General features: G+C 35.6%; 68 protein-coding genes and 2 riboswitches (1 of these 70 cut by a window edge). Of the genes, 45 read left to right on the top strand and 23 right to left on the bottom strand.

Annotation, left to right across the window (positions count from 1 at the left end; translation table 11 throughout):
* Both CQ058_RS09755 and CQ058_RS09750 read right to left on the bottom strand, forming a co-directional pair.
* Positions 1–994 carry the 5' portion of an NCS2 family permease gene (locus CQ058_RS09755; protein ID WP_002192601.1) on the bottom strand. Its footprint begins 296 nt before the window's first position, so 994 of the gene's 1,290 nt are visible here — the first part of the coding sequence; the start codon lies at positions 992–994; its stop codon lies beyond the left edge, outside the window.
* A 134-nt stretch (positions 995–1,128) separates the two neighbouring features.
* Complete coding sequence (locus CQ058_RS09750; protein ID WP_002067033.1) at positions 1,129–1,800, bottom strand: SIMPL domain-containing protein; 672 nt, start codon at positions 1,798–1,800, stop codon at positions 1,129–1,131.
* 160 nt (positions 1,801–1,960) lie between these two features.
* Between CQ058_RS09750 and CQ058_RS09745 the strand changes: the two genes are divergently transcribed.
* Both CQ058_RS09745 and CQ058_RS09740 read left to right on the top strand, forming a co-directional pair.
* Positions 1,961–2,380, top strand: a complete 420-nt coding sequence (locus tag CQ058_RS09745; protein ID WP_060749666.1) for a MarR family winged helix-turn-helix transcriptional regulator — start codon at positions 1,961–1,963, stop codon at positions 2,378–2,380.
* A gap of 100 nt (positions 2,381–2,480) precedes the next feature.
* The gene (locus tag CQ058_RS09740) at positions 2,481–3,026 is read left to right on the top strand and encodes a hypothetical protein (RefSeq protein WP_105589652.1); all 546 of its coding nucleotides are present in this window, start codon (positions 2,481–2,483) and stop codon (positions 3,024–3,026) included.
* A gap of 24 nt (positions 3,027–3,050) precedes the next feature.
* Here CQ058_RS09740 and CQ058_RS09735 read toward each other — a convergent pair whose 3' ends face one another.
* From CQ058_RS09735 to CQ058_RS09720, 4 genes are read right to left on the bottom strand one after another with little or no spacing between them, the layout of a single operon-like run.
* Entirely contained in the window at positions 3,051–4,115 is a 1,065-nt protein-coding gene (locus CQ058_RS09735) for an ABC transporter permease subunit (RefSeq protein WP_105589651.1), read from the bottom strand.
* Positions 4,116–4,127: 12 nt separating this feature from the next.
* On the bottom strand, positions 4,128–5,189 hold the full coding sequence (locus CQ058_RS09730) for an ABC transporter permease subunit (protein ID WP_105589650.1): 1,062 nt from the start codon (positions 5,187–5,189) through the stop codon (positions 4,128–4,130).
* Positions 5,179–6,060 carry an ABC transporter ATP-binding protein gene (locus CQ058_RS09725; protein WP_105589649.1) on the bottom strand — a complete coding sequence of 294 codons (882 nt, stop codon included), beginning with the start codon at positions 6,058–6,060 and terminating at the stop codon, positions 5,179–5,181. Before CQ058_RS09725 ends, CQ058_RS09730 begins: the two co-directional genes overlap by 11 nt.
* Positions 6,026–6,445, bottom strand: a complete 420-nt coding sequence (locus CQ058_RS09720; protein WP_105589648.1) for a GntR family transcriptional regulator — start codon at positions 6,443–6,445, stop codon at positions 6,026–6,028. The genes CQ058_RS09725 and CQ058_RS09720 overlap by 35 nt, the downstream gene beginning before the upstream one ends.
* 166 nt (positions 6,446–6,611) lie before the next feature.
* On the opposite strand from CQ058_RS09720, the gene dacF reads away from it, so the two are divergent.
* From dacF to CQ058_RS09650, 14 genes are all read left to right on the top strand, one after another.
* Positions 6,612–7,802 carry a serine-type D-Ala-D-Ala carboxypeptidase DacF gene (dacF, locus tag CQ058_RS09715; protein WP_002088461.1) on the top strand — a complete coding sequence of 397 codons (1,191 nt, stop codon included), beginning with the start codon at positions 6,612–6,614 and terminating at the stop codon, positions 7,800–7,802.
* Between the two features lie 165 nt (positions 7,803–7,967).
* Positions 7,968–8,318 (top strand): anti-sigma F factor antagonist, encoded by a 351-nt coding sequence (gene spoIIAA / locus CQ058_RS09710; RefSeq protein ID WP_002128957.1) that lies wholly within the window; start codon positions 7,968–7,970, stop codon positions 8,316–8,318.
* Positions 8,319–8,759 (top strand): anti-sigma F factor, encoded by a 441-nt coding sequence (gene spoIIAB / locus CQ058_RS09705; protein WP_001243400.1) that lies wholly within the window; start codon positions 8,319–8,321, stop codon positions 8,757–8,759. It begins immediately after the preceding gene.
* A gap of 12 nt (positions 8,760–8,771) precedes the next feature.
* Positions 8,772–9,530, top strand: a complete 759-nt coding sequence (gene sigF / locus CQ058_RS09700) for an RNA polymerase sporulation sigma factor SigF (RefSeq protein WP_002014922.1) — start codon at positions 8,772–8,774, stop codon at positions 9,528–9,530.
* Positions 9,531–9,670: 140 nt separating this feature from the next.
* Positions 9,671–11,197, top strand: a complete 1,527-nt coding sequence (locus CQ058_RS09695) for a sodium-dependent transporter (RefSeq protein WP_002143036.1) — start codon at positions 9,671–9,673, stop codon at positions 11,195–11,197.
* Positions 11,194–11,295, top strand: coding sequence for a methionine/alanine import family NSS transporter small subunit (locus tag CQ058_RS09690; protein WP_002094424.1), 102 nt, complete (start codon positions 11,194–11,196; stop codon positions 11,293–11,295). The genes CQ058_RS09695 and CQ058_RS09690 overlap by 4 nt, the downstream gene beginning before the upstream one ends.
* 115 nt (positions 11,296–11,410) lie before the next feature.
* On the top strand, positions 11,411–12,031 hold the full coding sequence (locus CQ058_RS09685; RefSeq protein ID WP_002192607.1) for a stage V sporulation protein AA: 621 nt from the start codon (positions 11,411–11,413) through the stop codon (positions 12,029–12,031).
* On the top strand, positions 12,024–12,440 hold the full coding sequence (spoVAB, locus tag CQ058_RS09680) for a stage V sporulation protein SpoVAB (RefSeq protein ID WP_000568664.1): 417 nt from the start codon (positions 12,024–12,026) through the stop codon (positions 12,438–12,440). The genes CQ058_RS09685 and spoVAB overlap by 8 nt, the downstream gene beginning before the upstream one ends.
* 12 nt (positions 12,441–12,452) lie before the next feature.
* Positions 12,453–12,911, top strand: a complete 459-nt coding sequence (gene spoVAC, locus CQ058_RS09675) for a stage V sporulation protein AC (RefSeq protein WP_002014918.1) — start codon at positions 12,453–12,455, stop codon at positions 12,909–12,911.
* Between the two features lie 13 nt (positions 12,912–12,924).
* Positions 12,925–13,941 carry a stage V sporulation protein AD gene (gene spoVAD / locus CQ058_RS09670; RefSeq protein ID WP_002165116.1) on the top strand — a complete coding sequence of 339 codons (1,017 nt, stop codon included), beginning with the start codon at positions 12,925–12,927 and terminating at the stop codon, positions 13,939–13,941.
* Between the two features lie 3 nt (positions 13,942–13,944).
* Positions 13,945–14,295 carry a stage V sporulation protein AE gene (gene spoVAE / locus CQ058_RS09665; protein ID WP_002014916.1) on the top strand — a complete coding sequence of 117 codons (351 nt, stop codon included), beginning with the start codon at positions 13,945–13,947 and terminating at the stop codon, positions 14,293–14,295.
* Between the two features lie 5 nt (positions 14,296–14,300).
* Positions 14,301–14,870: a stage V sporulation protein SpoVABEA gene (spoVAEA, locus tag CQ058_RS09660; protein ID WP_002088445.1), complete on the top strand. Its 570-nt coding sequence runs from the start codon at positions 14,301–14,303 to the stop codon at positions 14,868–14,870.
* Positions 14,857–16,329 carry a spore germination protein SpoVAF gene (gene spoVAF, locus CQ058_RS09655; RefSeq protein WP_105589647.1) on the top strand — a complete coding sequence of 491 codons (1,473 nt, stop codon included), beginning with the start codon at positions 14,857–14,859 and terminating at the stop codon, positions 16,327–16,329. The genes spoVAEA and spoVAF overlap by 14 nt, the downstream gene beginning before the upstream one ends.
* A gap of 95 nt (positions 16,330–16,424) precedes the next feature.
* Positions 16,425–17,228: a Cof-type HAD-IIB family hydrolase gene (locus CQ058_RS09650; protein ID WP_002014913.1), complete on the top strand. Its 804-nt coding sequence runs from the start codon at positions 16,425–16,427 to the stop codon at positions 17,226–17,228.
* A gap of 31 nt (positions 17,229–17,259) precedes the next feature.
* Here the strand turns inward: CQ058_RS09650 and CQ058_RS09645 are convergent, their stop codons facing one another.
* On the bottom strand, positions 17,260–18,126 hold the full coding sequence (locus CQ058_RS09645) for a DUF1002 domain-containing protein (protein ID WP_002143030.1): 867 nt from the start codon (positions 18,124–18,126) through the stop codon (positions 17,260–17,262).
* A gap of 187 nt (positions 18,127–18,313) precedes the next feature.
* On the opposite strand from CQ058_RS09645, the gene CQ058_RS09640 reads away from it, so the two are divergent.
* Together CQ058_RS09640 and ribT are read left to right on the top strand one after the other, a co-directional pair.
* Positions 18,314–18,751, top strand: coding sequence for a peptidylprolyl isomerase (locus CQ058_RS09640; protein ID WP_000853785.1), 438 nt, complete (start codon positions 18,314–18,316; stop codon positions 18,749–18,751).
* A 485-nt stretch (positions 18,752–19,236) separates the two neighbouring features.
* A complete protein-coding gene (ribT, locus tag CQ058_RS09635) occupies positions 19,237–19,605 on the top strand; it encodes a GNAT family N-acetyltransferase RibT (RefSeq protein WP_000908403.1) in 369 nt (122 codons plus the stop codon).
* 20 nt (positions 19,606–19,625) lie between these two features.
* On the opposite strand, the gene CQ058_RS09630 is transcribed toward ribT, so the two are convergent.
* The gene (locus CQ058_RS09630) at positions 19,626–20,144 is read right to left on the bottom strand and encodes a DUF309 domain-containing protein (RefSeq protein WP_105589646.1); all 519 of its coding nucleotides are present in this window, start codon (positions 20,142–20,144) and stop codon (positions 19,626–19,628) included.
* Between the two features lie 99 nt (positions 20,145–20,243).
* Positions 20,244–20,339, bottom strand: coding sequence for a YjcZ family sporulation protein (locus CQ058_RS09625; RefSeq protein WP_000510194.1), 96 nt, complete (start codon positions 20,337–20,339; stop codon positions 20,244–20,246).
* A gap of 169 nt (positions 20,340–20,508) precedes the next feature.
* Between CQ058_RS09625 and CQ058_RS09620 the strand changes: the two genes are divergently transcribed.
* The 6 genes from CQ058_RS09620 to phnF all read left to right on the top strand — a co-directional run bounded on the left by CQ058_RS09620 (position 20,509) and on the right by phnF (position 25,765).
* Positions 20,509–21,252 (top strand): segregation/condensation protein A, encoded by a 744-nt coding sequence (locus tag CQ058_RS09620; RefSeq protein WP_002143025.1) that lies wholly within the window; start codon positions 20,509–20,511, stop codon positions 21,250–21,252.
* 156 nt (positions 21,253–21,408) lie between these two features.
* Positions 21,409–21,981: an SMC-Scp complex subunit ScpB gene (gene scpB / locus CQ058_RS09610; protein WP_105589645.1), complete on the top strand. Its 573-nt coding sequence runs from the start codon at positions 21,409–21,411 to the stop codon at positions 21,979–21,981.
* A gap of 78 nt (positions 21,982–22,059) precedes the next feature.
* Positions 22,060–22,962: a ComEC/Rec2 family competence protein gene (locus CQ058_RS09605; RefSeq protein WP_002143023.1), complete on the top strand. Its 903-nt coding sequence runs from the start codon at positions 22,060–22,062 to the stop codon at positions 22,960–22,962.
* A gap of 206 nt (positions 22,963–23,168) precedes the next feature.
* The gene (gene nagA / locus CQ058_RS09600; RefSeq protein ID WP_002088433.1) at positions 23,169–24,311 is read left to right on the top strand and encodes an N-acetylglucosamine-6-phosphate deacetylase; all 1,143 of its coding nucleotides are present in this window, start codon (positions 23,169–23,171) and stop codon (positions 24,309–24,311) included.
* A gap of 4 nt (positions 24,312–24,315) precedes the next feature.
* Complete coding sequence (gene nagB / locus CQ058_RS09595; protein ID WP_105589644.1) at positions 24,316–25,104, top strand: glucosamine-6-phosphate deaminase; 789 nt, start codon at positions 24,316–24,318, stop codon at positions 25,102–25,104.
* Complete coding sequence (gene phnF, locus CQ058_RS09590) at positions 25,034–25,765, top strand: phosphonate metabolism transcriptional regulator PhnF (protein WP_105589643.1); 732 nt, start codon at positions 25,034–25,036, stop codon at positions 25,763–25,765. Before nagB ends, phnF begins: the two co-directional genes overlap by 71 nt.
* A 74-nt stretch (positions 25,766–25,839) precedes the next feature.
* Here phnF and CQ058_RS09585 read toward each other — a convergent pair whose 3' ends face one another.
* The gene (locus CQ058_RS09585) at positions 25,840–26,658 is read right to left on the bottom strand and encodes an HAD family hydrolase (protein ID WP_105589642.1); all 819 of its coding nucleotides are present in this window, start codon (positions 26,656–26,658) and stop codon (positions 25,840–25,842) included.
* A gap of 165 nt (positions 26,659–26,823) precedes the next feature.
* Here CQ058_RS09585 and glcT point away from each other — a divergent pair, with 165 nt between their 5' ends.
* The 4 genes from glcT to ptsP all read left to right on the top strand — a co-directional run bounded on the left by glcT (position 26,824) and on the right by ptsP (position 32,187).
* A complete protein-coding gene (gene glcT, locus CQ058_RS09580) occupies positions 26,824–27,672 on the top strand; it encodes a glucose PTS transporter transcription antiterminator GlcT (RefSeq protein ID WP_002033914.1) in 849 nt (282 codons plus the stop codon).
* Positions 27,673–28,012: 340 nt separating this feature from the next.
* On the top strand, positions 28,013–30,076 hold the full coding sequence (gene ptsG, locus CQ058_RS09575; RefSeq protein WP_002014901.1) for a PTS glucose transporter subunit IIABC: 2,064 nt from the start codon (positions 28,013–28,015) through the stop codon (positions 30,074–30,076).
* A 135-nt stretch (positions 30,077–30,211) separates the two neighbouring features.
* Positions 30,212–30,475, top strand: coding sequence for a phosphocarrier protein HPr (gene ptsH, locus CQ058_RS09570; RefSeq protein WP_002033915.1), 264 nt, complete (start codon positions 30,212–30,214; stop codon positions 30,473–30,475).
* Positions 30,475–32,187 carry a phosphoenolpyruvate--protein phosphotransferase gene (gene ptsP / locus CQ058_RS09565; protein ID WP_105589641.1) on the top strand — a complete coding sequence of 571 codons (1,713 nt, stop codon included), beginning with the start codon at positions 30,475–30,477 and terminating at the stop codon, positions 32,185–32,187. The genes ptsH and ptsP overlap by 1 nt, the downstream gene beginning before the upstream one ends.
* A 96-nt stretch (positions 32,188–32,283) precedes the next feature.
* On the opposite strand, the gene CQ058_RS09560 is transcribed toward ptsP, so the two are convergent.
* The 3 genes from CQ058_RS09560 to CQ058_RS09550 form a co-directional block, all read right to left on the bottom strand.
* Positions 32,284–32,658 carry a DUF3915 domain-containing protein gene (locus CQ058_RS09560; RefSeq protein ID WP_002192615.1) on the bottom strand — a complete coding sequence of 125 codons (375 nt, stop codon included), beginning with the start codon at positions 32,656–32,658 and terminating at the stop codon, positions 32,284–32,286.
* A 196-nt stretch (positions 32,659–32,854) separates the two neighbouring features.
* Positions 32,855–33,073 carry a hypothetical protein gene (locus CQ058_RS09555; protein ID WP_002088422.1) on the bottom strand — a complete coding sequence of 73 codons (219 nt, stop codon included), beginning with the start codon at positions 33,071–33,073 and terminating at the stop codon, positions 32,855–32,857.
* 237 nt (positions 33,074–33,310) lie between these two features.
* Positions 33,311–33,928, bottom strand: coding sequence for a nitroreductase family protein (locus tag CQ058_RS09550; protein WP_002192616.1), 618 nt, complete (start codon positions 33,926–33,928; stop codon positions 33,311–33,313).
* 310 nt (positions 33,929–34,238) lie between these two features.
* On the opposite strand from CQ058_RS09550, the gene CQ058_RS09545 reads away from it, so the two are divergent.
* From CQ058_RS09545 to CQ058_RS09530, 4 genes are all read left to right on the top strand, one after another.
* Positions 34,239–35,531: a GGDEF domain-containing protein gene (locus CQ058_RS09545; protein ID WP_002128934.1), complete on the top strand. Its 1,293-nt coding sequence runs from the start codon at positions 34,239–34,241 to the stop codon at positions 35,529–35,531.
* Positions 35,532–35,680: 149 nt separating this feature from the next.
* The gene (locus CQ058_RS09540; RefSeq protein WP_044442759.1) at positions 35,681–36,811 is read left to right on the top strand and encodes a serine hydrolase domain-containing protein; all 1,131 of its coding nucleotides are present in this window, start codon (positions 35,681–35,683) and stop codon (positions 36,809–36,811) included.
* A 4-nt stretch (positions 36,812–36,815) separates the two neighbouring features.
* A complete protein-coding gene (locus CQ058_RS09535; protein ID WP_105589640.1) occupies positions 36,816–37,694 on the top strand; it encodes an NAD(P)-dependent oxidoreductase in 879 nt (292 codons plus the stop codon).
* Positions 37,695–37,699: 5 nt separating this feature from the next.
* Complete coding sequence (locus tag CQ058_RS09530; RefSeq protein ID WP_002014892.1) at positions 37,700–38,032, top strand: DUF3909 family protein; 333 nt, start codon at positions 37,700–37,702, stop codon at positions 38,030–38,032.
* Between the two features lie 111 nt (positions 38,033–38,143).
* Here CQ058_RS09530 and CQ058_RS09525 read toward each other — a convergent pair whose 3' ends face one another.
* From CQ058_RS09525 to CQ058_RS09500, 6 genes are all read right to left on the bottom strand, one after another.
* Positions 38,144–38,419, bottom strand: a complete 276-nt coding sequence (locus CQ058_RS09525; RefSeq protein WP_002014891.1) for a hypothetical protein — start codon at positions 38,417–38,419, stop codon at positions 38,144–38,146.
* 319 nt (positions 38,420–38,738) lie between these two features.
* Positions 38,739–39,251, bottom strand: a complete 513-nt coding sequence (locus CQ058_RS09520) for a 1,2-dihydroxy-3-keto-5-methylthiopentene dioxygenase (RefSeq protein ID WP_105589639.1) — start codon at positions 39,249–39,251, stop codon at positions 38,739–38,741.
* Complete coding sequence (locus CQ058_RS09515) at positions 39,229–39,867, bottom strand: methylthioribulose 1-phosphate dehydratase (RefSeq protein ID WP_002128926.1); 639 nt, start codon at positions 39,865–39,867, stop codon at positions 39,229–39,231. Before CQ058_RS09515 ends, CQ058_RS09520 begins: the two co-directional genes overlap by 23 nt.
* Positions 39,864–40,523, bottom strand: coding sequence for a 2-hydroxy-3-keto-5-methylthiopentenyl-1-phosphate phosphatase (locus CQ058_RS09510; protein WP_002128925.1), 660 nt, complete (start codon positions 40,521–40,523; stop codon positions 39,864–39,866). The genes CQ058_RS09515 and CQ058_RS09510 overlap by 4 nt, the downstream gene beginning before the upstream one ends.
* Positions 40,520–41,764 (bottom strand): 2,3-diketo-5-methylthiopentyl-1-phosphate enolase, encoded by a 1,245-nt coding sequence (gene mtnW, locus CQ058_RS09505; RefSeq protein ID WP_002192620.1) that lies wholly within the window; start codon positions 41,762–41,764, stop codon positions 40,520–40,522. The genes CQ058_RS09510 and mtnW overlap by 4 nt, the downstream gene beginning before the upstream one ends.
* A gap of 64 nt (positions 41,765–41,828) precedes the next feature.
* Positions 41,829–41,934: riboswitch (SAM riboswitch) on the bottom strand.
* 52 nt (positions 41,935–41,986) lie between these two features.
* Complete coding sequence (locus CQ058_RS09500; RefSeq protein ID WP_105589638.1) at positions 41,987–43,177, bottom strand: pyridoxal phosphate-dependent aminotransferase; 1,191 nt, start codon at positions 43,175–43,177, stop codon at positions 41,987–41,989.
* 14 nt (positions 43,178–43,191) lie between these two features.
* Between CQ058_RS09500 and CQ058_RS09495 the strand changes: the two genes are divergently transcribed.
* The 4 genes from CQ058_RS09495 (at position 43,192) to CQ058_RS09480 (ending at position 47,014) form a co-directional block, all read left to right on the top strand.
* Positions 43,192–44,055 carry a carbon-nitrogen family hydrolase gene (locus CQ058_RS09495; RefSeq protein WP_002131202.1) on the top strand — a complete coding sequence of 288 codons (864 nt, stop codon included), beginning with the start codon at positions 43,192–43,194 and terminating at the stop codon, positions 44,053–44,055.
* Between the two features lie 71 nt (positions 44,056–44,126).
* Positions 44,127–44,267: riboswitch (SAM riboswitch) on the top strand.
* Between the two features lie 88 nt (positions 44,268–44,355).
* Positions 44,356–45,534, top strand: coding sequence for an S-methyl-5-thioribose kinase (gene mtnK, locus CQ058_RS09490; RefSeq protein ID WP_105589699.1), 1,179 nt, complete (start codon positions 44,356–44,358; stop codon positions 45,532–45,534).
* The gene (gene mtnA / locus CQ058_RS09485) at positions 45,531–46,586 is read left to right on the top strand and encodes an S-methyl-5-thioribose-1-phosphate isomerase (protein WP_105589637.1); all 1,056 of its coding nucleotides are present in this window, start codon (positions 45,531–45,533) and stop codon (positions 46,584–46,586) included. Before mtnK ends, mtnA begins: the two co-directional genes overlap by 4 nt.
* Positions 46,587–46,876: 290 nt before the next feature.
* On the top strand, positions 46,877–47,014 hold the full coding sequence (locus CQ058_RS09480; protein WP_002014881.1) for a YvrJ family protein: 138 nt from the start codon (positions 46,877–46,879) through the stop codon (positions 47,012–47,014).
* 150 nt (positions 47,015–47,164) lie between these two features.
* Here the strand turns inward: CQ058_RS09480 and CQ058_RS09475 are convergent, their stop codons facing one another.
* A complete protein-coding gene (locus CQ058_RS09475) occupies positions 47,165–47,941 on the bottom strand; it encodes a 3-hydroxybutyrate dehydrogenase (RefSeq protein ID WP_044442776.1) in 777 nt (258 codons plus the stop codon).
* A 196-nt stretch (positions 47,942–48,137) separates the two neighbouring features.
* Here CQ058_RS09475 and CQ058_RS09470 point away from each other — a divergent pair, with 196 nt between their 5' ends.
* From CQ058_RS09470 to CQ058_RS09455, 4 genes are read left to right on the top strand one after another with little or no spacing between them, the layout of a single operon-like run.
* Complete coding sequence (locus CQ058_RS09470; protein ID WP_105589636.1) at positions 48,138–48,470, top strand: PadR family transcriptional regulator; 333 nt, start codon at positions 48,138–48,140, stop codon at positions 48,468–48,470.
* Positions 48,470–49,237 (top strand): DUF1129 domain-containing protein, encoded by a 768-nt coding sequence (locus CQ058_RS09465; RefSeq protein ID WP_105589635.1) that lies wholly within the window; start codon positions 48,470–48,472, stop codon positions 49,235–49,237. The genes CQ058_RS09470 and CQ058_RS09465 overlap by 1 nt, the downstream gene beginning before the upstream one ends.
* Before the next feature lie 13 nt (positions 49,238–49,250).
* On the top strand, positions 49,251–50,012 hold the full coding sequence (locus tag CQ058_RS09460; RefSeq protein ID WP_105589634.1) for a DUF1129 domain-containing protein: 762 nt from the start codon (positions 49,251–49,253) through the stop codon (positions 50,010–50,012).
* 51 nt (positions 50,013–50,063) lie between these two features.
* Positions 50,064–50,336, top strand: a complete 273-nt coding sequence (locus tag CQ058_RS09455) for a DNA-binding protein (RefSeq protein ID WP_105589633.1) — start codon at positions 50,064–50,066, stop codon at positions 50,334–50,336.
* A gap of 194 nt (positions 50,337–50,530) precedes the next feature.
* Here the strand turns inward: CQ058_RS09455 and CQ058_RS09445 are convergent, their stop codons facing one another.
* The gene (locus CQ058_RS09445; RefSeq protein WP_016120760.1) at positions 50,531–51,148 is read right to left on the bottom strand and encodes an ImmA/IrrE family metallo-endopeptidase; all 618 of its coding nucleotides are present in this window, start codon (positions 51,146–51,148) and stop codon (positions 50,531–50,533) included.
* 177 nt (positions 51,149–51,325) lie between these two features.
* Here CQ058_RS09445 and CQ058_RS09440 point away from each other — a divergent pair, with 177 nt between their 5' ends.
* The 3 genes from CQ058_RS09440 (at position 51,326) to CQ058_RS09430 (ending at position 53,645) form a co-directional block, all read left to right on the top strand.
* Complete coding sequence (locus CQ058_RS09440) at positions 51,326–51,619, top strand: DUF3928 family protein (RefSeq protein ID WP_002088390.1); 294 nt, start codon at positions 51,326–51,328, stop codon at positions 51,617–51,619.
* Positions 51,620–51,880: 261 nt separating this feature from the next.
* The gene (locus CQ058_RS09435; protein WP_142396339.1) at positions 51,881–52,330 is read left to right on the top strand and encodes an NUDIX hydrolase; all 450 of its coding nucleotides are present in this window, start codon (positions 51,881–51,883) and stop codon (positions 52,328–52,330) included.
* A gap of 139 nt (positions 52,331–52,469) precedes the next feature.
* Positions 52,470–53,645, top strand: coding sequence for an acetyl-CoA C-acetyltransferase (locus tag CQ058_RS09430; RefSeq protein WP_002128911.1), 1,176 nt, complete (start codon positions 52,470–52,472; stop codon positions 53,643–53,645).
* A 29-nt stretch (positions 53,646–53,674) separates the two neighbouring features.
* Here CQ058_RS09430 and CQ058_RS09425 read toward each other — a convergent pair whose 3' ends face one another.
* Both CQ058_RS09425 and CQ058_RS09420 read right to left on the bottom strand, forming a co-directional pair.
* Entirely contained in the window at positions 53,675–54,400 is a 726-nt protein-coding gene (locus CQ058_RS09425; protein WP_002165131.1) for an AAA family ATPase, read from the bottom strand.
* A gap of 10 nt (positions 54,401–54,410) precedes the next feature.
* Entirely contained in the window at positions 54,411–54,680 is a 270-nt protein-coding gene (locus CQ058_RS09420) for a hypothetical protein (protein ID WP_105589698.1), read from the bottom strand.
* 146 nt (positions 54,681–54,826) lie between these two features.
* Here CQ058_RS09420 and CQ058_RS09415 point away from each other — a divergent pair, with 146 nt between their 5' ends.
* Together CQ058_RS09415 and CQ058_RS09410 are read left to right on the top strand one after the other, a co-directional pair.
* Positions 54,827–55,555, top strand: coding sequence for a DUF4184 family protein (locus CQ058_RS09415; RefSeq protein ID WP_105589631.1), 729 nt, complete (start codon positions 54,827–54,829; stop codon positions 55,553–55,555).
* A gap of 36 nt (positions 55,556–55,591) precedes the next feature.
* On the top strand, positions 55,592–56,350 hold the full coding sequence (locus CQ058_RS09410) for a hypothetical protein (protein WP_105589630.1): 759 nt from the start codon (positions 55,592–55,594) through the stop codon (positions 56,348–56,350).
* The last annotated feature ends 99 nt before the right edge of the window (positions 56,351–56,449 follow it).

Raw genomic sequence — 56,449 nt, 5'->3', positions numbered from 1 at the left:
GAAGCGCAAACAGTGATGCGAAGAATAACAACCCTGTAACGATAGACGTCAGACCTGTTTTTCCGCCTGCAGTAATACCTGCGGCACTCTCTACTGTTGAAACGGTAGGGCTTGTGCCAAATAGACCACATGTCATTGCTGAAATTGCATTTGCTTGGTAAGCACGTGGGAATTTACGATCATCTTCTAATAAACCGTGTAGTAGTCCCATGTTCTCAAAAATAAGCACCATGCTTAAGGAGAATGTTGCAATCCAAAATGGTAAGGAAGAAAGTTTCCCAAATGACATAGCTCCAAACACATCGCCATAATTAGCGAATGAAAACGAACTATTTCCCATTTGACTCGTATCAACAAGACCAAACAGCCATGCAATACCAGTTCCAATTGCAATCGTCCATAAAAAGTTTCCACGTACGTTACGAACAAATAGCACAAGTGCCACAATAAGAGTAAGTAGTGTTGCAAGAACGACAGGACTACTTAATTTCCCCATTGCAACAGCAGTATTAGGATGCGAAACGACTAAACCACCTTTTTGCAAGCCTATGAAAGCTAAAAACAACCCGATACCGACAGTGATCGCTTCCTTTAATGACTTTGGAATCGATACCGAAAGCACGCGAGCAATTGGTGTAAAAGCAGCAATTGCAAAAATAATACCGGCGATAAAAACAGCTGCCAATGCTTCTTGCCAAGCTAAACCGAGCGTATGCACAGCAGTGTACGTGAAGAATGCATTTACACCCATACCAGGGACAAGAATAGCAGGTGCATTTGCCCAAAATGCCATAAGTAGACATCCGACAAATGAACTGAAAACAGTTGCCAAAATTCCTGCTTCAAGAGGAATGCCGGCATCTGATAAGATTGACGCATTTACAATCATAATATAAACGATTGTGAAAAATGACGTGACTCCAGCTAAAACTTCTTGTTTTGGTGATGTTTGGTGTAAGTCTAATTTAAATGTTCTTTCAAGTATTCCTTTCATGTTAAACCTTCTTTTTCATATCCCTCTCCCACCCGTGATATCTCTTATGTAAGAGCTCACCGTCCTTTATTATATCAGAACATCATGTTTTTACAACAACGAAAATGATAACGGTTACTTATAAATGAATTTATTTATAAATACGTAAAAATTGCCCGGATAGATGAAATGATTTCTAGTTCTCCTGATTGAATGGGCGGAGCCGCTTGCGCATGCAAAGTAGCATATGATGCGATCTCCCGTGGTAATTGGACAGATTCTTCAACGAATGAGAGGGGAACAGGATTAATATTTAAATTGTAGGTACTCGCAATTGTACGAGCTTTGTCTACTGCTTGTTGCAGAGCTTGAATGAGAGCTTGCTCATAATATTTATTTGGATGAGATATTCGAAAACGTAATCCTTTTGCTACGTTTGCACCATTCGAAACGGCTATATCATATACTTCCCCTGCTTTTTGCACATTTAAAACGGTAATTTCATACAAATGCTCCACACGGTAGCCTTGTAGTAATGCTTTATCATTTACATATTCGTATTGAGGCGTAATTGTATAAGAAATGGTTTCTATATCTTTATCGGCAATACCTAGCTGTTTGAGTGCATCAAGCAATTGTTTCGATTGCACTGCATTTTCTTCTTGCGCTTGTTTTACATTTTTACTATCCGTTCGAATGCCCAGTGTTAATATGACAACATTTGGTTTTGCTTTTATAATGCCTTCTCCTTGTACAGTAATAGTAGCTTCTTTACCAGTATTTGTCGTACGGATATTATGTAAATACGGATTCATTCCACTTTGCATTTATGCTCACCATCCTTTTTTACATGTATATGTGTGAACAAAAAAGAAAATCGTATGAAAAAAGTTACATAAATGAGAATGTTGAGGGAAGAAAGCATATACAACATAGGTATTTATAGATTATAATATTTGTAAATATGATAAAAAAGGGACGAGGCTAGTGAGCGAAAATAGAGAAACACTGATTTTAGATTTATCTGCATCATTTCGAAAGATGATACGTTTATTACAAAATGATATTAATACACGTTTTTCAGAGCATATGCCATATAACGAATTCTCTGTATTACGTGCGTTATTTTTAAAAAGTCCACAGATGGCTTCGCAAATTGCGAGTGAAGTAAACGTAACCTCCAGTCATATTACAGCTGTAACAGATCGTCTCGTGCGAAAAGGATTTGTTGAAAGAAAACGTTCAAATTCAGACCGTCGTATCGTATACTTAGAAATTACAGAAAACGGACGAGAAGTAACTGAAAAACTTGAAGCTGTGCGTAAAGAATATTATAAAGAGAAATTTAAAGGTTGGAGCGACCAAGAGATAGAAATGGTTTTAGAGCTATTTGGCCGCGTATTATAATAAATGAGGATAGGAAGCGAGAGCTTTCCTATCCTTTTTCTTTTGAATAAAAATATTTTGAAACTCCGATACTTTAATTAAACAGATCGGAGGAAAGATTATGAAATATATTGCTGGACTTACCATTTTATTAGGAAGTTTTTTTTGTTTTAATACATTCTTATACGCTGATACTCCAATTCAAGTCGTGCAAAAAGAAGTGAAATACATTGAAAACGATAATACTGTCTTATATTCGAAATTATGGGTTCGCTCTATGCAAAACGCAGTATTATTCCACCATAGTGATAATATTCGTAATCAAGACACATTACGTAACGTAACAAGTTCATCGCTCGTTAAAGCGAAGCACTTACCGTTTCAAAAAGCAGCTATGTACATTCCTAGATTATCGCAATACGTATCGAAAGCAGGAAAAGAAAATATCCAAGTGTATTACATTGCGGTGCACTATAATGTGAAAAAAGAAAATGCATATCAATTAAATGGTATGAACTATTTTCTGCAAGTATTTGTGAAAGAACGTGGGGAATGGAAAGTTGCTGAAAGTGTAGTTGCACCGACAGAGCAAATTGTGCAAAACGGTGATGGATTTGGGATGAAAGAAGAGATGGTGTATGGAGATAGGAGAGAGAAAATAAAATAACCTCCTCTTAGTGAGGAGGTTATTTTATTTGAAATTCCAAGAGACCTTCAATCTCAATATTTTAGATAGAAGAAAATAGCTAATTATGCTTGTTCCGAACAAACCAATGTAAAAATTAAGCAACGAATGGGTTCCGCCAATTATTAAACCACCGCTAATTCCAATACAGAAAATAGCGCAGACCATAAATATTTTTTGAAGCTTTGGATATAGTAAGAAACTACCATTCCGCTCATTGACTGAACGAACATATAAATATATACCGAGTGGTAATAAAATAATTATATTTACAATAGGTCCAATCAATGTTTTTACTGAAGGGATTTTTGTAAAGTTTGGTTCATTATGACGCACTCCATCAGGATCGGTATAGGCACTTTGCGGATTATAATCAAATCTAATATGAAAATCTTCTGCTGGACCTGAAATGCGTATGTTTTCCATAACACGATGCATATTGCCATTGTCCTCATGAAAGTCAGTATTCGAGTGAACAGCGATGACTGCTGAGATAAGGGATGGAAATAACAATGGAAACATGAATATAGCTGCAGTGAGAAGTCCCTGCGAGAGAGTATTCCCAGTAATTGTTCCTATACATAAAGCAAGCGTATAAATAGCAATTAATACAATTAACATGTATATAAAGTAGCTATGAAATGGGGAGAATACTTGATACTTATTATGAAAAGTCAACTTTTTCATAATAGCAAATAGTCCCCAGTTTAAAACGACAATCGCAACAATATTACAGATTCCAAACAACCATTTTGTTATATAGAGGTGTGAACGTTTAAAGGGCATAGACCATAACAAGTCACTAGAGTTATTTTGTCTTTCCCATCCAATTAAAGTACAAGCTAGAACGATAAGTACACTACCTAACAGTATGACAGGATCTATGAGTGTTAAATCAAAGTGGTAATGATATACATAGTTCCACTTTTTATTGTCATTTAGAAAGTATTGCTCTTGAATAGAAGACATATAGTATTTATATGATAAAGTATAGAAGCTGACGAGCCAAAATAACCATACAACATACTTACTTTGCTGATACGTTCTTAGCCATATTGCTTTTTGAAACATAGGATCTCTCCTTTAAAAAACTTTATAATTTGTTAGACGTGATAATACAACATAAGTGATAATTCCAGCGAGAAACAACCCGATATAATAGCTAAGTAAGAAATTAAATTGAGTTATTTTATAGCCACCTAGTAATGCAAAGTAAATGGTTGTCCCCCATATCCATATTTTTAAATGTTTTTGGAAAATAAATATCTTTCGACCGTTTTCATTTGGTGATCGTGTATATAAATATGTTCCAAGTAGTAAGTAAAATATTGTATAGAAAATAGGGAGTAACATTGACTTAGCCGAATAATACATATGCGATGCTGGATCTCTTAAAGTAGTTGGGTCATTTTCTTTTTTACGTAATTTTGGATCATAATCGTAATAAATAGAAAAATTATATATTGGTGCCACAATATTTGTTTTTTTATTTATTTCAGAAAGACTTTCATATGAGTGAGAGTTTCTATTATTCGTAGCATCAAAATGATTTATTGTAAAATTGTATAGTAATGAAATAAATGTAAGACCCATTAGTAACCAAGGAATACAAAAAACGGCTTGCGAAACAATACTTCCAGTAAAGGTACCGATACATAATGCAGCTGTATATACTGCAACATATGAAACAATCGCATAAAGAAAGTATCGATGAAATGGCCCAAATGATTGATAATCAAAATGAATGGTTGTTTTATAAATAAAGTACATAAGAATCCAGTTTATAAGGAATGAGCCTACAATACAGAATGAACCGAAAGCCCATTTGGATAAGAAAACATCTTTTCTTTTAAATGGCATTGCCATAAGTAGGGTATTAGATTGGTTGCTACGTTCCCATCCTATTAATAGACAAGCTATAGAAATAATAAGAATAGTTAGCCAAAAGCTATTACCTGTATTTGACAAAAAAGCATAATCATAATAGAACGTTCCCTTTTCATGCAATTTATAATAATTAGCAAGTTGTCGCTCGGCTGCTTTATAGTATCCGAAAGATAAAAGATAAAGCGAACTAAAGAAGAACAGTAATACAGCATATTTCCCGCGCTTCCAATTCCACATCCACAATGCCTTATGAAACATACTCATCCCCCTCAAGTGTCGTAACGAAGACATCTTCAAGTGACATTGTTAATTCTTCAATGAGTATTGGTTGCTCTTTATAAAATTTTTCAAGCGTTGCAGCAACATTTCCTTCAATTAAAATCGTATATACTTTTCCTGTTTGATTTAATATTTTAATATTGCTTAAGTTTTCTAGTTTTTGAGGTAGTGATCGTTCGTAAGCAACTTGGACTTTAGCAAATTGTGATTTTGCATCGTCTAGTGATGTAATAGAATCTACTGTATGCCCTTTTAAAATAATGATTGTATCTGCTATTTTTTCAACTTCGTCTAAATGGTGAGTTGAGATGAAAATTGTAATTTCTTTTTCTGCTACTTCTTCAACAAGAAATTGTAGAATCTGTCTTTTAACGATAGGATCAAGTCCGTTTGTCGGTTCATCTAAAATGATATATTCTGCTTTTGCAGCGAAAGCTAAAATGATCGCAAGCAGTGCTTTCATTCCTTTTGAGTAACTACGAATACGTTTGTTTGGTAAGTTGAAACGTTCTAACAGTTCATAGAAATATGGTTCATCAAATGCTGTATAAACTGCTTTATAAAACTTCACGATTTCCTTCACTGTATATCCGTTTAATATGTTAGTAGAATCTGGAACGTATACAACTTTTTGTTTAATTTCAGGATGCATATGAACATCTATATCCTCATATGTAACAGTTCCTTCATCGGGGTCTAAAATGCCGACCATCGTTCGTAATAAAGTTGTTTTCCCTGCGCCATTTCTTCCGAGCAATCCGACGATACTACCTTTTTGTAATGTGAAAGAAACATCGTCTAAAATCGTTTGGTTATCAATTGTTTTCTTCAAGCTTGTCACTTTCAACATCTGTAGTTCCTCCAATCTCCTTGTAGTATGAATCTATCCAATCATGAATTTTATCTTTCGTAATCCCAAGATAAGAGGCTTCTAGTAATAATTGATGAAATTGCTTTTCAACCATAGCGATTTTCCTTTCGTCTAATGTTGGGGTAATCGATTGGGCTACAAATGTTCCTTTTCCTCGTAATGTTTCAATAATCCCTTGTCGCTCTAATTCTTGATAAGCTTTACTTACTGTATTTGGATTTATAACGAGCAAAGAAGCAAGCTCGCGTACAGAAGGAAGTTTATCACTTGGAGCTAACATATTTTTTAGTACGAGCTCTTTTATATTTTGAACAATTTGTTCCCATATCGGAGTGTTGCTTCTTGGATCAAGTTGAATATGCAAGAGCAATGTCTCCTTCCTAATGAGTATTAAGTGTACTACTACGTGTAATACACTTAATACAATATAGGCAATGAATTTATTTGTCAACTGAAAATAATAGAAAAATATGGTATTAAAAATGTATAAATTGGAAAAAATAAGTTTGATATAGAATGGAGGGTTAGTCATGAAGCGAGTTTTTGGAATACTTGTTTGTTTCATGTTATTGCTTTCTGGTACTTCAGTTAGTTTCGCACAATCTGAGAAAACGAAGCAGGAAAAAACAGAAGAAACCACGCCGAAGTTAGCGGAACAAGCGTCGTCAGCGATCGTAATTGAGCAAGATACAGGTAAAGTTTTGTTTGATAAAAATCCGAATGAAAAGTTACCACCTGCTAGTATGACAAAGATTATGACAATGCTATTAATTATGGAACAAGTTGAAAAAGGAAAACTAAAACTAAACGATAAAGTTAGAGCGAGTGAACACGCAGCTTCAATGGGCGGATCACAAATTTTTCTAGAACCTGGGGAAGAGATGACTGTAAATGAAATGTTAAAGGGCATTGCAATTGCATCTGGAAATGATGCATCTGTTGCAGTAGCTGAGCATATCGCTGGTTCAGAAGAAGGTTTCGTAAATATGATGAACAAAAAAGCGAAAGATCTAGGATTGAAAAATACACATTTTCAAAATCCGACAGGTCTCCCGGCCAAAGATCATTATTCTACAGCGAATGATATGGCTATTATGGCGAAAGAGTTGATGAAGTATCCACTTATTCGAAAATACACAGGTAAATATGAAGACTATTTACGTGAAAATACGGATAAGAAGTTTTGGCTTGTTAATACGAATAAGCTAGTACGTTTTTATCCTGGAGTAGATGGAGTGAAAACAGGCTTTACGACAGAAGCGAAATATTGTTTAACGGCATCGGCTGAGAAAAATGGTATGCGTGTTATTTCAGTTGTAATGGGAGCACCTACATCAAAAGAGCGGAATAATCAAGTAACGAAGCTTCTTGATTATGCATTTGGACAATACATGACAAAGAAATTGTATACACGTGGTGAGAAAATTAAGACTGTACAAGTAGGAAAAGGTAAGGAAGAAAAAGTAGATTTAGTTGCGTCAGACAATGTGTCTCTTCTTATGAAGAAGGGCGAAAATATGGACAAAGTTAAACAAGAAGTGATTGCTGAAAAGAAAGTGAAGGCACCGATTAAAAAAGGTGATGCACTTGGTACACTTGTTATTAAAAGAGATAAAGATGTTTTATTAAAACAAACAATTGTAGCGAAAGAAGATGTTGAGGCAGCGAGCTGGTGGGAGTTATTTAAAAGAAGTTTTGGGATGTTTTCAACATCAAAATAGCGGCGAAAATTTTGATGTTTTTCTGTTCGTATTTACTGAAATAATTGCTGAAAGGTTTCACTTTATGACGAAATAGTTCTTCTTTTGTCAGTAGGAAGGATTCTGATTTTATATCACGAAAATCTTATGTTAATGAGTAAAGTTTGAGCATAAGGAGGAAATCGTGTGAGTCTTTCCATGCATTTAGAAGTAAAACGTGACGTCTTATGTGTGAGGCTAGAGGGCGAGTTAGATCATCATACTGCTGAAGAGTTGCGAACGAAAGTCACAGATATGATTGAGACACATGGTGTTCATCATATTATTTTGAGTCTAGAGAACTTAACATTTATGGATAGTTCTGGTTTAGGCGTTATATTAGGCCGATATAAACATGTAAAGGGATTAGGTGGAGAGATGGTTGTCTGTGCAATTTCACCGCCCGTTAAACGTTTATTTGAAATGTCAGGTCTATTCAAAATTGTTCGTTTAGAAGAAAGTGAAGCGCATGCGCTCGCGACGTTGGGGGTGGCGTAGATGAGAAATGAAATGAACCTTCAATTTTCAGCGTTAAGTCAGAATGAATCATTCGCTCGTGTTACGGTAGCTGCTTTTATTGCGCAATTAGACCCGACGATGGAAGAACTAACAGAGATTAAAACAGTTGTGTCAGAAGCGGTTACAAATGCAATTATTCATGGGTATGAAGGAAATGCAGAAGGTGTTGTTTATATTTCAGTGATTTTGGAAGAAGCGATGGTGAAACTCACGATTCGAGATGAAGGGATTGGTATCTTTAACTTAGATGAAGCAAGACAACCCCTTTTTACAACTAAACCTGAATTAGAGCGTTCCGGAATGGGATTTACTATCATGGAAAATTTTATGGATGAAGTAGAAGTTATTTCAAACGAATCTTTCGGGACAACAATCCATTTGACAAAATACTTATCAAATAGTAACGCTCTATGCAATTAAGGAGAATAGCCAATGGACATAGAGGTCAGAAATGAGAAGAAGAAACCTCAGTTAAAGGACCACGAGCTAAAAGCGTTAATTCAAAAAAGTCAAGATGGAGATCAACAAGCGAGAGATACAATCGTTCAAAGTAATATGCGTCTCGTATGGTCGGTTGTACAGCGATTTCTTAATCGAGGATACGAGCCAGACGATTTATTTCAAATTGGATGTATTGGACTCTTAAAATCGGTAGATAAATTTGATTTATCTTTCGACGTGAAATTTTCAACATATGCAGTTCCAATGATTATCGGTGAAATACAACGATTTTTACGTGACGATGGATCAGTGAAAGTAAGTAGATCTTTAAAAGAAACAGGAAACAAAGTCCGAAAGATGAGAGACGAGCTTTCGAAAGAATTTGGAAGGGCTCCAACGATTAATGAGGTAGCACAGGCTCTTGAACTAACGCCGGAAGAAGTTGTTCTGGCGCAAGAAGCGAGTCGTGCTCCTTCGTCGATACATGAAACTGTGTATGAAAACGATGGAGATCCAATTACTATTTTAGATCAAATTGCAGATCAATCGGAAACGAAATGGTTTGATAAAATTGCTTTAAAAGAAGCAATTAGAGAATTGGATGAACGAGAAAGGCTAATTGTGTATTTGCGCTATTATAAAGACCAAACCCAATCAGAAGTAGCGGAGCGCATAGGCATTTCGCAAGTACAAGTTTCAAGACTTGAAAAGAAAATATTAAAACAGATGAAAGATCGAATAGATGAATAGCTATCTATTCGATTTTTTTTATTGTCACACGAAAAGGAGAAGATTCCAACTATCGCTAAAAAATTTACAGAATTTATTGATAATTTAGTTAATTTAAACTATAATCCAAGTATGAACTTGTCACAAAGGGGGAAGGAAACATGGAAACGAGGCAACAATGGGGAACTAGGGCTGGATTTATTTTTGCAGCAATCGGTTCCGCTGTTGGACTAGGGAATATATGGCGTTTTCCTTATACAGCGTATGAAAACGGGGGAGGCGCATTCTTTTTACCGTACTTATTTGCATTATTAACGACTGGTATTTCATTGTTAGCTTTCGAGTTTGCTCTTGGGCATCGTCATCGTGGTTCGGCGCCACTTACATTCTTCCGTATTCATCGACGTGCTGAATTTATTGGGTGGTGGCAAATGTGTGTGACATTTATTGTTTCAACATATTACGCTGTAATCATTGCTTGGTCTATTTCGTATACGTACTTTGCAATTACTGGAGCATGGGGGAAAGACACGCAATCATTTTTATTTAAAGAATATTTACATGTTGCAGATAAGCCAGGACAATTCGGGGGGCTCGTACCAGAAGTATTAATTCCGTTAGCTCTCGTTTGGATTATTGTGCTTGGTGTTGCGTTTAAAGGAGTTAAAAAAGGAATCGAAGTTGTTAACCGTATTTTTATTCCTTTACTAGTTGTTATGTTCCTTATTATCGTTGTTCGTGCAGTGACGATGGAAGGTGCGATGCAGGGGCTAGATGCATTTTTTAAACCAGATTGGAGTCGTATTTTTGATGGGAAAGTATGGCTTGCTGCTTACGGTCAAATTTTCTTTAGTTTATCTTTAGCATTCGGAATTATGATTACGTATTCTAGTTATTTACCGAAAAACTCAGATACAACAAATAATGCTTTTATTACAGGATTTGCAAATTCAGGATTTGAATTATTGGCAGGTATTGGTGTCTTTGCAGCTCTTGGATTTATGGCGAATAACATGGGGGTACCGGTTGATAAAGTAGCTAGTGCTGGTGTAGGACTTGCATTTGTAGTATTCCCGCAAATTATTAATGAGTTACCGATGTCGCCGTTATTTGGTGTATTATTCTTCTTATCTCTAACTGTTGCTGGAATTACATCACTCATTTCACTTGCAGAAGTATGCTTTGCCGCTGTATCTGAAAAATTCAGCTTGAGTCGTCAAAAGACGATTGGAATTATGGGAACGCTATTAGTATTAGTTTCTCTTGTTTTTGCAACACGTGGTGGACTTATGTTCCTAGATGTTGTTGATTACTTCGCTAACAATTTTGGATTGATTACAATTGCACTCGTTGAAGTAGTTACAATAGGACTAATCTTGCGCCGTTTACCAGTTTATCAAAATCATGCAAACTTTGTATCTGATATAAAGTTAGGAACGTTTTGGAGAGTGAGTTTACTCGTTATTACTCCACTTATGTTAGGGTATATGTTAATTGATGGTACAATCCAAAACATTAAAAAGAACTACGGAGGTTATCCAACAGAGTTTGTTGTAACGTATGGTTGGTCGATAGCGGCAGCATTCCTTCTAGTCGCGTTAGTTATTGGTCTGAAAAAATGGAATGCACAAATACATTCAGACTCTGTCCAGCTTGAAAAAGAATGGAAGGACCGAGGTGTTTCATGATGAGTGGATCAGCGATTATGATGATGGTTATAGGTATGGTAGTCATTTGGGGAGGACTTGCATTAAGTATTGCAAATTTATTTAAGAAAAAGGCATAAGCTAAAAACATCTGTACCGAAATGGTACAGATGTTTTTTTATGAAAAAATTGTATTAGAAAAAATTCCAATAACCATACTACAACTACGAGGAAGAGTGAAGGGGTGAATGAAAATTGGAACAAACGATTTATATTAAAATGCGCAATCGCTTAAAAGTGTCTCCTACGTATGAAGTAAAGCTGAGCGATGTTGCTCAACTTGCCGGAGATTCTTTTGTAGTTGAGTTGTTACAAAATGAAATAGTCTACAAAATAACAGCGCATGATAAAACACATGTTGTAATTGATGTTATGAAAGTAATTGAGATTATTCAACAAAAAGCATCTCATGTACAAATTAATTTACTTGGTTCTGGACAAACTCTTGTTGAAATTATATATGAAAAAAAGAAAGTACCCCCAATTTTCTTTGGACTTGTATGGTTGTTGCTTTTCATTGGAGCGGCCCTTGCAATAATTTATTTCCATGAGGATGTAAGTATGCAACAAGTACATCAACGGTTATATTACATGATTACTGGAGAGTTTAAGGAGCAACCACTATTATTTCAAGTTCCATATTCAGTAGGTCTTGGATTAGGTATGGTTTTATTTTTTAATCATGTATTTCAAAAGCGAATTAATGAAGAGCCTAGTCCGTTAGAAGTTGAGATGTTTCAATATCAGCAGTCGCTTGATCAATATGTAATTGTTAATGAAAACAAGGATAACACGAAACAGCTTGCCGATGATTGAATGTGGGTTTGTTATATTAATTGGTTTAGCTGGCGGGATTGCAGTAGGTAGCGGATATGTTGCCTTTTTAGCTGTTCTCGGTATTATCCCGCGCTTAGCTCAATTAACGAGAAGTGGAAAGCATATTCAATATTTTGAGTGGGCTGTCATTGCGGGTACTTTAACTGGGGCTTGGTGTAGTTTGAAAAACATTACATTTCAAACATCGCAATATTGGCTTGTAATATTAGGGTTATTTTGTGGCACATTCATTGGAATGCTTGCTGCGGCATTAACAGAAGTATTAAATGTTTTACCTATTTTAGCGAAACGAGTCGGGGTAGAGGGGAAAATTGTTGTTTTACTCGTTGCTCTTGTACTTGGAAAAGTAATAGGCTCATTGTTTCACTGGATTTATTTCGTAAAGTAGGAGGCAATATATATGACAAGGCGAAAACTGAAAGATGATTACATAAATAAAGTGAAGGAGTACCATCCAAAGCCAAACTATTTGCTAAATTGTGTGAAGGCATTTCTTGTAGGTGGGCTCATTTGTACAGTCGGAGAAATATTGATGAAATTTTATATACATTATTTTCACTTTAGTGAACAAGAGGCAGGAAATCCGACAGTTGCAACGCTTGTTTTATTGTCGGCGATTTTAACAGGGTGTGGTGTATATGATAAAATCGGGCAGTTTTCTGGAGCGGGATCAGCAGTACCAGTTACTGGATTTGCGAATTCTATGGCGAGTGCCGCACTAGAACATAGGAGTGAAGGGATTGTTCTAGGAATCGCTACTAACATGTTTAAGCTTGCAGGAAGTGTCATTGTATTTGGAGTCGTCGGTGCATACATTATCGGGTTAATAAGATATACATTTCAAATTTTAATGTCTTAAAGGAGGGGTGGGTATGAGATTGACAGGAAAGCAAACGTGGGTATTTCAAAATGATATCTTCGTGAATGCAACTGGTACTGCTGTCGGTCCGAAAGAAGCTGAAGGCCCTCTTGGAAAGGATTTTGATATTTCATATTCTGACTTACATTGCGGAGAGGAAAACTGGGAACTTGCTGAACGAAGGTTAATGTCAGACTCAATTCAACAAGCGATGCAAAAAGGGAATATAAAAAAATCGCAAATTGATTTCTTTTTAGCGGGAGATTTATTAAACCAAACAGTGACAGCAAATTATGTTGCTCGTGAGTATGGTATTCCTTTTTTAGGGATGTTCAGCGCTTGTGCGACGTCAATGGAAACTTTGGCGATTGGATCAGCTTTTATAGATGGTGGATTTGCGAATCGTATTTTAGCTACAGTAAGTAGTCATAATGCGACGGCTGAAAGGCAATTTCGTTCCCCAACAGAATACGGAGGACAAAAGCCAGGGACAGCAAACTCAACTGTTACCGGAGCAGGGTCAATATTAATTAGCAATGAGGAGAGTGCAATTAAAATAACAGCAGCAACAATTGGTAAAGTGCAAGATTTAGGAATTGCTAATCCTTTAGATATGGGATCAGCGATGGCACCAGCTGCTGCTCATACAATTCAACAACATTTTGAAGATTTGAGAAGAAGTGCAGCTGATTATGATCTTATTGTTACTGGTGATTTATCGGCTGTTGGGACACCAATTGCGAAACAACTTTTACTTGAGGAAGGGTATGATTTGGGGAATGTATACAATGATTGTGGATTAATGATTTACAATTCAAATCAAGAAGAAGTGTTTGCAGGGGGCAGTGGTTGTGCTTGTTCAGCTGTTGTAACATACGGCCATTTATTGCGTGAAATGCAAAAAGGGAATTTACAAAGAATTTTTGTCGTTGCAACTGGAGCTCTATTAAGCCCCATGATGATACAACAGAAGGAAACGATTCCAACGATTGCGCATGGTGTTGTGTTTGAAAGCGTTAAAGGAGAGTGAATTGTGGATTTTATATATGCATTTCTTGTAGGAGGAGCTATTTGTGTAATTGGACAAGTGTTGCTAGATTTCGCAAAGTTAACACCGGCACATTTAATGGCAACTTTTGTAGTCGCCGGAGCTATTTTAGACGGATTCGGATTGTACGATAAACTTATAAAATTTGCAGGTGCTGGGGCAACAGTCCCTATTACAAGTTTTGGACACTCACTATTGCACGGGGCAATGCATGCGGCAGAAAAACATGGATATTTAGGAATTGGAATCGGTATGTTTAGCTTAACGTCTGCGGGGATTTCAGCAGCGATATTATTTTCATTTTTTGTTGCACTTATATGTAAACCGAAAGGATAAATCAAATGAGACGAAGGGTTGTTTTGGTCACAGATGGAGATGAATATGCAAAGCGGACAATTGAGCTGTTAACAAAGGAATTTGGGGGGAGGTGTATTTCAGCATCGCAAAGTAATCCGACCAAATTGACAGGGAAGAAAGTTGTTGAGCTTATTATGCAAACGCCATATGACCCTGTATTTGTCATGTTTGATGACAGCGGATTTATAGGAGAAGGATCTGGTGAAAAGGCGTTAAAGTATGTCGCAACACATAAACAAGTTGATGTACTCGGTATTTTAGCAGTAGCATCTAATACACATCATTGGGAATGGGCGCGTGTAGATGTAAGTGTAGATCGGAATGGGAATTTGACAGAATATGGCGTTGATAAATTTGGACTCCCAGATGGTGAAATTGGCAGGATTAGTGGGGATACGATTTATTGTTTAGATGGTCTGAATGTTCCTGTCATAGTGGGGGTCGGTGATATTGGCAAGATGTGCGGAAATGATGAATGGGAGAGAGGATCACCTATTACTAGAAAAGCGATTCAATTAATTTTGGAAAGGAGTGGCTTTTATGACGAAGCCTAAAAAAGTGAATATCCCGATTTCATCTTTTTTAAGTGATAATGAAAATTATTTAAAGCAAACAGTTGGACTTGGTGTTACATACGATGTTGGTATTCGTAAATTTCAAATTTTAAATAAAGAAATTGGTGTGTTATTTGTAAATGGACTTTGTGATACGAATTATATTATCCCTATTTTAGAAGAAGCGGTGGATACAAATGAAATAAGGGATGTAGAAGAAGATACAGTAAAGCTTTTAGAAAATCGTTTAATTCATCAACAAGTAAGTAAAGTAAAAACGATGGATGATGTAATGCTCCAAGTATTATCAGGGCTCATTGTTATATTTGTGGAAGGTGAAACTGAAGCGTTCGCAATAGATGTTCGTAGTTATCCGGGCCGGACACCGACAGAACCAGATACAGAAAAGGTAGTGCGTGGTGCAAGGGATGGCTTTGTTGAAAATATCGTTGTAAATACAGCGTTAATTCGTAGAAGAATACGCGATCCACGTCTTCGAAATGAAATGATTCGAGTAGGGGATAGATCGCAAACGGATATTTGTATTACATATGTACAAGATGTTGCAAATCCGGATTTAGTGAAGATTATAAAACAAGAATTAAATAATATTGAAGTAGATGGGATTACGATGGCGGATAAAACGATAGAAGAATTTGTAGTGAAACAAGGTTATAATCCATTCCCGCTTATCCGATACACAGAGAGACCAGATGTAGCAGCAAATCATTTGTTAGAAGGACATGTGTTAGTACTCGTTGATACATCACCAAGTGCTATGATCACTCCAACAACATATTTTCACCATTTACAGCATGCAGAAGAGTTTAGACAAAATCCAGCTGTAGGTACATTTTTACGTTGGGTACGTTTTGTAGGTGTTATATTTTCGCTATTCTTACTGCCATTTTGGCTAGTTTTCGTTTTTGATCCGACTCTTTTACCAGAAAGTCTTGCTTTCATTGGACCAAATAAGATGACGCATTTACCGATTTTATTACAAATTTTGATGGCGGAAGTCGGACTCGAATTTTTAAGAATGGCTGCCATTCATACACCGACATCATTGTCGTCGGCAGCAGGATTAATTTCTGCCATATTAATTGGTCAAATTGCAATTGATGTAGGTTTGTTTGTCCCAGAAGTTATTTTGTACGTAGCAGTTTCTATGATTGGAGCATACGCAACGCCAAGTTATGAGTTAGGGCTTGGGAATAAGATTGGAAAATTGTTTGTCATTATTTTAACAGGCATATTTCATGAAATGGGATTTGTCATTGGAATGACGATATTGATTCTATTTTTAACATCTATAAAAAGCTTGCAAACACCGTATTTATGGCCGTTTTTACCGTTTGATTGGGGCGCGTTAACGAAAATTTTACTTCGTCCAACTATGTCTAGTTTAAAGGTTCGTCCAAGTATTGTAAGACCCCAAAATGTGCGAAGACAAAAATAAGCGGGATTATGCTCCGCTTATTTTTTATTGAAAATTTATTGTTTTTTTAACAAAAATCAAACATTTTTTTTGTACAATTAGAGTAGATATTGTGTATGGAAGGGGAAGAGGACATGATTAAACTATTTGTAAGTGATTTAGATGATACACTCGTTTACAATATGAATGATATGCAAAAAGAAGATGAACGAGCGCTTTGTTGGCTAGCTGAAAACGGGACAAATATTTGTTTTGCCTCTGGCCGTTTTACTCACCGAATTGATGAGGCGGTAAAAAGGTTTTCGTTCCCGTATTACACAACTAGTTTAAATGGAGCGACAATGATACTACCGGATGGAAAAGTATTTCATGAATCGAGTTTTGAAGATGGGGTTGCCCAGGAAATATATCGATATATACATAAAAAGGGACTAGCAGATATTGTTTGTGCAAATGAGCAGCGATATACAAAAAGGAAGAATGAACATCACCATACTTTTGAAGAGTATATGGGAGTGCATATTGCTGAAATCGAAGAGTTAGAAGAGGAATTTGGGAAGACTGTACATCCTGCGAAATTATTTGTTTTTGGCGAAGAAGAAAAAATTGTAGCATTAGATCAAGAGTTGAGAGATACATTTCATAGCGAAGCGGAAGTCTTTATATCGGGTAAGCGATATGTTGACATTATGCCAAGAGGTGTAAGTAAAGGAAGCGCTCTGAAGCGATTAATGGAACATTTACAAATTGAAGCAAATGAAGTTGCATGTATTGGAGATTCTTTCAATGATATTTCTATGTTTGAAGTAACCCCGCACTCCTTCACCCTCCATCATGCTCATCCGTATGTGAAGGAGAAAGCAAATTATGTTGTCCGTTCGGTTGAAGAAGCTATTATGAAATTACCGTTACTTGTATAAAAAAGAAGCTCGTCATTGGCGAGCTTCTTTTTTACTTGAATAAAGATTTAACGAAATCAATGATACTAGAGAAGAAATCTTTTACTTTATCTAGGAAACTTTGCCCTTCATCAGATCCTAAGAAGGCAGACACATGGTCTTTTGCTTTTTCTAATTGGCTACCAACTTGGTTCCAATCGATATTAAGATTTTTCATTTTATCAAATAACGATACTAAGTTATCCAACTGTTCATCTGTTAATGTAATGCCAAGTTGATCAGCAATTTTTTTAATTAATGAACGTAAATCTTCAGTGGTTTTGGGCTGTTCTTTTGCAATTTCTTCTTTAATTTTTGCAACAAGTTGAACTGCTTTTTCTTCGCCGATTTTATCACCAAGCTGGGCTGTTTGTACCATTTCTTCATTGGCTACTTTTTTTACTTCTTCAGGAATGGCTTTGTTTGATGTTGTTTCATAGGCCTTCATTAAACCTGTTAAAGCAGCAGTTCCTGAAACTTTAAATGGTGCAGTAATTTGAATCTCTGCATCTTTCACACCTGCTGTAATAAGTGCATTTGTGTACATTGCATCTGTTATCGAATTAATGTTTTTTGAGCGTACAATGAGACCTGACCCTGGTTTTGTGTATGTAATCATAGAAGAGGAAATTGCTCTCGTACCAATTTGCGCTTTTGGAACGATGCCCTCTAGAAATTTATGTTCTTCCGCATTAGATACAGTAATAATTTGTGCATCTTTTGGTGCTTTCATTTCTTTCAAAAGATCTTGTTTCTGTTGTTCAGATAAGTTTTCTCCTAGTGTAACAATTGATTCTCCCTCAATGATGTCTGCAAATGAAGCTGTTGGCATAATAAATACGGCTACAGCTAATAGCAGAGCTAGTAATTTCGTTTTCACGAAAAATCGCTCCCTTTCTCTTTCTTAAATTTTCGGGCAACACAGTTATTATAGTATATTTTTCTTATTTGTCACCTAGCTTCTTCCACATTTCAAAAAAGAAGTATGCAGATTGTCGGATTCTTTTTGTTTCTCGTCATGAATATGGTAATATAGTGCTGAGATAGTTGAAAGGAGACATATACATATGAAAACTTTAGGATACATATTAATGGAAAATGGCGAAAAAATCGATTTAGAATTTTTCCCAGAAGAGGCACCAAAAACAGTAGAAAACTTTAAAAAATTAGCAGAGCAAGGATTTTATGATGGTGTGACATTCCACCGCGTTATTCCTGGCTTCGTAAGCCAAGGTGGAGACCCAACAGGCACAGGAGCAGGTGGCCCAGGTTACTCTATCCCATGTGAAACTGATGGAAATCCTCATAGACATCTTGTTGGCTCACTTTCTATGGCACATGCTGGCCGTAATACAGGTGGTAGCCAATTCTTTGTTGTTCATGAGCCACAACCGCATTTAGATGGCGTACATACTGTATTCGGTAAAGCAACAAGCGGTATTGAAACAGTATTAAACATGCGTCAAGGCGATGTAATGAAAGAAGTTAAAGTTTGGGAAGAATAAGTTACGAGAAAAGGAGAGCGATTTTGCTCTCTTTTTCTATTTCCTATAAACAGGGATTGGTATATATTTTAAAGTATATGACACAAATAGGAAGGCTACTAACGTTAAATTATATTGTTCATGAGAACACACTTTTAACAAAATACATAGGATGGAGTACGAATTATATGCTTCAATAAATGTATTTCTCTTAACATATTGCTTTTGGTAGAACTACTTTGTTCAAAAGTGGTTAATAAGTGAAATGTGATGAGAAAGGGATTTTCCTTTTAGTTCCTATATAGTATTGTCTCTTTTTTGAGCGGTGTAATAGAAAGAAATAGCGTGGAAACATATATTTGACTTTCTTCTTAACGCTTTGTATGATTATCAAGTTATTTCAGCCCCTTCTCACTCTGGTAAAAATATTGTAGAATGAATGTGATATGAAAAGAGTGATTGAGGGGATAAATAGTTTGTAACTTTTGTAAGAAGGGATAAGGGTTATGTTAATTCGTTTTAAAAAAAGTTATGAAAAAATTGCAATGGGGCTTCTTTCATTTATGCCAACTGAAAAAGATGTGAAAACATTACAATTGACAATGAAAGAATATGAAGCGAAAGAGGATTGGCAATTGTATTTGTGGAAACAAAATGAAGATTTTGTTGGGATAATGGGGATTATAAAAAAAGAAGATCAGGTATTGGAAATTCAGCATTTGAGCGTGAATCCGTCTCACCGTCATATGGGGATTGGGACGAAGATGGTTCAAGAGCTTAAGAGTAAATTTCTTGAGTTTACAATTTGCGGAAATGAGCAAACAGCAAGTTTTTGCAAAAAGTGTAAAGAGCTTGAACAAAATATACATTCATGAAAGCAGGGATAAGTAGTTTATTATCTCTGCTTTCTTTTTTGTAGTTGCTCGTGTCGCTCAGAAATGACTTCTGTTCGATCACGCAATGTGTGCTTACTTATGATGTATTCACCAGGAATGACGTTCACATCTTTCCAAGAGAGGTTTTGTTTCTTACATAACTGTATGCATTGTTTTTCTAACGATACGTCTAATAAGGGTAAAAATAACGGCGCAAAAATTTCCTTTTTGTGGATAGAGTGTAATCTTTCATTTAATAAGAACATAAGTTGTTTATGATCTATTCCTAATTGATGTAATTGCGCGCTGCTCTTTTCTAAAATTGTTATTGCGCTTTTTATCATCTTCTCTGCACCATTCCAATTGGATCGTCTATGATGGTATGAGGAAACAGCAATTTGAATGAGGCCGACTAAGTAATTGTCACGTTCTCCTCTAGGCTTTAATTTCCAATATTCTTCTAATATTTCATGACATTCAAAATAATCATAGTCTCCGTGAAAATGAATTAAAAATTGTATGTACTCGGTAGGATACATTTTTTTCGCTCCTGTCTAACGGTTATATGTACAGTGTATCATAGAAATATTAACAATAAGCGACTAGGGAAATATCCCTAGTCGCTTTATTGCTTCATATTAGCAGAAGCAAGCTGCTCCTACAATGATTAGTAAAATGAACAGTACAACTAGTAATGCGAATCCACCGCTAAAACCGCAATCAACGTGACCCATAGTTTTTTGACCTCCTACATTGTTCTTACTACATTGTTATCATATGAAGCGGTGGGCATTATGACATGGGCATAGGTCTATTTTTAATTAAATTTCTTAAAAAGGTTGGATAGAACATGAGTATGCTCTATACTTATGGTGTTATAGAAAAAATGTGGTGGGATGCTTTGTGCAGTATAATTTTAAAGTAGAGGCTTTTGAAGGGCCTTTAGATCTATTGTTACACTTAATAAATCGTTACGAAATTGATATATATAATATTCCTGTAGCGAAAATTACAGAGCAATATCTATCTTATGTCCATACGATGAAAGAATTACAATTAGATGTTGCCAGTGAGTATTTAGTAATGGCTGCAACGTTATTACAAATTAAAAGTAAAATGTTGTTACCGAAACAAGAAGAAGATGTACCTGATAACGGTGAAGACTTTATAGATGATCCTCGTCAAGAATTGATGGAGAGGTTAATTGAATATAAGAAATATAAGCAAGTTGCTACTGAGTTAAAAGAAAGAGAACAAGAAAGAGCACAGCTATATACACGTCCGCCAATTGATTTTACATCATTTCAACAAGAAGAGGAGACAAGCTTGCCTCTTGATGTTACGTTATATGATATGTTAGCGGCATTTCAAAAGCTAATGCGTCGTAAAAAAGCAAAAACCCCCGTAACAACGCGAATTACTCGCCAAGAAATACCAATTGCACAGCGAATGACTGATATTCTACAACAGTTAGAAGTAAGAGGCGGTCGTCAAAGCTTTTATGATTTGTTTGCTGATGAAGAACGTGAAATAATGGTTGTAACATTTTTAGCGGTTCTTGAGCTAATGAAAAATCAACAAATCATAATTGAGCAGGAACATAATTTTGATGAAATTTTCGTATCAAGCTCTAATAAATCCGTATAGAGTTGATGTGAAGATGGGATAGAAATATTTTATCTCATGTTAGGTTTTAATGTATCGTTTGGAACGAGAGAAGAAATATTGAACCGAACGCATTTACTGTGATTCGGTTTTTTTATGTGTGTTTTTTATGGGAAATAGGAGGAAGGAGTTCGTAAAATGGATAGAAAAGAACAAAAATCGATTATTGAAGGGCTTTTATTTGTTGCAGGTGACGAAGGGATTTATCCGGAACAGATAGCTAAAGTTCTGGAAGTTGAAGTGGAAGAAGTAATAAACAGTATAGAGGAAATGCAAAAAGAATGCGAAGGATCGAATCGCGGTTTGCAAATTGTACAATATGCAAAAGTGTATCGTTTTGCAACAAAGAAACAACATGCTTCGTACTATCAAAAATTAATAGATACTCCAACCGCGGCTTCACTTTCTCAAGCAGCTCTTGAAACGTTGGCAATCGTTGCGTACCGTCAACCGATTACAAGGACAGAAATGGAAGAGATTAGAGGTGTGAAAACGGACAAGGCATTACAAACGTTAGTTTCACACTTACTTATAAAAGAAACGGGAAGAGCGGAAGGACCAGGGCGCCCTATTTTATACGGAACGACGAAAGAATTTTTAGATACGTTTGGATTGAAAACATTAGATGATTTACCACCTCTTTCGGAAGAAAATGAACAAATGAATGAAGCAGATTTATTCTTTGGTTCTTTACAGGAATTATCAAAATAAAAGCTTAGCATTTTGCTAAGCTTTTTTTGTATATCAATTACAGAGCGTGCCATACTAAATGAAAAAAGGAGACGAGTTATGAAAGGTGTACGGAGTATTCTATTGTTGGTTTCTGTTTTATTATGTTTTTCGTTAAACAGCGCATCGGCTAAAAGATATATGATGTCTATTCATACTGCGTCTTCTATACATATGCATCGGCAACATTTTGGTAAAATGAAAGTGAGTTTTTTAAAAGTTGGACAAGGTGATGCGACACTTATTACATTGCCAAATGGTCAAACGATGTTAATAGATGGGGGCCCTTATGAAGCAGGAGAGGTTATTATTCAAAAACTAATTGAAAAAGGAATTAATCATTTAGATGTGATTGTAAGTACTCATCCTGATATGGACCATATAGGGGGGCTTATTCCAATTGTAGAACAAATGCCGGTTTCACTCGTATTAGATAGTGGAAAAACATATAGTTCATTTACTTATCATACGTATCGGAATAATATTAAAAAAAGGGGCATACCTTTCATTTCAGTGAAGGAAGGACAATATATACCGTTAGATCCACATGTTTCTATACAAGTATTAAACAATGGTAAATCGAAAGACGAGAATAACGAGTCCTCAATTGTGTTAAAGATTCGATATGGTAAAGCGGACTTTTTATTAATGGGTGATGCTGATATACGGACGGAAAATGAAATATTAAAGCAATTTGATGTACATGCAGATGTATTAAAAGTTGGGCATCATGGCTCGTATACTTCAACGAGTGAAACATTCTTAAAAAAAGTAGATCCACAATTCGCTATTCTTTCGTACGGGAGTAGAAATCCGTATGGGCATCCTCATCAGAGTGTAGTAAGACGATTAAAACAGCGTGGTATAATGATATATGGAACAAACAAGCGAACTGTGGAAATAGAAACAGATGGTGAACATATTACTATGGGGGCAAGCGGTCTTATGCCATTACTTAAGTAACTAATTATATAAGAGGTTATTATCCATTTTGGTAAAAATGGATAATATATATTAGAATGAAAAAGAAATCAATTTCCTTTTTTCGCTGAACGAAGAGGAAATTTCATTAGAATGTATAGACAACTACTTGTGTGTATATTAAGATGGAATTAGGCGAATAAGGTAATAATAATAAGTAGGTATTTCATGGGAAAGGGTCGATGAAAATGAAAACGCAAGTTGTCATCAATGCCGAAATTTATACAGGTAAAGAAGTAGTGGAAAACGGATTTATTCGTTACACAGAAACAGTTAAAGAAATTGGTTTGATGGCTCAATATGTATCACAAGAAAATGAAACTGTGTTAGATGTGGCAGGAAAGATTGTGATTCCAGGTATGATTGATGTTCATATTCATGGTGGATACGATATTGATGCGATGGATGCAAATAGCGATGGATTAGTAACTCTTGGTAAAGAAATGTTAAAAGAAGGAGTTACAACTTACTTCCCAACAACAATGACACAAGCTCCAGAAGCGATTGAAGCGGCGCTAAGTGCTGCGAAGGAAGCGAAAGACAAAGGAGCACATTTCGAATATATTCACTTAGAAGGACCATATGTTTCAAAAAAACGTGCGGGTGCACAACCACTTGAACATATCGTTCCTGCGAGTATCGAGCAATTTAAACAATGGCAGGAAGCAAGCGGTAATTTAATTAAATTAGTAACATATGCACCGGAAGAAGAAGGTGCGTTAGAGTTTGAACAGTATCTTGCTGAAACAGGTGTTGTTGGCACAATGGGGCATACAGATGCAATTGATGCACAACTGAAAAATAGAAAAATTACACATGCAACACATTTATACAATCAAATGCGTGGATTACATCATCGTGAACCAGGAGTTGTTGGTCATGTGTTATTAAATCCAGATGTAATGGTTGAAGTAATTACAGATGGTATTCACATTCACCCTGATATGGTGAAATTAGCATATAAATTAAAAGGACCGAAAAAAGTAAGTGTCATTACAGATGCAATGCGTGCAAAAGGTCTTGAAGAAGGATTATATGAGCTTGGCGGACAGCCAGTACATGTAAAAGATGGCAGTGCCCGATTAGAAGATGGAACGTTAGCTGGTAGTATTTTAAAAATGGATCAAGCTTTCCGAAATGTAATTGAATTTACAGGATGTTCAATCGAGGAGGCAGTGTTAATGACATCAGTTAACCAAGCAGAAGAATTTGGATTAAATAATAAAGGCGCGTTAGCGGTAGGTAAAGATGCAGACTTTGTTGTTATGACTGAAGAATTACATGTATATGATACGGTTCGTTTAGGAATTCATATGAAGGAAGGGAAGTAATTAGATGAATATTCTTGTTGTAAAAACTCCAGAAGAATTAGCAGAAGCAGGTTATAAGTTAATTAAAGAGGTTGTAAAATCAAAAGAAAATCCAACTTTAGGAATGGCTACAGGAAGCTCTCCATTAGGTATTTATGCAGAAATGCGAAAAAATAAACTTGATACAAGTCATGCAACCACTGTAAACTTAGATGAGTACGTAAATTTACCACACGAAGATAAAAACAGCTATCACTATTTCATGCAAGAACAGTTGTTTGATCATCTTCCATTTAAACAAACTTATGTACCGAATGGGATGGCAAGTGATTTAGAGGAAGAGTGCAAGCGTTATGAAGGCATTCTAGTAGCTAACCCAGTTGACTTACAGATTCTTGGAATCGGTGAAAACGGTCACATCGGATTTAATGAGCCAGGAACACCATTTAATTCTCCAACTAACATTGTAGAATTAACAGAATCTACACGCCAAGCAAACCTTCGCTTCTTTGAAAATGAAGAAGATGTGCCGACTCATGCGATTACAATGGGAATTGGAAGTATTATGAAAGCGAAACAAATTCTACTTGTTGCTATGGGATCTAAAAAGGCAGAAGCTATTAAAGAATTATTGCAAGGTGAATATAGTGAAGCGTGTCCTGCTACAGTTTTACAACGTCATCCGAATGTAACCGTAATCGCAGATCCAGAAGCTCTATCTTTATGCAGTGAGGCGATTGCTGATGAACATCGACAAGTATTCACCATTTCCGATTTATTATCAGATTCAAGAGTGGGTGAAAAAGCTAATTGAGGAAGGCGAATGGAAGCCGGGAGATAAAATTCCATCTGAGAATGAACTTTGTGATAAGTTCGAAGTGAGTCGTATGACAATCAGACAGGCGATTAATAACTTAGTGGAACAAGGTTATTTATACCGGAAACGTGGGATTGGAACGTTCGTCCAACTTCCGAAAGTGGAGCAAAAGTTGCAAGGAATGACGGGATTCACAGAAGATATGATTTCTCGTGGTATGAAACCGAGCAGCCAGTTATTAAGTTTCCGCCTAGTTCCAGCTACTGCTAAAATAGCAGACCGGCTGAGAATACAAGAGGGAGAATCGGTTTATGAAGTGAGGCGTACGCGCTTAGCTGATGACGAACCGATTGCATTTGAGACGACATATTTGTCGCCAACTCTTGTGAAAGATATTAACGAAGAAATATTACAACAATCTTTATATGAACATTTAGAGAAAAAACTGGGCTTTAAGCTTGTTCGCGCTACTCAATCAATTGAAGCTTCAATTGCAACGGATAATGAAGCTGAACATCTGCATATTCCTAAAAAGGCGCCTGTACTTGTAATGCGTCAATGGTCATATTCAGAAGGTGAGTTACCGTTAGAGTATGTGAAATGTATTTATCGTGGGGATCGTTACAAGTTTATTACGAACATCGCACGTAACAAGTAATATATTTCAGTTTGTGAAGTACAGTGAACTTTGATGTTTTCAACATGTAAAGAAATAAAAATACGACTCGATCCTTATAAGGATCGAGTCGTATTTTTATTTGCTTCTTCATTATAAACAAGTACTTGGTTAACGGCATCTTTGACAGCATCTACTACATAGTGAGCGTGCTCTTTTACCGCATCATCAGCTTGAGACATAGCAAAACTATGAGGAGTTAAAGAAAACATTGGAATATCATTGTAAGAATCCCCTATGCATGCAACCTCCTCTGGTTGTATTTGAAACTCTTGTAATAAAACAGAAATAGCAGAACCTTTACTAATATTTGGTGGCATTACATCTAAACATTGTTCAGCTGAAATGAAAGTACTAACTTTTCCATGGAATTTTTCATCGATCTTTTTTTGAAGGAGTTGTAAGTTTTCTTTTGTTCCACCGATAGAAATTTTATTTGGAAAAATTGTATCATCGATTTTCTGTAATAAATTTGGCTCTTCAACAGAAGTCATTGCTACTTGTTTTTCGAGTTCATGAATAAAAGGTGTCTTTTCTTCAATATAGTAATTATGCTCATCACTTACATAACGGAAATAAGGGTCTTGATTTGTCATAGCTAGTAAATCAGGAAGAATGCTGGAATCAAAATTTGCGGATAATAGTTGCTTATTTTCATTAGTGGATACAAACACACCATTTACACTAATACGATGGAAATTTGTATTTACAGCTTTCATTAAGTCTGCGATTTCATTATCAAGTCGTCCAGAAGCGAAGCAAAGAATAACATTTTGCTCAGCAAGACTGCGAAGTGCCGCAACATCCTGTTCATCAATCAGACCTCCATGTTGCATCATTGTACCGTCAATATCACTTACAAACATTTTAATCATGTTGCTATCTCCTTTCTATGTACAGTTGCTCTTACATTATACGCATCATATACAAACATGTCTAAAAAATGAATTTTTATCAAATGGTAGATGTTTTACATTGACGACAAAGAAGAATGTTCTGTAACATAAAAGTAGGCTATTTAAGTACGAGGGTGGTGTTATATGAGTAATTATCTAGAAATTAAAAAAGTTTTAAATAATAATGTCATCATTGCTAGCCATCCTGAACACGAGGAAGTAGTAGTGATCGGTAAAGGAATTGGATTTGGAAAAAAGGCTGAAGATGTGTTGGAGCAAGAACAAATTGAGAAAATGTTTGTTTTAAAAAATGAACGTGATCGAGAACAATACAAACTTTTAGTGCCGCATGTGAGTGAAAAGCTAATTGAATTGATGAATGATATTATGTTATACATTCAAGAAAAAGCGGAGTCTCCATTAAATGAACATATTCATATCGCTTTAACAGATCATATTTCTTTTGCAATTAAAAGGCTGAAACAAGGACTTACAATAGATAATCCTTTTTTAGTTGAAACGAAAATGCTATATCCAGAAGAATATGAAATTGCTGAAGGAGTTGTGAAACTTTTAAATTCTCGTTTGCAAATTACATTGCCAGAAGGAGAAGTTGGCTTTATCGCACTCCATATTTATAGCTCGCTTACAAACTCTGATTTATCTTCTGTTAATCAAAATTCTCGTCTTATTGCACAACTTGTGTCTTTAATTGAGACAAACCTACAAATTACATTAGACCAAGAAAGCATTCATTATTTACGCCTTATTCGCCATTTACAATATGCTATTGAACGGGTGAAAAAAGGAGAAAAAGTAGAAGAAGCACAAAGTTTTGCTGATTTATTAAAATTAGAATATCCAGTTTGTTACAATTTGGCATGGAAGCTAGTCAAAGTAATGCAGAACGAATTACAACTTCCTGTTTATGAAGCGGAGAGTATTTATTTAACGATGCATTTACAACGATTAGTGAAAGCAGAACATGTGTAAAAAGACATATATTTTTGTCTAAAATGAAAACGTTAAAAAAAATGATTGAATCGCTTACAATAGTTATGTATAATAACTATTGCAAAGTTATACAAAATTCGACAAACACATTAAGGTAAATAACGAAAACGTTTGCTTTAATTATAGTGAACTTATACGTAATCCTATTTTTGACACGTGTTACTGATTCGATCAGGCATGAGTGGAGAAAAGTTGGGAATGTAAGCTAAAGAAAGGGACATACTACCCTTTGTATAGCTATCGTTCTATCTTTTTTTTCCTCATGCCTTTTTGGCGTTTGTCGAAAAGTATCAATATAGATAAGAGAGGAAGGGTTTCCATGTTTAAGAAGATCTTTGGTGTTCTTCAAAAAGTCGGAAAAGCGCTTATGCTTCCAGTAGCGATTTTACCGGCAGCAGGTATTTTACTTGGATTTGGTAATGCATTTCAAAATCCACAACTAACAAATGTTATCCCTGCTTTAAAAGCAGATTGGTTCGTAATGGTTGCAAAAATTATGGAACAATCTGGCGATATTATTTTCGCTAACCTTGCGCTATTATTCGCAGTTGGGGTAGCGATCGGTTTAGCTGGTGGAGACGGAGTAGCTGGTTTAGCAGCGTTCGTCGGATACTTAATTATGAACAAAACGATGAGTGTGTTCTTAGAAGTAGATAAACTAGTGAAAGTAACAAGCACTGGAACAGATCCAGTGAAAATTGGATTTTCAGATCCAGCATATGCAAACGTATTAGGAATTCCAACGCTGCAAACAGGAGTGTTTGGTGGTATTATCGTCGGGATAGTAGCGGCATATTGTTATAATAAATACTTTAACATTGAATTACCATCATACTTAGGTTTCTTTGCAGGTAAGCGTTTCGTACCAATCGCAACTGCAACATTCTCTTTAGTGGTAGGTATTATCATGTGCTTCATTTGGCCATACATTCAGGGTGGCTTAAATACGTTCTCACATCAAATGATTGATGCAAATAGAACGATAGCAGCATTTATATTCGGTTTAATCGAACGTTCATTAATTCCATTTGGATTACATCATATTTTCTATTCACCGTTCTGGTTCGAATTCGGTCAGTATACAAATGCAGCTGGCGAATTAATCCGTGGTGACCAAAAAATCTTTATGGCACAGTTAAAAGACGGCGTAGAATTAACAGCAGGTACATTTACAACTGGTAAGTATCCGTTCATGATGTTCGGTCTTCCAGCAGCAGCATTAGCAATGTACCATGAAGCACGTCCGGAAAATAAAAAATTAGCAGCTGGTATTTTAGGATCTGCTGCATTAACATCTTTCTTAACAGGTATTACAGAACCGCTTGAATTTTCATTCTTATTCGTAGCACCAGTATTATTCGGAATTCATGCAGTATTCGCTGGTCTATCATTTATGACAATGCAAATTTTAGGTGTTAAAATTGGTATGACATTCTCTGGTGGTTTAATTGACTTCATATTATTCGGTGTACTACCAGGTCGTACGGCATGGTGGTGGGTAATTATTGTTGGTCTTGTACTAGCAGTTATTTACTACTTCGGATTCCGTTTCGCAATCCGTAAATGGAACTTAAAAACACCTGGTCGTGAAGTAGCGAATGCTAATGAAGGCGCAGGGAAAACAGAAGCAGGAGAACTTCCACGTGAAGTATTAGTAGCACTTGGTGGTAAAGAAAACATTGCTTCGTTAGATGCTTGTATTACTCGTTTACGCGTTCAAGTTAACGAACAAAAAAATGTAAATAAAGACCGCTTAAAAGAGCTTGGAGCAGCCGGTGTACTTGAAGTTGGAAATAACATTCAAGCTATTTTCGGACCGAAATCTGACACATTAAAATCACAAATTCATGATATTATGTCAGGTCGTACACCTCATGTGGAAAAAGAAGCGCCTGTAAAAGTGGAAGAAGCTCCTCAACAGGTTGATGAAAATGAAACAATCGTTTCACCAATTGAAGGGAAAATCTTACCGATTACAGAAGTACCTGACCAAGTATTCTCAGGGAAAATGATGGGAGATGGATTTGCGATTGAGCCAACAGAAGGAACAGTAGTTTCTCCGGTTAATGGTGAGATTGTAAATGTATTCCCTACAAAACATGCGATTGGTATTCAGTCTGAAGGCGGAAAAGAAATTTTAATCCACTTCGGTATTGATACTGTAAAATTAAATGGTGAAGGCTTTGAAGCGCTTGTAGCACAAGGTGATAAAGTGAAGCAAGGACAACCATTATTAAAAGTAGATCTTGCATTTGTAAAAGAAAATGCACCATCTATTATTACACCAATCGTCTTTACGAATTTACAACAAGGGCAACAAGTCGAATTGAAAAAAGATGGAAATGTTAAGAAGGGCGAAAACGCTATTATTGACATTCAGTAGGAATTTGACGCAAAATGTTTATAATTATAATAGGCGATGTGGTTGACCGAACATCGCCTATTATATACAATAGATGATGTAGTACTCACGTCTATACAACTAAAAAAATACTGTATTTGAAGGAGATAAATTATCATGGAAAAAATCTTTAAAGTAACTAGCGACTCAGGAATTCATGCTCGTCCAGCAACTCTACTTGTAAACACTGCAAGCAAATTTGGTTCTGACATCAACTTAGAGTATAACGGAAAAAACGTTAACTTAAAATCAATCATGGGTGTTATGTCTTTAGGAATTCAACAAGGCGCGGAAATTAAGGTCACTGCAAATGGTGATGATGCAGCTCAAGCACTAGCAGCTATCGAAGAAACTATGAAAAACGAAGGATTAGGAGAATAATGACTCTTAACATTCAAGGGATCGCTGCATCAAGTGGGATTGCTATTGCAAAGGCTTTCAGACTTGAGAATCCTGAATTTAACATTGAAAAGAAATCAATTACAGATGAAGCTGCTGAAATTGCACGCTTAGACGCTGCGCTTGAGAAAGCAAAATCTGAACTAGAAGCTATTAAGGACCATGCTTTTGCTGAGCTAGGTGCTGATAAAGCTGCTATCTTTGAAGCACATTTATTAGTATTAAATGATCCAGAATTAGTAAATCCAGTAAAAGATAAAGTAAATGGCGAAAAAGTAAATGCTGAATTTGCAATGGATGAAGTTGCATCAATGTTTATTTCTATGTTTGAAAACATGGATAACGAATACATGAAAGAACGTGCTGCGGATATTCGCGACGTAACAAAACGTGTGCTTGCACATTTACTAGGAATTAACTTCTCAAACCCTGGTACAATTTCTGAAGAAGTAATCATCATTGCTGAAGATTTAACACCATCTGATACAGCTCAGTTAAACCGTAAGTATGCAAAAGGTTTCACAACTGATATCGGTGGACGTACATCTCACTCTGCAATTATGGCTCGTTCTATGGAAATTCCAGCTGTTGTTGGTACGAAAGTTGTTATGGAGAAAATCCAAAACGGCGATATCGTAATCATTGACGGTTTAGATGGAGAAGTAATTGTAAACCCATCTGAAGAAACTCTTCGTTCTTTTGAAGAAAAGAAAGCGAAATTTGAAGAGCAAAAAGTTGTATGGGCAAAATTAAAAGACCAAGCAACTGTAACAAGTGATGGACATCACGTTGAGCTTGTTGCTAATATCGGAACACCAAATGATGTACAAGGTATTATCGATAATGGCGGAGAAGGCGTTGGTTTATACCGTACAGAATTCTTATACATGGGCCGTGACAATCTTCCAACAGAAGAAGAGCAGTTCGAAGCGTATAAAGCAGTTCTTGAAGGTGTAAAAGAAGATCAACCAGTCGTTGTTCGTACACTTGACATCGGTGGAGATAAAGAACTTCCATACTTACATTTACCAAAAGAAATGAACCCATTCTTAGGATACCGTGCAATTCGCTTATGTCTTGATGAGCAAGATGTGTTCCGTACACAACTTCGTGCATTACTTCGTGCTAGCGTATACGGTAACTTAAAAATTATGTTCCCAATGATTGCAACTCTTGATGAGTTCCGTCAAGCGAAAGCAATCTTATTAGAAGAAAAAGAAAGACTTGTTCAAGCGGGTACAACTGTTTCTGATTCTATTGAAGTTGGTATGATGGTTGAAATTCCAGCTTCAGCGGTATTAGCAGATCAGTTCGCAAAAGAAGTTGATTTCTTCTCTATCGGAACAAATGACTTAATCCAATACACAATGGCTGCAGACCGTATGAACGAACGTGTAGCTTACTTATACCAACCATATAACCCATCTATTTTACGTCTTGTAAAAATGGTTATCGATGCTGCTCATAAAGAAGGCAAATGGGCTGGTATGTGTGGTGAGATGGCGGGAGATGCACTTGCTATCCCATTATTATTAGGCTTAGGTTTAGATGAGTTCAGTATGAGTGCAACATCTATTCTTCCTGCAAGAACACAACTAAGCAAGTTGTCAAAAGCAGAAATGGAAACATTAGCAGAAAAAGCATTAACAATGTCAACTGCTGAAGAAGTTGTTGAATTAGTTAAAAGCATATAATAGTAAAAAAACCTGAGTCGATTTGAAATCGGTCTCAGGTTTTTTCTATGAGAAAAGTAAATCTTATTTTGCGGCTATTGAGGATAAAGAACAGAATTAGATAGCGATTGCAACGATATCAGTTGGGCAAACACGTAAAATGCCAGTAAAAGTATTTCGATTTTGATTGTTCTTATCGTCTTTATTGTTATCTTTGTTGTCTTTGTCATTACGAGCTAAAGCAGAGAAAAGAGCAACACCGTTAGCGAAACCTTCAAAAATTACATTATTGAATGTTCCGTTACCTCTAATGCTTAAAAGAGAAAGCTCTGTTCCAACTGAAATGCTAGCAAGTACGTTACATACAGCTGTTTGTTGTGGTTTTACCTCTCTCTCTTTCTCGCGATGGTCACGATGGTCGCGATGGTCACACTCTCTTTCACGATGATGACAGTCTCTAAAGTTATCACAGCATCCAAATGATCCAAACATAATCCTCATCACCCCCTTCACACTTATAATCTATGTAAGTTCGGTAGTTAGTGACTGGACAGATAATGGAAATTTTTCTAGGGGATTTTCTCATTTTAAATGACTAGATGGGTATTTAGTATGGAATGATGTTTAAAATAGGGGAAATGTCACAAAAAAATGTAAAGACCACCGAAATGAATGAAATAGGTAGCCTTTACACTTTTTTACTTTTATATAAAACGATGATATATACAGGAAGAGCTAAGAGTAGTGGTGCAATGGATCGTGCAGTATGTTTTTCTGCTTCTAATTGTAACGCTTCTTCTTTTGGGAATTGTAACACTGATATGTTTGCAGCATCGCCAATAAAATATAGCAGTAGTACAGTTACTATGTAACTTAAAAGTGCGATAAAGCTTCCGTATGAACTCAATGAAAATCCCTCTCTTGTTATCTATTTGTTATCATTGTATCACAATTGTAACAAAAATACACGGTTATATTCCGATGCTTTAACAAATTTCGACACAAAACGTCATATTTGTTTATGGGGATAGCATGAAAATTACGATTTTTCTATGTATAGATGTCGCATAATACATTGTAATATTACGGATGTGTGACAGGAAAATAAAAAAACGAAGGTAATGAAATTACCTTCGTTTTTTTATTATTTTGCCCATTCACTCACTTGTTCTACGCTCATGCGCGGTGCAGGGTGACCTTTTAAAGTGGATTCACCAATTGTAATAAGCATAATTGGTACATAACGAGATGAAACATTGAATTCTTCCATTAATGCCTGTGGATTGAAGCCACCAATAGCGCAAGTATCCCAGCCAGTTGCTTTAGCAGCAAGCATAAGTTGCATTGCTGCTAAAGCAGCATTTGAAAAGGCAGCATCTCGTGGGTATTGCTCACGAGTATATGCAGATTCAATATTTTTAGCTAAGCGCTCTTTTGCTTCTTCATTCATAAATCCTTGTTCTACAATTGGACCGTAAACAGGTTCAACATTTTTATATGCCTCTAAATCACCTAAAATAGCGACTACGGCAGAAGCATCAAGAATTTGTTGTTGGTTATAAGCAATTGGGTGTAATCGTTTTTGTACATCTTCGCCTTGGAAAACAAGGAATTTCCAGTGTTGCAAGTTCCAAGCAGAAGGTGCTTGCGCAGCTGCTTTTAAAATTTCATGTAACTCTGTAGATGAAATTTCTTTTTCAGGGTTGAATGCACGTGTAGATGTGCGTTCATATAAAACGTTAAAAAAGTCATTGTTTGTCATTATATATCCTCCAAATTACATATCAACTTAATATAAAATAAATGTAATATACTCTACTTACATTTTGTAAGTTATTGAATTTAAGAATATAATACCTTTATTTTAATTGTCAAGTTTTAAATAGTAAGGCAGGGCATTCATACAAACGATACAATTCATATAATCATACACTAAAAAAGGAATTTCCAGAGCAGATAAGCGAAGATAACATTCTCAATTAGCTTGTTAATATGAGTTCCTCACAATTCTTTATAAAATGATTGTGAGGAATTCAGTAGAACAAGATATATGAAGTGAGTGAAGACTAGTGATGAACATACTACATTTTTTATTAGAGAATACTGTTTTCCAAAATGTATTACAAGATCTTCAGTTGAATGTCCTTTATATAGAAGATGGATGTACACATCAACAAACGATAGAAAACGTCCATCCAAAATGTATGTTTATAGCAAATAGTTTTGAAGAAGGAGAAATATTGTTTCATAGAACTAGACCGCATATTGTAATTATGTATGTAACAGATTTTGCTCAAATAAAATATATAAAGAATATATATAATTCACAGAGCACATTCATTATCATTTGGGATCAACAGATAGACAATCAGTTTGCAGATTTACTACTGTTAGGAATACGTAATATTGTTATAGCACCAGTAACTCCACAAGTGGTACTAGAGGAAGTGAATAAGAGTTTATATCAACTTTCTTTAGTGCGGCAAGTAGGTTTACAACAAGAATTGCTTCAAACGATGTTTGATTTTCAAAATGATTTATTGTTTATAGTAGAAGATGATGAGATTGTTGATTGTAATACGAATTTTTTACAATTCTTCGGACATGATAATTTATTTACGTATCGTGAACAACATTTAGTGTTTGCAGAACATCTTATTAGAGAGAACGGATATTATTCGACGACTCACGATATAACATGGCTGGATGATACTTTATCAAATGGAAGAAGAATTAAAATGTACAATTATGAAGGAGAAGCATTTACTTTTCTATTACGTGCGACACCATTACCAGAAGATTTATCGCGATTTATAGTAAAATGCACAGAGATTACAGAATTAGATGAAATCTATCAAGAGCAAGAAAGATTGGCTATGATAGATTCATTGACAGAAATATATAATCGCTTGAAATTCCAACAAATATTGGAGACAGAGTGGGAGAATGTATTACGTAATGATGAAAAAGTTGCACTTATTTTGTTTGATATAGATAATTTTAAATCAGTAAATGACACATATGGTCATGATTTTGGCGATTTAGCATTAGTACAACTTGCAGATCTTATGAAATCTAAAGTTGAAGATCAACATGTATTTGCAAGATGGGGAGGAGAGGAATTTATAATATTAGTGACAAATACGGTAGAAAAAGAAGCGTTTCAAGTTGCGGAATCATTGCGATTTTTCATTGAAACAAAGCATTTCTCTGGAATTTCGAAATTAACAGCGAGTTTTGGAGTTGCGTTATATGAGCAAGGGATTACAAGAGAAGAGTTAATGCAAAGAGCGGATATTGCGTTATATGAAGCGAAAAAAAATGGGAAAAATCAAGTATGTATATATAGAAAAGAAAAAATGTGATTTTTCGCAACAAATTGTTGCGATTTTTTTTTATTACTTGATAATAGAATATGGGGGACCATTTTAACCGAGAAGCTCCCACTTCAAGTAAGCTCGCAAGAGAGACTAAGTGGTGGGTAGTTCACATGAAGTAATTACGGAGGAACAATATGATAAAAAAAATAATGGTTATGGCTTCACTGTCTGCTGTAGTTTGCGGCGGAGTATACTATTTTCTCTATAGTCCCGATCCAAAGGAACAAGCAGTATTAACAACAAAGGTAACTCCTGCTATTGAGTCAGAGGTACAGGATAATATAGAAGAAGTACAAAAAATTGATTATGCTAGTATATCTCAAAAGTTAGATCAGTATTTAGTAGGAAAGCAATTTAATGGGACCGTTTTGGTGACAGATAAAGAGCATGTTATATTGAATAAAGGATATGGATATGCTGATGTTCAAAATAAAATAGAAAATACGCCTCAAACAAAATATCGTATCGGTTCTATTACGAAAACAGTTGTTGCTACATCCATTCTACAGTTACAAGAACAAGGGAAGTTAAATATCCAAGATAATGTAAATAAATACATTCCTTCATTTCCAGCAGATAAAAATATCACGTTATATCATTTATTAACACATACCTCTGGTTTGCCTGAACATGCCAAAGGAAATGTGAATGCAGCCTCCCGTTTACAGTTAATTAATTGGATTGGACGTCAAAATGTAGAATTTCCTCCAGGAACAGGTTGGAGGTATACAGATTATAATTATATGGTGCTTGCTTTTATTATAGAAAGTATATCGAAAAAGCCTTTAGGAGATTACATAAAGGAGAATATATTTACAAAAGCAGAGATGCATGAATCGGGTATGGGAAATATGGTACCTGGAGATAAAAGCTTCACGAAGGGTTATGTGAAGAAAGACCAAGATCTTGTACCAGCACAAAAATTAGGAATGGACTGGTTATATGGATCGGGTGAGATGTATACGACAGTAGGGGATATGAAAAAATTAGATGAAGCGATTATAAATGGGAAGCTTCTTTCTGAACAAAGTATACAAGCGATGTTTACACCTTCAGCAGAGAGGAAATATGCATTTAGCTTTTACATATATCCTGATTTTTTCCATAACCATGGTGTATTATCTGGTTGGAATACGTTTAATAATTTCAATAAAGAAAAAGGAACGTTTGTTATTTTATTCTCAAATGTGAAGAATAGTTTGGATGATGATTTTAATAAGGAATTTCGGAAGATGGTAAATGATTTATTAGAACAAAGGGGATGAGAAGATGGAGAATAAAAATTTATCAATAGGTTTCATCGGTATTGGTGTAATGGGAAAAAGTATGGTACATCATTTAATGCAAGGCGGTCATAAAGTATATGTATATAATAGAACGAAAGCGAAGGCAGCTTCTTTAGTGCAAGAGGGTGCGACTTGGTGTGATACACCGAAAGCGTTAGTAAAGCAAGTTGATGTTGTTATGACGATGGTTGGTTATCCTCATGATGTAGAGGAAGTGTACTTTGGGATTGATGGAATTTTAGAACATGCAAATGAAGGTACGATAGCAATTGACTTTACAACATCTACACCAACATTGGCAAAACGTATTAATGAAGTTGCGAAAAGCAAGAATATATATACATTAGATGCACCAGTATCTGGCGGGGACATTGGGGCTAAAGAAGCAAGACTAGCAATTATGGTTGGTGGAGAGCACAGAATATATGATATTTGCTTACCTCTATTTGAAAAACTAGGAACAAATATTCAGTTGCAAGGCCCTGCTGGGAGTGGACAACATACAAAAATGTGCAATCAAATAGCAATTGCTTCTAACATGATAGGCGTATGTGAAGCGGTAGCATATGCGAAAAAGGCTGGACTTAATGCAAATAAAGTATTAGAGAGTATTTCGACAGGAGCAGCAGGTAGCTGGTCATTAAGTAATTTAGCTCCTCGAATGTTAAAAGGAGATTTTGAACCTGGCTTTTATGTAAAGCATTTTATGAAAGATATGAAGATTGCTTTAGATGAAGCTGAAAAATTACAATTACCAGTACCGGGTTTAACCCTAGCGAAGGAATTGTATGAAGAGCTAATCGCAGATGGAAAAGAGAATAGCGGAACACAAGTATTATACAAAAAGTATATAAGGGGGTAAATGGAATGGATCTCCAAAAGTTTGACGAGATGATTGATGCTGTGCAGCGAGCAACTTGTGTACAGATTAATGATAAGCAAAAAGAAGCTTTTAAACAAAAATACGATTTTGGACCAGATTTTGAATATGGAAGAGATGAGAAAGGGCATTATGTTATCCGAAGCTCGAAAAAGATGTTAGAGGAAATGGAGTTTTATTTGGCATTGAAATATGATCGGGATGGAATTGTCCTTTATATGCATGCTGAGATTGAAGGGACATGTCATGTATCCGTTAGCTACAGTGAAGATGCACTTCATTTGCAAGAATTGTTTCAATTTCTAGAAGAAAATAAATAAAAAGTCCTCATTTGAGGACTTTTTATTTATTTAGGCAGGCATAATATTTAAGTTGGATAATTTATCCCGCTATTTGTGGGCAGTAAAACTCCCACTGATTAAAGTTTCACTTTATAGGCTGGAAGCGCGGCGGCATCGTTCAATTGGGAATGGAATAACTTGGGCAATGTGATTAGGGCCGAGCTGTTTTGCGCGAGCATGGCGTAGTATATAAAATGCGCACAGAATAGAAACAGGAATAGCACCATATAAACCGAAAAATAAAGCGCTTACACATGATGCAACAAAACCTAAAACACCAACTTCTAATTCTTCCATAATAGCTCCTAAAATGACAGGAATAGCTCCGCATGTAACTCCTAGTATAAGTGCGATAAGTAAACTCATGATTATCCCCCTCTGTTTGCAATATTCTTTTCCTTCTTATTAGTTGTAGTATATCATACGTAAAACAGAATTTTCAGAAAAATTTCAAAAAAAGTTCAATAAATGTTCAAAAAAAATTCCGGAATATACTTGATAAAGTGGAATTGTGATTCGAGATATTTGATTTAAACAAACGAAAGGGAAAAATCATTTTAGTAAATAAAAAATCAGGCTTACTTCAATGTTATGAAATAAGCCTGGTCCATAGGAGGATGTATATATGTAGAGTGAATAAAAGGTTGGAAAAGGGGTTCCAAGTTCTTTTATTCAACTAGCTACCTTAATAAATTGGAACCCAACCTTCTGTTGTAACAAAAATACGAATAGCTACAACTTGGCGATCATCTTGTAAGGTGAAATAGTGTCTTGCATTTTCAGGCACAGATATAAGATCACCAGGCTCGAGTTCAACGTCAAAGAATCGACCATCTTTTCCTTCAATAGCGAAGATGCCATGACCGCTGACAATAAAGCGAACTTCATCGTCAGTATGATGGTGTTCTTTTTGGAAATTAATTAATAACTCGTCAAGGATAGGTGTGCTATTTGAAAGTGAAATCACATCATATGCTTTATAACCTCTGCGCTCTGAAACATCAGCAATTTCTTTTGAAAACAACGTTAATATTTCAGCTTTGTTTTCATCTGTTAAGGAGTAATTTTCTTTTAAATGAGTAGGAAGTTTAGAAATATTCCATTTCTCATATAAAACATCTTCTCCTTGTAGAAAGTTTGATACTTCTACTTCATTTTCAATACGAGTATTTTCCTCATGAATACGAATTTGCGCCATTAGAAACGCCTCCTTGAATTGATAATAATTTTATATGAAATTGGAATAAAAACTCATAAGCTTCTAATCTTTTTTTTGCATCAAAGCTATCACGGCCCCATACGGTAATGCCATGGTTTCGAATTAATACTGCTCCTGAATCTCCTTGTATATGCTTTCGGAATTTCTCTCCAAGCGTCGGGATATGAGCATCATTTTCGATAATAGGAATGTTAATCGTTGCACCTTCTTCCCAAATATCAAGAGCTTTAATAATCTCTTGATTTTGAAGGGTAACTGCATCACTATACAAATTTGTGATGACATTGTTATCAGTTGTATGAACATGAAGTACGCACCCGGCGTTCGTATTGTTATAAATATGTGTATGCAATATTGTTTCTGCCGAAGGGCGTAACTCAGTTTCTAAAACGGGAACTCCTTGATGATTTACTAATAAAAAATCATCTGGAGTGGTTTTGGTTTTATCTTTGCCACTTGCTGTAATAAGAAAAGTAAGGGGATCATGACTGACTTTTATAGAAATATTTCCACTCGTTGCTGGAAACCAATTCCGAGTTGTTAATTCTTTTTTAATTTCACTTAAGTCATACCATTGACGAAAAAGTTGTTTCATAATTTCACCTCCAACAAATGTTTTAGTTCAGCTAGAACATCGTGAAATGTTTCAAACGGTGTATAAGCAATACGATTTTCTTCACACTTTGTAATAAGGAAGTCACGGGCGAATACTTTATCTGCTTGTTTTGTTGCTTGTAAATCAGTAATAGAATCTCCAATCACAATATGAAAATCATCTTTAGAGCTTAGTTTACGAATTAATGATGATTTACAGAGACCACAACTATGCTGACATTGCTCGTCACAAGGGTGCGGCCATTTCACTTCAACAAATTCTCCTGAAAAGTCAGTTGCATTACAATAAATTTGTTCTTTAGGGATTATTTCTTGTAAGAGTGGATAGACGAAGAAATCCATTCCACCTGATATAACGTAAAAGGAAATGTTATTTTCATTAATGAATTGTATGAATTCATGAAAACCTGTACGGATTTCAGCAGTTTCTTGTAAAAACTGAATAATATCATCGTGTAGATTAATAGGTATTAATCGAAATAATTGAGAAACACCTTCTTGAATAGAAAGTTCTTGCGATAAAATTTTTTGCTTTATTTCCTCTGCTTCTGGTGGTGCGAATTTTTCCATAATGGACATGATATTATCGTTATTTGTAATCGTACCATCGAAATCACAAAATACTTGAATACTCATAATTTCACCTCATGAGAAGGATTTCCCCATATTTGTAGTGCGCTATGCAAATTTATTTCATCCACTTCATGGAGTGGTTTACCTTGTAAAGTAGCTTCAATTGCAGCACGGAAAGCTTTGCCACCACCTTGGGCTCCATTTGGATGCCCATGAATCCCGCCGCCGGCATTAATAACAACATCCTTACCAAAATCTCGTAAAATAAAGGGAACGAAACCAGGATGAATTCCAGCAGATGGAACAGAAAAACTTTTCTTGAAATAGTGGTCTTCCTCAGTTAATGCTTCTGTAATGAGAAGAGCTTCCTCTTTTTCTAATGCAACGTTGCCGTATGGTGATGGGAATAAAGAGAAATCAGCACCAGCGTAACGTAGTAATTTTCCAAGTAGTAATGGAGAAGAGAAACCGTATAGTTTCGATGATGAATATGCGCCACTTACAGCAGGGTGTGCCATAATAGGAATTGGAATTTCATCGTCTTCTACAAGTGCTTGCAGTACATCTAATCCATAAGAAAATACATTAAATAAAAGAATGTCTGCTCCAGCTACCACCGCACGTTTCGCGTTTTCTTTTAAATCATAAGTTCGACCTGTTAAATTTACTGCGTATAAAGTTTTATGCCCGTAAGTTTCGTATACAGATTGTAAAACTTCTTTCCCAGATTCAATTCTTTTTATAAGTGGTGTTAATGAGTTTTCGAATAAAATTTCATCATCTTTTACAATATCTACGCCTCCAATTGCCTGATCGCGTAGTTGAGTTTTTAAATATCCAATATTCCGTCCTATCATCCCTTTGAAAATACTCATTAGAAGAGGTCGATCTTGAACTTGTAAAAGGTTTCGGATGCCTTCAATTCCAAATTTTGGTCCAGGAAACTGTTTCTTTAATTCGTCTGAGAATGTTAAATCAATTAGTTTAATTTCTCCATCTAACGAAAGTTTTCCAAATGTTGTTGTCAAAATGGCTGGTAAGTCAGGGCTAAAGTTCAGCGATGGATAATGAATTTTAATGAGTCCACGTGATACTTTTTTGCCAAGGTAAGAGTTAATATGTTCTTGTTCGTCTAACGTTTCAATATGAATGACATTGCCTTTATGTTGTTTTAATTGTTCTTGTAATAAGTGTGGTAAATGAGTCCATGAACCAATTGTTAAACCGATTGCAATTTGTTCTGCTTTCTTTTCTAAGTTGTGAGAATCATCGTGGATTAAATATGTCGCTATAATTCCGCTCATTGTTATAACCTCCTAGTTAAATAAAAAAACCTCTCAGCTAAGGAGAGGTTTTTTTACAACCAGCTCCTTATCTGTCAGCGTAACGCTGCGAGAATTAGCACCGTGTCTACAATTGTAGATCGGTTGCCGGGTTTCGTCGGGCTCGTCCCTCCACCTGCTCTTGATAAGAAGTATTTAGAAATGTTTAAATTTTTAAGATAACTGAATTTTGTCAGATATTTTTTATGTTGTCAATGACTTTTTGAAAAAATTTAATTTATCAATTCGATTAATTGCTTCTCGTAATCTATCTTCTGTATGCAAGAGACCAACACGGACATACCCTTCACCGTGCTCACCAAATCCAACACCAGGAGCAACTGCAACGTGTGCTTTTTCTAGTAAAATGTCAGAAAATTGCTCAGATGTATATCCTTTTGGAACAGGAAGCCATGCAAAGAATGATCCTGTTGGAATGTTTACTTTCCAACCAATTGAGTGACAAGCTGAAATAAGAGCATTTCTCCGAGATTCATAACTATTAACAAGATCTACCACACAAGACTGCGAGCCTAATAGTGCTTCGCGGGCAGCATCTTGAACTGCACCAAAAATACTAACATACATATGATCTTGCAATAGGTTAATAGTTTCGATGACACTTGCATTTCCTACTGCAAAAGCAATACGCCATCCAGCCATATTGAAAGTTTTCGATAAAGTGTAAATCTCAATACCTGTATCTTTAGCGCCGTCTGCTTGCAAGAAACTAACAGGCTTTTGACCATCGAATCCGATAGCACCGTAAGCAAAATCATGAACAACTAATATACTATGTTTATTAGCAAAATGAATGGTTGCATCAAAAAAATCTTTTGATGCAGTAGCACCGGTAGGGTTATTTGGATAGTTTAAAAACATTAACTTTGCTCGCTCCGCAACAGAGTCATCAATTTTTGTATAATTCGGTAAAAAATTATTTTCTGCAATAAGCGGCATTGTTTCAAATTGTGCTTTTGCTAAAGCAACTCCTGATAAATAATCTGGATAGCCTGGATCTGGAACGAGAATAGTATCACCAGGGTTTGTAAAACAAACTGGTAATTCTACTAATCCAGCCTTTCCTCCAAACAAAATAGCAACTTCAGTTTTTGGATTTACTACTACATCATATTCACGTTGATAGAATGTTGCCACGGCTTCTTTTAAGCTTTCGTGTCCGCGAAATGGCGGATATTTATGATGAATGGTCTTTTCAGCAGCATCTTGTAAAGCTTTAACGATATGCTGCGGTGTTGGTTGATCTGGATTACCTTGACCTAGATTAATAACATCGTGACCAGCTGCAACGACTTTGTTAACTTTTGCAACAAGTGAAGCGAAAAATTGTGTTGGCAATGATGTTACTATCTCAGAAGGTTGAAATAATTTCATACTTTCCACCTCTTTTGAAAGTTGTTACAATTCTAGTGACAAATGATATAATCTTTCCAGTATTTTGTAAAGAAAAAAATGAGAATGGGGCTGAAAAAATGAAAGTCGCATGTATTCAAATGGATATTGTCTTTGGAGATGTAGAAAAAAATATTGAGAACGCTAAAAAAAAAATAAGTGAAGCGATGAAAGAAAGACCAGATGTTATCGTCTTACCAGAACTATGGACAACAGGATATGATTTAACGAGACTTTCTGAAATTGCAGATACGGATGGATTAGAAACGAAAGAAAAGTTGAAAGAATGGTCGAAGCAATATGGTGTACATATTGTTGGTGGTTCCATAGCAAAGCAAACAGAGCAAGGGGTTACAAACACAATGTATGTTGTAAACAATGAAGGGAATCTAGTCAATGAATATAGTAAAGTACATTTATTTCAGCTGATGGATGAACATAAATATTTAGTTGCTGGTAATGAGACAGGTGAATTTAAGTTAGATGATGTAGAGTGTGCTGGTACAATTTGTTATGATATTCGTTTTCCAGAGTGGATGCGCGTTCATACTGCTAAAGGTGCAAAAGTTTTATTTGTTGTAGCAGAATGGCCATTAGTACGTTTAGCACATTGGCGTTTGCTTTTACAGGCGAGAGCAGTTGAAAATCAGTGTTATGTTGTTGCGTGCAATAGAGCAGGAAAGGATCCGAATAATGAGTTTGCAGGTCATTCTCTAATTGTGGATCCTTGGGGTGAAGTTGTGGTAGAGGCAAATGAAGAGGAATCAATTTTATTTGGAGAACTTAAATTCGAGAAAATTAAAGAGGTACGTAAAGGAATTCCGGTTTTTGCAGATCGTCGTCCAGAATTATACAAATAAAATGTTGACAAGTGATTTTTATTCTTGGTATAGTCTTCATCATAAAGTTAAAAATTCTAAAAATTATAAAACTCTTATCAAGAGCAGGTGGAGGGATTTGGCCCGATGAAGCCCAGCAACCGACCGTAATACCATTGTGAAATGGGGCGTTTATGACGCCAAAAGGCACGGTGCTAATTCCAGCAGAAAGTAAACTTTCTGGCAGATAAGAGGGGAGAAGATAAACTTCAAACCTCTTTCTTTGTGGAAAGGGGTTTTTCTATTTTAGAAAAACCTCTGAATGAAAAGGAGGAGAAGACGATGGGATATTATTCATTAACTGAAACAACAGCTATACAATATGCGAAAGAACACGGTTATTTTGAAAAGAAAGCAAATGTAGATTGTCATGAAATTGGAGATGGAAATTTAAATTACGTGTTCAAATTAGATGATGGAGAGAAGTCTATTATAATAAAACAAGCACTGCCATATGCGAAAGTAGTTGGTGAGAGCTGGCCACTGTCTATAAAAAGAGCGACGATTGAAAGTAAAGCATTACAAATTTTTGCGAAGTATGTGCCAGATTATGTTCCGGTAGTGTACAGTCATGATGAAGAGTTAGCAGTTACAGTAATAGAAGACTTATCAAGACTAACAATTACAAGAAAAGGATTAATAGATGGAGAAGGATATCCACTTTTATCCCAGCATATCGGTCGTTTTCTAGCACATGTTTTGTTTTATACTTCAGATTTCGGTTTACAGTCAGAAGAGAAAAGGGTACTAGAAGGTACATTTGTAAATCCAGACCTTAGTAAAATTACAGAAAATTTAGTTTTTACGGATCCATTTGGACATTATGATACGAATGATTATGAGTCAGATTTACAGTCAGTGATTGATGAACTTTGGAGTGACAAAACTTTAAAGCTAAAAGTAGCACAATATAAATATAAGTTTTTAACGAGAAAAGAAGCGCTTATTCATGGTGATTTACATACTGGTAGTATTTTTTCATCACCTTCTGAAACGAAAGTGATCGATCCAGAATTTGCAACGTACGGTCCATTTGGATTTGATATCGGTCAATTTATTGCAAATCTATTATTAAATGCTTTATCTAGAGAAGAAGAAAAGAGAAGTGTACTATTTTTCCATATAGAAAAGACATGGAGTTATTTTGTAGAAAACTTTACGAAGTTATGGATTGGAGAAGGTGTAGAAGCATATACGAAAGAAAAACAATGGTTACCAATTATTTTGCAAAATATCTTTACTGATGCCGTCGGATTTGCCGGATGTGAACTGATTCGTAGAACAATTGGTTTAGCTCATGTAGCGGATTTAGATGGGATAGCAAATAAAGAAAATAGAATTCAAGCTAAAAAACAAGCGTTATCCTTAGGTAGAGAACTAATAAAATATGAAGCCAAGTGTGCTGATATTCAACTGTTTCGAACATTATTTCAACAGACAGTTGGAGGCGTAAAAGCATGAGTACAATTATTACTATTCCGAGATCTGTAAGTTGGAAAGGCGATGCAATTGCAGTATTAAATCAAACAAAGTTGCCGCATGTCACTGAATACAAAACATTAACGAATATTGAAGATGTATGGAAAAGTATCATTATGTTAGAAGTACGAGGAGCGCCTGCAATTGGAATTGTAGCTGCGTTTGGTTTGGCGCTTGTGGCAAAGAAATACGATGCTATAAATATCTATGAGTTTCAGAAGAAGTTTAATAGAGATTGTAACTATTTAGGAACATCACGCCCGACAGCAGTCAATTTATTTTGGGCAATCGATCGTATGAGAGAATCTATTCGAGAGATTACTACAATAAAAGAAGCTCAAAAAATATTAGAAGAAGAAGCGCTTCATATTCAGCAAGAGGATGAAATGGTGTGCCGAAGTATTGGAGAACATGCTTTAACATGTTTTAAAGACGGTGATAAAATTTTAACAATTTGTAACGCTGGAAGTATTGCAACTGCTAGATATGGAACAGCATTAGCCCCATTTTATATTGGGAAAGAGAAGGGTGTGCGTTTACATGCGTATGCGTGTGAAACGAGGCCTGTTTTACAAGGTGGTCGTTTAACGACATGGGAATTGAAACAAGCAGACATTGATGTAACGCTTATTACGGATAATACTGCAGCACATGCAATTCGAACGAAAGAAATTAATGCGATTATCGTAGGGGCAGATCGAATCGTTGAAAACGGTGATACTGCTAATAAAATAGGAACATTAAATTTAGCTATATTAGCAAAGTATTTCGGTATCCCATTTTACGTTGCAGCACCGTTATCTACATTTGATACTACGAAACAAACAGGTGCTGAAATTGTCATTGAAGAAAGAGATGAAACAGAAGTTACGAAAATTTTTGGGAAACAAGTGGCGCCACTTGGAACGCCTGTATTTAACCCTGCATTTGATGTAACACCGCATGAATTAATTACGGGGATTATTACTGAGAAAGGTATTTTACGTGGAGATTATAAGCAAGAAATTACATCATTATTTGAAAAAATAAGCTAACTGCTCAGTCGCTATATAAAAAAACGGTAGAAAAGCATGTTTTTAAATGGTCGAGAGGGACTGGCTATGTATAGGAGCGGTAAGTGCCTGTTCCTACCACGCGCAACGTTTTAAAACAAAGAAAGGTAGCAAGGTGTAGGACTATTTGTATCTTCATGGTAGCAATCTATATGCTGAAAAATGAAATGTATGGCTGAGTAGTTAAAAAACAAGCTAATAAAAAATAGCTTGTTTTTTATGCCTTAAGTCTTCGTTTCCTCTTATTTATGTAATGAAGGGAGGAGAGAAAGATGGAAGAGTGGATCGGGATGATAGGTAATGTGGGCTTTCCAATTGTTGTAACGCTATATTTACTACATCGCATTGAAAGTAAATTAGACGGCGTGATTGTAGCAATTGAGAAGCTCCCTAAACAATTACTAAAGTAGGAAGATCCTCGCGATAGAAAGTAAAATAAAGTTTGCTCGCGAAGAGCAAACTTTATTTTTTATCCCGCATTAACGGGCAGCAAAAGCCCGATTGGTGAAGGCTAATAATTAGTGGGGATGAACAAAACCCCCACTGATTAAAGTTTCACTTTATTGAGCAGTATAACCACCATCGATAACGACAGCTTGACCAGTTATACCTTTTGCTTTTTCACTCGCTAAAAACATAGCATAATCAGCAATTTCTTGTACTTGTAGCAAACGTTTCTGTGGTACAAGAGGATAAATGACATCTTCTAAAACATTTTCAAGTGGTACATTTCGCGTAGTTGCTAAGTCTTGTAGTTGATTTCGTACAAGAGGGGTATCAACATATCCGGGACAAAGAGCATTTACAGTAATTCCATGAGTTGCTCCCTCTAAAGCAGCAACTTTTGTTAATCCAATTACACCATGTTTCGCACTATTATAGGCAGCTTTTCCAGCGAATCCAACAAGTCCGTTAATCGAAGCAACATTAATAATACGACCATATTTTTGCTTTTTCATAATCGGAAAGGCATGTTTGATGGCGATAAATGGAGCGATTTGCATAATTTTAATAAGAAGCTCGAATTTATCAGTTGGAAAATCTTCAATCGGTGAAACATGTTGCATTCCTGCGTTGTTAATTAATATATCTAATGAGCCGAAGTGAGTAACTGTTTGAGAAATTGCTGCTGTAATTTCTTCTTCAGATGTAACGTCACATTTTAAACCAATGGCTTGATAGCCTTCTTTTTGCAATTGTTCAGCAGCTTCTTTCGCACGTTCTTCAAGACGATCACTAATGACAACTTTAGCACCTTCTTTTGCGAAAGCACTTCCCATTTCATAACCAATACCGCTCGCAGCACCTGTTAAAAAGACAACTCGATTTGTAACCATGATGAAAAACACTCCTTCATAATAAAAGTTCTCTTATTGCTCTATTTAGAGAGGTGATAATAAAATTCCTGCAAACATTTGGAAAAATATTGCTAGCTATCTTGTTTTGCAAAGTAGCGTTTGCTATACTATTTTGTAAAGCAAGATACTTACGCTTATCTATCTTGTAAAACAAGATAGTGGGAGGATTTGAAATATGTCGATAAGTCAAATGTTGAAAGGGATTTTAGAAGGATGCTTACTTGCTATTATTTCTGAAGGTGAAATATACGGTTATGAAATGAGTGAAAGATTAGCGAAGTATGGTTTCACAATGGCGAGTGAGGGAAGTATTTATCCGTTATTAATACGAATGCAAAAGGAAGGATTAATAACAAGTGTAATGAAGGAATCTCCATCTGGTCCAAAGCGAAAATATTATACATTAACAGAAAAAGGCGAGGAAGCACTGGATGAATTTATGGATCGCTGGGAAGCGATGCAAAGTAGTGTAGAGCATCTACTTGAAGGGAAGGGGAGAAAAAAATAATGTTATCAAATGAAGCGCGAAATTTTTTATTAGATATGAGATTGTTTTTAACTGCAAAGAGTGTGAAAGAAAGCGATATTGAAAGCTTTTTAGAAGATGCAGAGTTGCATTTAATAGAAGGTGAGGGTGAAGGGAAAAGTGTAGAAGATATTTTCGGAAGTTCACCGAAAGAATACGCGAATGAACTTGTAAAAGTGATGGAAAGGGATAGAAAGGAAAATTGGAAGCAAATTGGTTTTACGGTAATGAATATCGTATCGTTTTGGTTTATTGCTTCTATCTTAATAGTGAATAATGGAATTCTACAGACTTCACTTATTCAGTGCATTGGCTATAGCTTTACATTGATCGTAGCTGTAATGGGTCCTAATTTTCTGCTTAGTAAAATGACATTTGTAACAAGTTTTACAAAAACGTGGTTTTCCATGTGGTTTTTAGTCATGATTGCGCCAATGTTTTTATTAGGAGCAGTTCCGATATTAGATATGATATATCCTACAACGATGTTTACGTTGACTCTAGTCCAAAGTTATATATTAGCTGGAGGGATCTTTATCCTCACGGTAGCTATAAATATATATTTTGAAGGATGGTTTAAAAATTTATATTTAATTATTCCGATTTTTATTATGTTAGTTTTTAAAACGTTCACATCGGAAGATCTCGTGCCAATGTTATTTCAAATTATATGTTTATACGGAAGTTTGTTTATTTTAATCTTCCTTGAAATTATGATGAAGGCGAATAGAAGAGAAACGGTTAATTAAGGGAGGGGTTTTAATGCAAGTTTCTAAAGAGGGAGAAAAGTTTTTAATTGATACGAAAGTGTATTTAATTACGAAGGGAATTAAAGAAGGAGATGTAGATGCTTTTTTAGAGGATGCAGAGCTACATTTAATAGAAGGTGAGAAAAAAGGAAAGACGGTAAGTGATATATTTGGTGATTCGCCAAAAGCGTATGCGGAAGAATTGGCAAAAGAGATGGAGAAGGATAAAAGCGGGAGTATAAAGACTATTTTAGGAATGATAATTGGGATAGGTGGATATTGGTTACTTACAAATATTTTATTTGAAAGTCCGAATCATGAATTTACATTAACGAATGTACAATTGATTGGGTATCCAATTGTTTTAATGATTACTATTGTGTGTATTATTTTTGCTTTTAAGATGTCATCATTTAAAAGCAAAATAAAAGAATTTAGCATTATTTATGTAGCAGCTTTGCTACCAATTTTATTACTAGTATTATTAATGTTTATGAATAAATGGTATGGGACACCTGTATTGCAATTAACTACTATGCAAAGTTATATACTAGCTGGAATTGTCTTATTAGTGTTGTTAATTGGTGAAGTTTTTATACTTGGATGGATTGGAATATTAGCTGTTATCGTACCGCTATTAATTATGTTTGTATTTAAAGAATTAGGGAAGCAAAACCCATATTGGGGAATATTAGAGCCTTTACTTCTGTACGGAAGTTTGTATGTATTAATGCGATGGTCTTTGCAAAATGAGGAGAAAAAAACTGTAAGCTAGCTTTATATTAATAGTGCACGAACTGAATTTTTTATTAAGGGGGGAACAAATATGCAAAGTATATTTCTAGGTATATTGTCTATTGTATTTTTAGGTTTAACGATTTTTGGGCTATATACTACCTTTTCGAAAAAGGTACATGATGACTATTTCGATACTTTACTAGATGACACATCGGGTTATGTTTTGTTCTTCGGTTTAATAGGAAAAGGGCTGCTCTGGATATGCAAAAAAGTATTTCAAAAGAAATATTATATAGGGATTTTTAGAGGGATTACGTTTATCTTTAGTTGTATGTTTTTATCCCGCATTAACGGGCAGTAAAACTCCCATCTCAAAATTCGGATGGAGCAAAGAAGTTAGGTGGGAGATCAACTGCCCGTAAACGCCCGATTGGTTCAACTAATAATCAGTGGGGGATGAACAAAACCCCCACTGATTATAGTTTCACTTTATTTCTAGCAGCCGAAATCTGGTTTGTTGATTTGAATATATTGTTTTAAACAGTAACAATATCGTTACTGTTTTTTTCTTTGTAATAAAGGACTTTGTAAAGAGAGCGCTTTTTGTTCATTTGTTAATAATGAATTGATGTGAACGTTATTAGGGCTAGGGACTATAGGGTACATAAGGTTCGATGGTGAATGGTGATGTTCAGAACCGGTTGGAGAGTGGGGATCTGCGTGCGTAAGTTTTCCATGAATTCGTCTTGTAAATAAAATATGACCAATTTCGTGAGCGAGGGTGTATATATTTTTCATTGGAGCAGCTGAGTTTGTTAAAACGATGTAACCAGTAAGTTGTTGTTGTTTCGCTAGAGAGTAAGCGCAAGCGATTACTGCGGTTTCTTTGAAATAATCACTACCAATATAACAAATATAAAGGTCGCATTCAGGAGCTTCGTTAACACAAGTTTGAAAAAAAGATGATAATTTTTCCTGACTTTGAATGGAGTTTTTATAACTAATTTCCCGATTAGAAAAACGGAAAAGCTCGTTTAGTACAATTACTTCTTTAATTTTAAATGTAATGGGATGCCAAATTGATTCTGCAACTGCTAAATCTTTTGCAATACGGTCGTCAGAAATATCGGCGCCTGGAGTAATGCAAACACATATATTAACGTATGAATTCATAAGGAACACCTCAAATGAAAAAATTCTTTCTATAATATATGTGGGGGAAAGGTCCTATGTATGGATAAACGCCTTGTTTATTACACGAATATATAGACTATAAGTCGAAAAAATTTCATAGTTCTATAACGTAGTATGGTCATCTTTTTGATATAGTAAAGAAAAGGGGGAGAATATATGTATACATTAAAAATCGTTTCAGACAGAGAAGCTCTGTATCAATTTGCGAGCTATGTAAGAGTTGTGCAAGGGGTTGAAGATGTATATGTAGAGGTGGGAGAACCTTTATATGAACATCCATTAATGAAGTTTTATGTACATATTACAATTGAAGAAACATATGATCAGCATAAAGCATTGCAAGAAATAGCTAGATTAGTAGAATTAGGACGTTTTACATATGTCCATTATCATAATGAGGAAATTGAAGAAGCTTTTGAAGTTGTAAAATACGAAAGCTTTAAGAAATAAAGTGAAACTTTAATCAGTGGGGGTTTTGTTCATCGCCCACTGATTATCAGCCCTCACCAATCGGGCTTTTATGGGCAGCCCGATCCCCACCTAACTTCTTTACTTTCGCTGAATTTTGAGGTAGGGGTCTTACCGCCCGCAAATAGCAGGATAACGGTAAAAAAAGGAAGTGGAAGCTTCCTTTTTTATTGAAAATTACAGCAACAAAAGAAAGAGAATTTTGTTATGATAAGGAAGGGTGAGGAAAGGGGAGTTTACATATTGGGGTATATTGAAGAGTTACGCAAAGTAGTTGGTATGAGACCACTTATTTTAGTAGGATCAGCAATTATTATATTAAATGATAATCAAGAAGTATTGCTTCAATATCGTTCAGATACATATGATTGGGGCGTACCTGGTGGGGCAATGGAACTGGGAGAAACGACAGAAGAAACTGCTCGTAGAGAATTATTCGAGGAGACGGGACTAAACGCGAAAATTATGCAATTTCTTGGCGTTCTTTCAGGAAAGGAAGTTTATTTCCGTTATCCAAATGGAGATGAAATTTTTAATGTGATTCATCTGTATCAGGCACATCATGTAAGCGGAGAATTAAAGCTCGATCATGAAGGGTTAGAACTTCAATATTTTCCAGTAGATAAGTTACCAAAATTGAATGAAACGACAGAGAAGATATTACAAAAATTCTTATACGCATTGACAGAATAGAAGGTTAATTCCTTCTATTTTTATTATATTAAATATTTTGATTTTTTGGTATGTTTATAGTATGATAATTTTAGACATACAACTTATGGAATTTCACCTAAAAACTTACTAGGGTACATAAGAGAGGGGCAAGTACAAAATGCATAATGTTGTCATTACAGCTGCAGTTCGTTCACCAATTGGAACTTTCGGAGGAGCACTAAAAAATATAACACCAGTAGAATTAGCTGTTCCTGTACTTCAGGAAGCTGTAAAAAGAGGCGGAGTAGAGCCACATGAAGTTGATGAAGTAATTTTAGGTCATTGTATTCAAAGAACTGATGAAGCAAATACGGCAAGAACAGCTGCATTAGCGGCAGGATTTCCTGACACAGTTACTGGTTATACAATTCAACGTCAATGTTCTTCAGGTATGCAAGCAATTATGTCTGCTGCAATGCAAATCCAATTAGGTGTAAGTGATATTGTTGTTGCAGGTGGAGTAGAAGCAATGAGCTCGAGCCCTTATGCATTGAAACAACACCGCTGGGGACAACGTCTACAGCACGGAGAAATTCGTGATACGGTGTGGGAAGTTTTAGAAGATCCGATTCACCATATTATGATGGGTGAAACAGCGGAAAATTTAGTTGAACAATATGAAATTACAAGAGAGGAACAAGATGAAGTTGCGCTTCGTAGTCATACATTAGCGCTGCAAGCGATGGAGTCTGGATACTTTGACGATCAAATTGTTCCTATTACAATAAAAGAACGTAGAAAAGAAGTTGTATTTGCGAAGGATGAACATCCACGTGCAGATATTACAGCTGAAAAATTAGCAGGATTAAAACCAGCTTTCCGTAAAGACGGATCAGTAACTGCAGGGAATTCATCTGGTCTTAATGACGGAAGTGCAGTTCTAGTATTAATGAGCGAAGAAAAAGCAAAAGAAAAAGGCTTACAACCGTTAGCTCGAATTGTTGGATACTCAGTAGCGGGTGTAGATCCGAAAATTATGGGTATTGGACCAGCACCAGCAATTCGTAAAGGATTAGAAAAAGTAGATTGGTCATTAGAAGATGCAGATTTACTTGAAATTAATGAAGCTTTCGCTGCACAATATTTAGCTGTAGAGAAAGAGTTAGGGTTAGACCGTGAGAAAGTGAATGTAAACGGTAGTGGTGTAGGACTTGGACATCCAATTGGTTGTACAGGAGCTCGTATTACGGTAAGTTTAATTCACGAATTAAAAAGACGTGGATTAGAGAAAGGTATTGCCTCTCTATGCGTTGGAGGCGGTATTGGAGTAGCTTTATTTATAGAAGCATTATAAAAAAGAGGCAGCGATTGCTGCCTCTTTTTTTATGACTCAAATAAGTGATGAAATAATCGATCGCGATTTTCAAAGAAAAGTTTCGTCGTTTGGTAATGCTCCGTTTCTTCTAATGTCGATTCGTGAATTCCTTCTTGAGTTAAAGAGTATATAGTAGATTCAGGATAAGCCATTAAAATGGGAGAATGCGTTGCGATAACAAATTGTGAACCTTGTTCAGCTAGTTCGTGCATGCGAATGAGCATTGAAAGTTGTCTCATTGGGGATAAAGCTGCCTCAGGCTCATCTAAAATGTATAAACCTTGTCCTGAAAAACGATTCATAAATAATGAGAAGAAGGATTCGCCGTGTGATTGTTCGTGAAGTGAAACGCCGCCATAAGATTTTATAGCATCTATTTCATCGATATAAGAAGCAACGTTATAAAATGATTCAGCGCGAAGAAAGAAACCGTCGTTTGGTGTATTGAAACTTTTTGAAATTCGAAGATATTCATGTAAAGATGAATGGGAATCGTTTGTGCTAAAACGGAAATTCTTCGTTCCACCTTCTGCATTAAAACCTAAAGCAATTGCAATTGCTTCCAGTAATGTTGATTTACCTGTCCCATTCTCTCCAATAATGAATGTTACATTTGGGTGGAAAGCTAGTGATTGCAAAGTTCGAATAGCGGGTAGACAGTAAGGATATGCGGAAAAGCTAGGGATATTTTCTTTTTTTAATGTGACATTTTTTAAAAAGGGTACGTCAATCAATATATAAACCTCAATTCATAACGGATTTTGATTCTAAAAAAGCGGCAAATACTAATGTAATACAACTTGCTAATAGTACTGTATATTGAAGTGCGCCAAAACCGAGACCTTCCCAGCCGAAAGTCATTCTCTTCCATATGAAAATGAAAAGAACGCTCATAAAACCAAAGAGGGCAGGCATATATTTTATAATTTTCAAGTGCTTCCATAGAAAGAAGCCAATGTATGTACTTAAAAACAAGGTAGACAGAACAAGAAAAAATACAAGTGTTAACGACACGTAATCCCCCTTATTTTCTGAATATTTTATGTGAATTATAACATTTAAACTATCATATTCCAATGTGAAAATAAATATTGCATAGAGATTATTCATGTCGTTATGATAGTATGTATTCTATTGGAAATATGAAGAGGAGTATTAATATGCCGTTTACATTCGCACATCCAGCAGCTGTTCTCCCTTTTGCTAAGAAACATTCTAGTTATATTTCGGTGACGGCTCTTATATTGGGTAGTATGGCACCTGATTTTGAATATTTTTTATATTTTAGGCCATACGGTATTATTGGCCATACATGGGTTGGTTTCTTCTATTTGAATTTACCACTCGTTTTTTTATTAGCATATGCATATCATCGTATTTTAAAAGGACCGTTTATAACACATTTACCTAAGCCTTTTGCTAGTTACTATAAATATGTAGTAGATGCGAAGTGGGGGCTGTATACTTGGAAGAATTTTTTTGTATTTTGCTATTCTGCTTTATTCGGTATGGTGACGCATGTCGTTTGGGATGCTTTTACTCATAAGACAGGCTATTTTGTTATGGAAATGCCGCTGTTACAGCAAGAAGTATATAGTATTCCAATTTATAAATTTTTACAGCATGGGAGTACATGTTTTGGTCTACTATTACTAATATATGTACTATGGAAATATAGGAGGGAAACTGATCAAGATACTAGTTTAACTGCGGAAAAAAAGAAATATTGGGCTTCATCTATCGTTGTGGCGGTCATTATATTTATCGTTCACGCGTTATTAGACCCCTATTTTCATATTTTCCAAATAGGAGGTATAATAGTATCTGGACTGACAAGTTCGTTTTGTGGACTTCTTATTGTTTCTATAGTTTACAAATCAAGGGACTAATTTATATTAATGAATGATAGTGTTAGGAGAAATTAAATGATGAAAGCATGGAAAATTATTTTTGTTTTATGCAGTTTTCTTCTTATGTTAAGTGGTTGCTTCCAGCAAGAAGAAAAGAAGGCAGAACCTAAAAAGAAAGAATCTATTCCAGAAACAAAAGAGTATGGTGGGCGTGAGCTTAAAAAAGTAGGACAAAAAGTGAAAGAAAAAGGGTGGGGGACATTTGAATTAGAACAGATTCATTCTGTGAATCAGACATTTGAAGTAGCCCCAATGAAAATTCACGTACAAGATGTTAAAGTTATCTCATTATCACAAATGAGCAAAGAGGCAAAAAATACATTGAAAGTGTATACTGCATTAACTCCTGAAGAAGTAAAGCGTAGATTGGGAGATAAAGTGAGTCAAGAAGATGCTGAATTATATGCATCGTTAAGTGGAACAGAGATTAGCGATACGATTCGGTATGTTGAAATTACATATAAGGTAGAGAATAGTGGAGATAAGAACATGCAATTTTTCTCTATGAATGATGTTGCTATAAATGACAAACAACATTTTAATGTAGCGACTCAAAACTTTTTATATGATGAAGATACGCTCGTTGGTACAAAGAGTGTTTCAAGGGAAGATTATAGGCCTGGTGAGACACGAGAAGGAATTATCGGTTTAATACTTGATGATGGAAAAGAAAAAGTAAAGGATATTAAGTTTACGACAGATGATTTAGCAGCAGGAGACACAAATGAAGCTGTTAAAGAACCGCAAACTTTTAATATTTCACTCTCTAAATAAAGTGTCTTTATAATAATTTAAGTAAAAACAGTCAGCATAAAAAGTGAAGTGCACCCCAATTGTTAGACACGGTCTAACAATTGGAGGTGCATTTTTTAT

The organism is Bacillus sp. MYb56 (assembly GCF_002976445.1).
GTDB lineage: Bacteria > Bacillota > Bacilli > Bacillales > Bacillaceae_G > Bacillus_A > Bacillus_A mycoides.
This window is presented reverse-complemented; position numbering and strand designations above follow the sequence as displayed.

Coding starts and splice junctions, on each gene's coding strand:
- CQ058_RS09750 (WP_002067033.1), bottom strand. CDS start 1,800: ATGCAAAGTGGAATGAATCCGTATTTACATAATATCCGTACGACAAAT.
- CQ058_RS09740 (WP_105589652.1), top strand. CDS start 2,481: ATGAAATATATTGCTGGACTTACCATTTTATTAGGAAGTTTTTTTTGT.
- CQ058_RS09735 (WP_105589651.1), bottom strand. CDS start 4,115: ATGTTTCAAAAAGCAATATGGCTAAGAACGTATCAGCAAAGTAAGTAT.
- CQ058_RS09730 (WP_105589650.1), bottom strand. CDS start 5,189: ATGTTTCATAAGGCATTGTGGATGTGGAATTGGAAGCGCGGGAAATAT.
- CQ058_RS09725 (WP_105589649.1), bottom strand. CDS start 6,060: ATGTTGAAAGTGACAAGCTTGAAGAAAACAATTGATAACCAAACGATT.
- dacF (WP_002088461.1), top strand. CDS start 6,612: ATGAAGCGAGTTTTTGGAATACTTGTTTGTTTCATGTTATTGCTTTCT.
- spoIIAB (WP_001243400.1), top strand. CDS start 8,319: ATGAGAAATGAAATGAACCTTCAATTTTCAGCGTTAAGTCAGAATGAA.
- sigF (WP_002014922.1), top strand. CDS start 8,772: ATGGACATAGAGGTCAGAAATGAGAAGAAGAAACCTCAGTTAAAGGAC.
- CQ058_RS09695 (WP_002143036.1), top strand. CDS start 9,671: ATGGAAACGAGGCAACAATGGGGAACTAGGGCTGGATTTATTTTTGCA.
- CQ058_RS09690 (WP_002094424.1), top strand. CDS start 11,194: ATGATGAGTGGATCAGCGATTATGATGATGGTTATAGGTATGGTAGTC.
- spoVAB (WP_000568664.1), top strand. CDS start 12,024: ATGATTGAATGTGGGTTTGTTATATTAATTGGTTTAGCTGGCGGGATT.
- spoVAC (WP_002014918.1), top strand. CDS start 12,453: ATGACAAGGCGAAAACTGAAAGATGATTACATAAATAAAGTGAAGGAG.
- spoVAD (WP_002165116.1), top strand. CDS start 12,925: ATGAGATTGACAGGAAAGCAAACGTGGGTATTTCAAAATGATATCTTC.
- spoVAEA (WP_002088445.1), top strand. CDS start 14,301: ATGAGACGAAGGGTTGTTTTGGTCACAGATGGAGATGAATATGCAAAG.
- spoVAF (WP_105589647.1), top strand. CDS start 14,857: ATGACGAAGCCTAAAAAAGTGAATATCCCGATTTCATCTTTTTTAAGT.
- CQ058_RS09650 (WP_002014913.1), top strand. CDS start 16,425: ATGGAAGGGGAAGAGGACATGATTAAACTATTTGTAAGTGATTTAGAT.
- CQ058_RS09640 (WP_000853785.1), top strand. CDS start 18,314: ATGAAAACTTTAGGATACATATTAATGGAAAATGGCGAAAAAATCGAT.
- ribT (WP_000908403.1), top strand. CDS start 19,237: ATGTTAATTCGTTTTAAAAAAAGTTATGAAAAAATTGCAATGGGGCTT.
- CQ058_RS09630 (WP_105589646.1), bottom strand. CDS start 20,144: ATGTATCCTACCGAGTACATACAATTTTTAATTCATTTTCACGGAGAC.
- CQ058_RS09625 (WP_000510194.1), bottom strand. CDS start 20,339: ATGGGTCACGTTGATTGCGGTTTTAGCGGTGGATTCGCATTACTAGTT.
- scpB (WP_105589645.1), top strand. CDS start 21,409: ATGGATAGAAAAGAACAAAAATCGATTATTGAAGGGCTTTTATTTGTT.
- CQ058_RS09605 (WP_002143023.1), top strand. CDS start 22,060: ATGAAAGGTGTACGGAGTATTCTATTGTTGGTTTCTGTTTTATTATGT.
- nagA (WP_002088433.1), top strand. CDS start 23,169: ATGAAAACGCAAGTTGTCATCAATGCCGAAATTTATACAGGTAAAGAA.
- nagB (WP_105589644.1), top strand. CDS start 24,316: ATGAATATTCTTGTTGTAAAAACTCCAGAAGAATTAGCAGAAGCAGGT.
- phnF (WP_105589643.1), top strand. CDS start 25,034: ATGAACATCGACAAGTATTCACCATTTCCGATTTATTATCAGATTCAA.
- CQ058_RS09585 (WP_105589642.1), bottom strand. CDS start 26,658: ATGATTAAAATGTTTGTAAGTGATATTGACGGTACAATGATGCAACAT.
- glcT (WP_002033914.1), top strand. CDS start 26,824: ATGAGTAATTATCTAGAAATTAAAAAAGTTTTAAATAATAATGTCATC.
- ptsG (WP_002014901.1), top strand. CDS start 28,013: ATGTTTAAGAAGATCTTTGGTGTTCTTCAAAAAGTCGGAAAAGCGCTT.
- ptsH (WP_002033915.1), top strand. CDS start 30,212: ATGGAAAAAATCTTTAAAGTAACTAGCGACTCAGGAATTCATGCTCGT.
- ptsP (WP_105589641.1), top strand. CDS start 30,475: ATGACTCTTAACATTCAAGGGATCGCTGCATCAAGTGGGATTGCTATT.
- CQ058_RS09560 (WP_002192615.1), bottom strand. CDS start 32,658: ATGTTTGGATCATTTGGATGCTGTGATAACTTTAGAGACTGTCATCAT.
- CQ058_RS09550 (WP_002192616.1), bottom strand. CDS start 33,928: ATGACAAACAATGACTTTTTTAACGTTTTATATGAACGCACATCTACA.
- CQ058_RS09545 (WP_002128934.1), top strand. CDS start 34,239: ATGAACATACTACATTTTTTATTAGAGAATACTGTTTTCCAAAATGTA.
- CQ058_RS09540 (WP_044442759.1), top strand. CDS start 35,681: ATGATAAAAAAAATAATGGTTATGGCTTCACTGTCTGCTGTAGTTTGC.
- CQ058_RS09535 (WP_105589640.1), top strand. CDS start 36,816: ATGGAGAATAAAAATTTATCAATAGGTTTCATCGGTATTGGTGTAATG.
- CQ058_RS09530 (WP_002014892.1), top strand. CDS start 37,700: ATGGATCTCCAAAAGTTTGACGAGATGATTGATGCTGTGCAGCGAGCA.
- CQ058_RS09525 (WP_002014891.1), bottom strand. CDS start 38,419: ATGAGTTTACTTATCGCACTTATACTAGGAGTTACATGCGGAGCTATT.
- CQ058_RS09520 (WP_105589639.1), bottom strand. CDS start 39,251: ATGGCGCAAATTCGTATTCATGAGGAAAATACTCGTATTGAAAATGAA.
- CQ058_RS09515 (WP_002128926.1), bottom strand. CDS start 39,867: ATGAAACAACTTTTTCGTCAATGGTATGACTTAAGTGAAATTAAAAAA.
- CQ058_RS09510 (WP_002128925.1), bottom strand. CDS start 40,523: ATGAGTATTCAAGTATTTTGTGATTTCGATGGTACGATTACAAATAAC.
- mtnW (WP_002192620.1), bottom strand. CDS start 41,764: ATGAGCGGAATTATAGCGACATATTTAATCCACGATGATTCTCACAAC.
- CQ058_RS09500 (WP_105589638.1), bottom strand. CDS start 43,177: ATGAAATTATTTCAACCTTCTGAGATAGTAACATCATTGCCAACACAA.
- mtnK (WP_105589699.1), top strand. CDS start 44,356: ATGGGATATTATTCATTAACTGAAACAACAGCTATACAATATGCGAAA.
- mtnA (WP_105589637.1), top strand. CDS start 45,531: ATGAGTACAATTATTACTATTCCGAGATCTGTAAGTTGGAAAGGCGAT.
- CQ058_RS09480 (WP_002014881.1), top strand. CDS start 46,877: ATGGAAGAGTGGATCGGGATGATAGGTAATGTGGGCTTTCCAATTGTT.
- CQ058_RS09475 (WP_044442776.1), bottom strand. CDS start 47,941: ATGGTTACAAATCGAGTTGTCTTTTTAACAGGTGCTGCGAGCGGTATT.
- CQ058_RS09470 (WP_105589636.1), top strand. CDS start 48,138: ATGTCGATAAGTCAAATGTTGAAAGGGATTTTAGAAGGATGCTTACTT.
- CQ058_RS09465 (WP_105589635.1), top strand. CDS start 48,470: ATGTTATCAAATGAAGCGCGAAATTTTTTATTAGATATGAGATTGTTT.
- CQ058_RS09460 (WP_105589634.1), top strand. CDS start 49,251: ATGCAAGTTTCTAAAGAGGGAGAAAAGTTTTTAATTGATACGAAAGTG.
- CQ058_RS09455 (WP_105589633.1), top strand. CDS start 50,064: ATGCAAAGTATATTTCTAGGTATATTGTCTATTGTATTTTTAGGTTTA.
- CQ058_RS09445 (WP_016120760.1), bottom strand. CDS start 51,148: ATGAATTCATACGTTAATATATGTGTTTGCATTACTCCAGGCGCCGAT.
- CQ058_RS09440 (WP_002088390.1), top strand. CDS start 51,326: ATGTATACATTAAAAATCGTTTCAGACAGAGAAGCTCTGTATCAATTT.
- CQ058_RS09430 (WP_002128911.1), top strand. CDS start 52,470: ATGCATAATGTTGTCATTACAGCTGCAGTTCGTTCACCAATTGGAACT.
- CQ058_RS09415 (WP_105589631.1), top strand. CDS start 54,827: ATGCCGTTTACATTCGCACATCCAGCAGCTGTTCTCCCTTTTGCTAAG.
- CQ058_RS09410 (WP_105589630.1), top strand. CDS start 55,592: ATGATGAAAGCATGGAAAATTATTTTTGTTTTATGCAGTTTTCTTCTT.